Below are 56973 nucleotides of genomic sequence, written 5' to 3'. Positions count from 1 at the left end.
ATAGGCAAGGACAAAAAGAAACAGTTGTGATTCATCACATTCTAGCTAAAGGAACTATTGATGAAGATGTGATGAAGGCATTGGAAAATAAAAATAAAACACAAGCTGCACTCATTGATGCAGTAAAAGCAAATCTAAAATGAGTAGAGGTTCTATAGAGAACTTACCTCAATACTTATGGAGGTAAGAAATGAATGCAAAAGAATATTTAAAACAAGCTTTTTATTTAGACAAGAGAATAAACTCAAAGCTGGAGCAAGTTGAATCACTCAACGCTCTAGCAACAAAAGCTACATCGACCTTATCAGATATGCCTAAGAGTCCTAATAGAGGACCATCAAAACTTGAAGATACTATCGTAAAGATTGTAGATCTCCAAGAAGAGATTAATAGAGATATAGATAAACTTGTAGATTTGAAAGCAGAGATGGTTGGAACAATCAAACAGATTCAAAATAAGGAACTTCAAGTTATCCTTGAAAAAAGATATCTTTGTTATGAGACTTGGGAGAAGATAGCAGTGGATATGAATTACGATATTAGACATATTCATAGACTTCACAATCTGGGGTTAAAAGAAACTTCAAAGCTAATCAAACCTTGTCATGAAATGTCATAGAATGTCACTATGGAGTTGTAGTATTATTAAAATAGCAAAAGAATAATTAAAAGAGCCTTGGAGATTTAATCTTCAAGGCTTTCTTTATGGAGTGATAAAGTGCCGAGAAAACCTAAGAGACCATGTTCACATCCAGGTTGTCCTGAATTAGTTGATGGACGATTCTGCAAGAAACATGAGAAAGAATACAACAGAAACTATGAAAAATATAAAAGAGATCCTAAAACTCATAAGCGTTATGGAAAAGCATGGAGACTTATAAGAAAAAGATATGTAGCAGAGCATCCACTTTGTGAGATGTGTTTAAAAGAAAATAGAATGACAAAGGTAGAGGAAGTACATCACATACTTCCTCTTTCACTTGGTGGAACTAATGACGAAGATAATCTTATGAGTCTTTGTAAATCTTGTCACTCAAAGATTCATGCAAAGAGTGGAGATAGGTTTGGAGGATAGTTTTCCGAGGGGAGGGGGAGTCTTAATCTCTACGATTGATTTTCCTACCAACGGTGCCGCCCTCTCACGCACAAAAAAACGGGTTCAAAGGGGGTATTAAAGAACATCTTTCCAATTAGGAGGAAAACCCATAAATTTATAGTTGAAGTATCCTTGGTATTTATTAAAGGTATTTTCTAAATCTTTTAAAAGGGATTCCCATTGGTCGTTTGAGTTTAAAATTCTCTTTATGATTAAAAGAATGGGGAATATTTTATTTTGCTTGCCCTTATATTGTTCGTTTTCAGAATAAAGGCGGGGAGTTTCTTTTAAAGGCATATTATAAAGTCGAGTGTAATGGGCACAAATATTTCTTACTTCAACGAGACATAGAATCCAATTTTTTAAATATTTAGGATCTGTGTTGTAATAATTAGAAATTTCTTTTTGATCTTCATCCTTAAGAATACTAAACAAAGAAGATAAATTTCCAAAAGACATGAGTTCAACGGATACCCAGATTGGAAACTTTCCATCATATTTTTTTAGGTGGTGTTTAACAAATGGTTTATTCTTTTGCCTGTCAACTTCGTTGCTCAGATTCTCATTTATGATGGAATATATGGTTTGGCCTTTTTTATTCGTTTTATGAATAAAATTATCTTCGTGCATAAGTACATCGGAACCATACGTCATAGCTAGATGATAAGCAATTTGTGTTCTAAGCTCTATTTCAATTTGCTCAATAGTTCTAATGAGGTTGTTTTTAAATTGGCTATCAAAGCAATAAAGATTAAAGAGATGCTCGATAGTAATATGATCCTTATAGTGCTCTTTATTATTATATTTTTTAAGACCAATACCATAACCTGAAAGTCTATAATAATTTACTTTTTTCAAAATTTCTGTTGCATAAACTTCATCTTTGATTTTTAAGTTATGGTCAATTTTTAATTTGGTAATTTGATCTTCGTAGTTTAAAGCAGGTTTTAATGTCATATAAGTTCTCCTTAATATAAAAAAGCCCTCTCCGTGGTCCGCATGTAGAAAATCTACATTAAGCGTGGAGAGGTTCTGTTAAATTAATTATAACATAGAACTAGTCAAAGTCAATAACATACATGAGAAAAGAAATAAAACAACTAGGAGGTGATAGTATCGCTAAGGACGGAACATATAGAGGTGGGAGAAGAGTAAAAGCAGGAGGGAAACCACAGCCTGCTGCTGAAAAAATAGAAAAAGGTAAAAAAGTAGAAATATTAATGAATGATATTCCAACATTCACTCCAGAAGAAATAGATGCAGTTGATTTACCAGATGGAGCAGTTCTTGATGGAACCGATATGCCAACACCTAGTGACTATCTATCAGCAAAGCAAAAGAATGGAATACCACTTGGTGCTGACGAAATATACAAAGAGACATGGGGATGGTTAAAACAGAGAAACTGTGAGAACTTAGTAAATCCAAGACTACTAGAATCTTACTCTCAGGCTTTTGCAAGATACATTCAATGTGAAGAGGCAATAAGTCAATTTGGACTATTAGGAAAGCATCCTACTACAGGAGGAGTTATTGCATCTCCATTTGTACAGATGTCTTCACAATTTCAAAAGACAGCCAACCTTTTATGGTACGAGATTTATGACATAGTTAAAGAAAACTGCACAGAAGTTTATGAAGACTATGGGGAAGATATGATGGAAAAATTACTAAGGAGTAGAAAGTAAGGTGATTAAATGTTTGAAAAAGTAAATCCAAAGCACCCTGACAAACAAGCAGATTGTATTGCTGGTGCAATTGTAGATTTAGCATATAAAGAAAAAGATAATCCTAAAATAGCAGTTGAAGTTTTGCTGGGGCATGGAAATTGTCATGTAATTATTGAAACAGATTGTAATCTAAATAAAAAAGAAATTGAAAAAGCGATTAGGAGAATAGCAGGAGATGTCATAGCAGATATTAAAATAGTTGAGCAGGATATCCAACTTTCAAATAATCAAAAAGAAAAGATAAGATGTGGTGACAATGGAATTTTTAAGGGAGTACCCACATCAGATGAAGAAAAGAAACTATCTTTAATTGCTCGTGAAATTTATTCTAATTATCCCTACGATGGGAAATACATCCTTGATGGAGATAAACTCATCATCTGTCAGTCAAATGTACCAACAGAAATTTTAAAATCGATTTATCCTAGAGCAACCGTAAATCCATTAGGAGATTGGACTGGAGGATATAATGTTGATACTGGAGCAACTAATAGAAAACTCGGCTCTGATATGGGACGAGCAGTAACGGGTGGAGGTATTCATGGTAAAGACCTATCCAAGGCTGATGTATCAATTAATATTTATGCCCACCTAAAGGCACAAGAAGAGAAAAGAGAGATTGAATTATCCTGTGCAATTGGAGATGAAACTGTTGATGGTAGACCATATTCTGAAATTGTAGAAATTGCTAGAAACTACATTAACTCTATTGGTGGTTTTGAGGAATTTGCAAAGTGGGGGTTCATCTGATGAAAGAAGGACTATTACAATATGAATTAAAAAATGTAGATGAACTCATCCCATATATTAATAATGCTAGAACACATACTGACGAACAAATAAATAAGGTAGCTGCATCAATAAAAGAATTTGGATTTTTAAACCCAATCCTAATTTCAGATGACAATGTAATCACAGCTGGGCATTGCAGACTTCTTGCAGCTAAGAAACTTGGACTTAAAAAAGTACCTTGCATATTAGAAAATTATCTTACAGAGGCACAAAGAAAAGCATATGTACTTGCTGATAATAAGCTAAGTCTTGATGCTGGCTGGGATGAAGAACTATTGAGAGTTGAAATTGAATCCCTAGAAGATTATGGATTTAATGTAGAGCTTACAGGATTTTCAACTGAAGAATTATCTTCGATCTTTGACCTTGGCGTAGAGGCTGAAGAAGATGACTTTGATGTTGAAGAAGAACTTAAAAAGCCTATTTTTTCCAAGGAAGGAGATATTTGGACTCTAGGTCGACATAAAGTTATCTGTGGAGATTCTACTCAGTGGGATACTTTTGAAAAGCTGCTAAATGATACAAAGGTCAATTTAGTATGTACCGATGCACCATATTTTGTTGAATTAAAAAATAAATCGGGAACGATTAAAAATGACAACTTAAATGATAAAGAGGCCTATGAATTTTTGATGAAGGTCTTTACAAACTTTAAAGACGCAATGGCTAAGGATGCATCAATTTATGAATTCTATGCAACTATGAAAGCTAGAGTTTTCTATGATGCTTTTGAAGATGCAGGCTTTAAAGTTGGTGCAGGGCTTATTTGGAAAAAACCAAGAGCTCCTTTCATGAGAACAGATTGGAAATTTAATATGGAGCCTATTATCTTTGGTTGGAGAAAAGATGGAAAACATAACTGGTATGGAGATCAAAAGCAAACAGCAGTCTTTGAATTTGATGGAATTAAAGATTCTGAAAAAGAAGGATGTGGTCATCCATCATCAAAACCAGTACCACTTATTGCTTATTTAATAAAGCAATCAACTCAAACAAATGGCTTAGTCCTTGATGGATTTTTAGGAAGTGCATCTACATTAATTGCCTGTGAGGAGCTTAATCGAATCTGCTATGGAATAGAAATAGAACCTAAATTTGTTGATGTAGCAGTTAAAAGATATTTGAATTTAGTAGGTAGTGATGATGAGATAAAACTTCTAAGAGAAGGTAAAGAATACAAGTATTCGGAGGTTCTAAAAGATGAGTAACATAAAATATTATTTATCTGAAGACTCTGGTATTGCTTTAGGAGAAACTGAAGACGGTGTAATTTTCAAACTAGATGCAAATAGAGTTAATGAAATAAAAAATGTAAATTTTTATTATTGTAGGCAAGGCTATGAAAATATGTACATGATGGATTCAAAAGGTAGAGTCCTACATGATTATTTATTTCCTCACATAGATGGTTTTGAGATAGATCACATTAACATGGATACTCTAGATAATAGAACCTGTAATATAAGGTATTGCACTCATCAGCAGAATCAAATAAATCAAGGCTTGCAAAAAAATAATACTTCTGGAGTTGTTGGAGTAAGTTTCTATAAACCAAGAAATAAGTTTAGAGCAAGAATAAAAATTAGTGGCAAAGATATTCACTTGGGCTACTACGATACATTTGATGATGCTGTAAAAGCTAGAAATATTGCCATGAAGTGTTTGTTTGGTGGTTTTGGACAATATAATAAAGTTGATTTTATTCCAAAATGGATAGAAAATAAGGTTATTGAAAAATGCACACCATATGCTGATTTAGCAGCAAGTAGTGCATTTTTTGATTTCTGGGGTATTGAAGATGAATAAAGAATTAAGGTTAGGTTCACTATTTGACGGCAGTGGAGGATTTCCTTTAGCTGCTATTTTTTGTGGAATAAAACCTATGTGGGCTTCGGAGGTTGAGCCTTTTCCAATAAGAGTTACACAGAAAAACCTACCTCAAGTTAAGCATTTAGGAGATATAAAAGATATCGACGGGTCTGAAATCGAACCTGTTGATATCATTTCCTTTGGCAGTCCTTGCCAAGATTTATCAATCGCTGGTAAAAGGGCAGGACTTGAAGGGAAAAAATCTAACCTTTTTTATGAGGCAATTAGAGTTATAAAAGAAATGAGGTGTAAAACTAATGGTAAGTATCCAAGATACCTACTATGGGAAAATGTGCCAGGAGCCTTTTCATCAAACAAAGGAGAAGACTTTAGATGCGTCCTTGAAGAAATTACAAGAATTAAGGATTCCACAGTTAAACTTACTCGACCTAAGAAATGGGAAAAAGCAGGAGAAATCCTGGGAGACAATTTTTCCCTTGCTTGGAGAGTCCTTGATGCTAAATACTTCGGAGTACCCCAACGAAGGAGAAGAATCTTCCTTGTCGCAGATCTTGATGGAGGAAGTTCCAGAGAAATATTATTTGAGCAAAAAAGCATGTCAGGGGATACTTCAGAGGGCTGCGAGAAAGGGAAAAGAAATACCAGAGCCATTAAAGAAAGCTTTAATAAAACAATCTGTTTAAATGACCGAGGTGGTCAAAGGATGGATTTTTATTCTGATGAAAGTGGAACCTTGAGAGCAAGTGGAGGAATTGCACCATTCGTTTTTGAAAATCACAGTCAAGACTCAAGGTATAAAGGACCATTAAAAGAGACACAAACACTTGCATCAAACTTAGGACAAGGTGGAAATAACCAACCATTTGTAGTCTACGATATAAGACAAACTTCAGAAAACACTAAAAATGAAAGACATAATATTTACGAGTGTGATGTTTCAAGAACAATTGACACGTCTGGGAATACTCCTACAAGAAATCAAGGTGGAGTTGCAATAGTTGAGGATATCTACACCATGAGCAAGAATTCTCATTTTACAAAAGCAGACAAGAATATATCGTCTTCTTTAGTTGCTACTGATTATAAAGACCCACCGCTTGTAAATCAGAAACTTGTAAGAAGACTAACACCAAAAGAATGTGGAAGACTACAAGGGTTCCCAGATTACTGGTGTGATAAGTTAGAAATAGAAAATCCAACAGATGAGGACTTGTCCTTTTGGAGAGAAGTTTTTGATAAGGATGCTGAAATAAAAGGTCTTAAAAAGAAGAAAACAGATAAGCAGATACTAAAATGGCTTAAAAATCCTCATACTGATTCTGCAGAATATAAAATGTGGGGCAATGGAATTGCTCTTCCATGCGCTATATATATTTTCAAAAGACTTATAAATACTGCAAATAAGACTTGATATAAATCTTGAATTAAGTGATATATGTATGTGAGGTGATTAGATGATTTCAAGGGAAATTATACAAAAATTAAAAGAGACGTATCCAGTAGGTACAAGAGTAAAACTAATCCAAATGGAAGATGACCAAGCACCTCCAGTTGGAACTTTAGGCACAGTTTATGGGGTGGATGCTATTGGATCAATCCTAGTAAAATGGGATAATGGTTCAACTTTAAATGTAATTTTTAGGGTTGATAGAATAGAAAAGGTATCGAGTAAAGGTTGAAATATAGCCATTATATCCTTTAATTAACTTGACTTATTTTTGACAGTACGGTTATATGTACATACAAAAAAAGATAAGGAGAAAAAATATGGCATACAAATACATGAAAACACAGGAAGATTTAAATGAGTTAATCGACTCTTCAGCAATTACAATGCTTGGACTTTATGAAGGAGAAAATGGAGACTTAGCTTTCCAAGATTATTTAAAAGACTACCTTGAAGATGACACAATTTATATCACAATGGGAAAAACAATTAACGAATTTTACGAAAGCGACCTTCCTGAAGACTTAAGGATAGTAAGTTTAAAGTACAACAAGTTAGGAAGACTTCCAATTATAAGACTTGAGATTGGAGCGAAATGGTTTGATGACTTTATAGATAATCTCCAAAAGAATAAGAAAAGAGGAGTGAGATAAATGACAAACCAAGAATTGAAAAGGCAATGCTTTTTAGAGGCCACTAAAAGAATTAATGAAAAAAGAGATAAAGCACTTTTAGAAATTGCCAAGAAACATTCTTATGCAATAGAAGAAAGAGGAGACTTAGAAAAAAGAAACAATGATTCAGAAGACTTTTTAGAAGTTTCAGTATGGTCATTAAAAGAAATGTTAAAAGAGGCCTATGAATTAGGAAAACAAAATAATTAGAAATCAAGAAATTGAGCGAAGGCTCTTTTTCTCGTAGTGAACTAGCTAACGGCTAGTATTTTTTATGCCTATTTTTCAAGGAAGGAGGTCAAATGAAATATAAACCAACAAAATTTATGCTACCTACATCTCACTATGATAAAAATAAAGCAGACTATGCTGTCACCTTTATAGAATGCCTAAAACATACAAAAGGTAGATGGGCAGGTAAAGACTTCAAGCTTATTGATTGGCAAGAAGAAATCATAAGAGACTTATTTGGCATTGTAAAAGATACGGGATACAGACAATTCAATACAGCCTATATTGAAATACCAAAGAAAATGGGAAAGTCAGAACTTGCAGCTGCAGTAGCACTCCTTCTTACTTGCGGTGATGGAGAGGAAAGAGCAGAAGTTTATGGTTGTGCTGCTGATAGACAGCAAGCAACTATAGTTTTTGATGTTGCAGCTGATATGGTAAGGATGAGCCCAGCCTTATCTAAAAGAGTAAAAATTCTAGCATCTCAAAAAAGAATGATATATAAACCGACCAATTCTTTCTACCAAGTTCTATCTGCAGAGGCTTATTCCAAACACGGATTTAATATTCATGGTGTTGTCTTTGACGAGCTTCATACTCAGCCCAATAGAAAATTATTTGATGTTATGACTAAGGGTTCAGGAGATGCAAGAACCCAACCTCTATATTTTCTCATAACAACTGCTGGAACAGACACCAAATCAATATGCTACGAGACTCACCAAAAGGCAGTCGATATTTTAGAAAGAAGAAAAACTGATCCAACTTTTTATCCTGTGATTTATGGAGCAGACAGAGAAGACGATTGGACAGATGAAAAAGTATGGCATAAGGCAAATCCGTCTCTTGGAATTACAGTTCCTATAGAAAAAGTAAGGCAAGCTTGTGAATCGGCTAAGCAAAATCCAACTGAAGAAAATGCCTTTAGGCAACTAAGACTTAACCAATGGGTCAAACAAGCAATCAGGTGGATGCCTATGGAAAAATGGGACTTATGTAATTTTGCTGTTAATGAAGAAGAACTAAAAGGCAGAGTTTGTTATGGAGGTCTTGACCTTTCATCTACAACAGATATTACAGCCTTTGTTTTAGTCTTTCCTCCAATAGATGAAGATGATAAATATCAAATACTTCCTTACTTTTGGTTGCCAGAAGATAATCTCGACCTAAGAGTAAAAAGAGACCATGTAAATTATGACCTATGGCATAAGCAAGGCTATATTCAGACAACAGAAGGCAATGTAGTTCATTATGGTTTTATTGAAAAATTTATAGAAGATTTAGGTGATATATATAACATCCGAGAAATTGCCTTTGACAGATGGGGAGCAGTTCAGATGGTACAAAACTTAGAAGGAATGGGTTTCACAGTTGTTCCTTTTGGTCAAGGATTTAAAGACATGTCTCCACCAACAAAAGAATTAATGAAACTAACTCTCGAAAGAAAAATAGCCCATGGAGGTCATCCAGTTCTAAGGTGGATGATGGATAATATCTTTATTCGAACAGATCCCGCTGGAAACATTAAGGCAGATAAAGAAAAATCTACAGAAAAGATAGATGGGGTTATTGCTACAATCATGGCTCTTGATAGGGCTATAAGGTGTGGCAATGATACTAGTGAGTCGGTTTATGATGATAGGGGATTGATTATTTTTTAATCTCGCTATTTTTGATTTATCATAGCCAAATTTATTAAAATGGCGAAATTAATCTCGCCAGCATTGATTTATATACGCCATATACGATATAATGGCGAGGAAGGTGGTGATAGAACATGAGAGAATTTAATTATTCAAAGCTTTTAAATTTAAATATACCTGCAAAAATGTATGATTTAATATCAAAGATCTATGAATATAAAGGAAAACAGGAGCTATACGTAGCTAATTTTTCCGATGTTCTCGATAAAATGATAGAGGTTGCAAAAATTCAGTCCACTAAATCATCTAATGCAATAGAAGGTATTTCAACAAATGATACCAGACTAGAAGAGTTGATGAATAAAAAAAGTGAACCTAAGAATAGAAATGAAGAAGAAATATATGGTTACAGAGAAGTTTTAGATATCATTCATGAAAACTATGACAATATAGAATTCACAAAAAACAATATTTTGACCCTACACAATAGGCTTTATTCTTATTCAGGGGAAAGCCATAAAGGAAAATTTAAAACAATGGATAATAGCATCGTTGAAGTAAATTCCCTTGGTCAGAAAAAAGTAAGATTTCAGCCTGTATCAGCTTTTGAAACAGAAATATATATTGATAGAATGATTGAGGCTTATAATGAAGCTGTTAGTTTAGAAATCCCGCCATTACTTCTAATACCAACTGTGATTCATGATTTTTTATGTATCCATCCATTCGCTGATGGAAATGGTAGAATGTCAAGGCTATTAACGCTGCTACTACTCTATAAAAATGGATTTTTTGTAGGAAAATATATTTCACTAGAAATGATTATTGAAGAGACAAAAGATATTTACTATGAAGAATTGCAAGCTTCAAGTGAAGATTGGCATGACGGTACGAGTGATGAATTACCATTTATAAGATATATGCTTTCGGTCATCTACAAAGCATATAGCCAGTGTGATGAAAGATTTAAACTAATAGCAGAAAAATCTATAACTTCTTCAGATAGAGTGATGAAGATATTTGATAATTCCTTAGAACCATTATCTAAATCAGATATAGTAGTACTTTGCCCAGACATTTCTCAAAGAACTATAGAAAGAGCATTAAAAGAATTAAAAGACAGTGGCTTAATTAAACAATTAGGTAGCGGTAGAGCAACTAAGTATATTAAATTTTAAAGCTATTAGCATCTACAAAAGTAGGTGCTTTTTTCATACCTACTTTTAAGGAGGTGGTAATATAAACATTTTAAATTTAATATTTAAGTCGAGAGACAAACCTAAAGACGGGGAGAGGATATCTTCATCGTCTTTTTTATTTGGGAGAACAACAGCAGGAAGGAATGTAAATGAATTTACTGCTATGCAAATGACAGCCGTTTATTCATGTGTGAGAGTTCTTGCTGAAACCTTAGCAGGACTTCCTCTTCATTTGTATAAAAGAGGAGACTCAAATTCAAAGGAAAAAGCAAAAGACCACGTCATATATTTTTTATTACATGACGAACCTAATGATGAAATGACTTCATTTGTATTTAGGGAAACACTAATGACTCATCTATTACTTTGGGGTAATGCCTATGCTCAGATAATACGTAATGGAAGAAATGAGGTCATTGGACTTTATCCATTAATGCCAAACAAAATGACTGTTATGAGAAGTGAGGATGGAGAAATCTTCTATAAATACAATCACAAATCAGAAGAAGTTTATCTCTTAAAAGAAGATGTTCTTCATATACCTGGACTTGGTTTTGATGGACTTATTGGCTACTCACCAATTACCATGGCTGAAAATGCTATAGGCATGGCTATGGCTTGTGAAGATTATGGTGCATCTTTCTTTCAAAATGGAGCACAACCAGGTGGGGTTTTAGAACATCCAGGCATAATTAAAGACCCAGAGAGAGTAAGGGAGTCATGGAATGCAGCCTTTCAAGGGCCTAAGAACGCCAACAAAGTGGCTGTACTTGAAGAAGGAATGAAATACCAACCCATAGCTATTGCGCCAAGTGAAGCCCAGTTTTTGGAAACAAGAAAGTTTCAGTTAAATGAGATAGCAAGAATATTCAGGATACCACCTCATATGATTGGTGACTTGGAGAAGTCATCATTTTCAAATATAGAACAACAGTCACTTGAGTTTGTTAAATACACCCTTGATCCTTGGATTGTTCGTTGGGAGCAATCTTTGGAAAGAGCGCTACTAACAAAGAAAGAAAAGGAATCCTACTTTATTAAATTCAACCTTGATGGACTTCTAAGAGGAGACTATGAATCAAGAATGAATGGATATGCTGTAGGAAGACAGAATGGTTGGATGAGTGCAAATGACATAAGAGAATTAGAAAATTTAGATAGGATATCAGCTGAAGAAGGTGGTGACCTTTATTTAGTAAATGGAAATATGCTACCACTTGATAAGGCAGGTAGTTTTTATCAGCAGAAAGGAGAAGTGATAAGTCCTAATGAAGAACAATAGAATATTTTGGAACTGGAAAAAGGATTCAAATGAACTCTATATAGATGGAGTTATTGCAGAAGAGTCTTGGTTTGATGATGAAATCACGCCAAGGCTCTTTTTTGAAGAATTAAAAAATAAAAGTGGAGACATAACTGTGTGGATCAACTCCCCTGGTGGAGATTGTATAGCTGCATCAAGAATTTACACCATGCTTTTAGAGCACAAAGGAAATGTGACCATAAAGATTGATGGACTTGCAGCATCAGCAGCATCTGTTATTGCTATGGCAGGAACTGAAGTATTGATGAGTCCAACATCATTAATGATGATTCATAACCCCTTAACTGTAGCCATTGGCGACTCAAAAGAGATGCAAAAAGCCATAGACATGTTAAAGGAAGTCAAGGAATCAATCATCAATGCCTATGAGATTAAGACAGGTCTATCCAGAGAAGAGATTTCAAATCTAATGGATGGAGAGACTTGGTTTGATAAGAACAAAGCTATTGAGATGGGTTTTTGTGATGGAACTCTCACTGACAAAAGAAAAGATGAAAAAGTTACGAACATGGTCTTCTCAAGGCGAGCAGTTACAAACTCACTTTTAACAAAGATAAATAAAGAAGTAAAGACTCATTCAATGAGTGAGGTAGAAGAAAGGTTAAACAAAATTAAAAATACTTGGAGGTAATTATATGAACTTAAAAGAACTTTTAGAAAAGAGAACTAAGGCTTGGGATGAGGCAAAAGCATTTGCTGAATCTAAGAAAGATGAAAATGGTCTAATGTCTGATGAAGACTTTAAGACATATGAAGAGCTGGAAAAAACTATCGAGAATTACACTCGTGAAATCGAAAGAAAGAAGAGGGAAGAAGAAATGGATAAAACCTTAGAAAAACCTACTACTCAAGCACTAACAAATGAACCTGCTACTTTTAATGAAGAAGAAAAGCCAATGAGAGCAAGAAATGTCTATAAGAAATCTATGATGAAGGCATTAAGAACTAACTTTAGAGATATTTCCAATGAATTAAAAGTAGGAACAGATGAAAGTGGTGGATATTTAGTTCCAGAAGAAATGGAAGCAGATATCGTAAATGGTCTTGAAGATGAAAATATTGTAAGAAAATTAGCTACAAAAGTTCAAACTTCAGGACTTCATAAAATCAATATTGCAGCTACAAAGCCAGCAGCCCTATGGGTTGAAGAAGGTGGCAAACTTACCTTTGGAGATGGTACATTCGACCAAGTATCTCTTGATGCACATAAACTCCATGTTGGTATTAAAGTTACTGAAGAACTTCTATATGATGCAGCCTTTAATCTAGAAAAATACATCACTGAAGAATTTACTAGAGCACTAGCAAATGCTGAAGAGGACGCTTTCTTAAATGGCGATGGAGTAAATAAACCTACAGGAATTTTTGACTCTAAAAAAGGTGGAGAACTTGGGGTAACAACAAAGGCTCAAACAATTAATGCGGATGAACTCATTGATTTAGTTTACTCTTTAGACAGACCTTATAGAAAGAGAGCAGCTTTCATTTTAAATGATGCAACAGTTGCTCAGATTAGAAAACTTAAGGATGTTAATGGTGCATATATTTGGCAACCATCACTTAAGGATGGAGAACCAGATAGACTTTTAGGATATCCTGCCTATACATCTGCCTTTGCTCCAAAAGCTGATAAAGGAAAACTTGCAGTAGCCTTTGGCGATTTTTCATATTACAAGATTGGAGATAGAGGAAACAGGTCTTTCCAAGACTTAAAGGAACTATTTGCTGGTAATGGCATGGTTGGTTTCTTAGGTAAGGAAAGAGTTGATGGAATCTTAGTTTTAAAAGAGGCAGTTAAACTATTAAAAATAGGTGCTACTGCCTAAGGAGTAGATTATGATTACTCTTGAGGAGGCAAAGTCCTATTTAAGAGTGGATTTTGATGATGAGGATGAGATGATTGAATCTCTCATCCAATCATCAATCAAACATTCAATGGATGTTGCTAGGGTTAATAGTGAAGAAGACCTTTCTAAAAATCCAAATGGAAAGATAGCAGTCCTCTATATGACTGCTTATCTTTATGAACATAGAGAAGAGGCAGACTATTCTGAATTAAACTTAACTCTAAGAGCTTTATTATTTGGAATGAGAAAGGCTGAATTCTAATGAAGATATCGGATTTAAATAGAAAAATAACCTTTCAAAATAAAAACATTGAGGTGGATGGAATTGGTAACCATAAATCAGTATGGACGGATTATCTAGAAACTTCAGCCTATATATCGTTTCAAGGTAAAGGAGAAGAAGTTTTTCTTGGGATAGAAGTAGATAGGTCAGATATTTCTTTTACTGTAAGATTTCAAAATAGGTTAAAGAATATTAACACTTCAGAATACAGAATTCTATTTGAAGATGAAAAGTACAATATCATCTCAATTGACTTTATGAACTACAAAAATAGACTTATAAAGTTTAGATGTAGGAAGGTGAGTAGATGAATGTAAAAATTGAAAACCTAGCCAGTGAAATAATGAAGGGCTTAGAAGAATATTCTGATATGGCAACAGATGAAGTCAAAAAGGAAGTTAAAAAGGCTGGTAGCAATATTAGAAAAGACATACAAGAAAATGCACCTGTAGGAGAAACAAAGAAATATTCTAAATCTTGGTCAGTAAAAACTATGAAAGAAACTTCTAACTCAATAGAACTTGTAGTTCACTCAAGAAATAGATACCAACTGGCTCATCTACTTGAAAAAGGTCATGTTCTTAGGCAGGGAGGAAGAGTATCTGCTAAGCCACACATTGGACCAGCTGAGGAGAAAGGAATCAGAGAATTGGAAGAAAATATTATGAGGAAACTAAACGATGGATAGGCTATTAAAAATAATTGGAGATATGGGACTTCCATTTGCATACTCGCACTTTGCTGAAGGAGAAAGTCCAGATCCACCATTTATGGTCTATCTATTTCCAAAGAATAAACACTTTGGTGCAGATGGAGTAGTTTTCTATAAGAACACTCAAATTGACTTAGAACTTTACACTGATAGGAAAGATTTAAAATTAGAAGAAAAAATAGAAGAGATACTTGATAGGGAAAAAATCTATTATGAAAAATCTGAAGTTTGGATTGAATCAGAAAGACTTTATGAAGTTCTCTATGAATTTACTATGGAGGTAAAAAATGGCTAATAAAGTTAAATTTAATATTTGTAATGTTAATGACCTAACCCCACGAGCCTTGCGAGTGGAAGGTAGGTCAGATGTCACGCAATCCAATTCTCTGCGACTGATAAGGAGCGAAGAGAATTGTGATGGAGCTGACTCACTACAATTTATGGGAGGTAACAATTATGGCAAATAAGGTAAAGTTTAATATTTGCAATGTGCATTACGCTCTCTTCGATAAAACTGAAGAGGGCGTTATTAAATATAAAACACCAGTGCCAATGCCTGGTGCTGTTTCAATTTCATTGGATCCTAATGGAGAGCCTGAAAGCTTTTATGCAGATGGAATTGAATATTACACTATTTCAAATAATATGGGATATGATGGAGATTTAGAAATCGCTCTTATTCCAGAATCCTTTAGGACGGATGTTTTGATGGAAAAATCAGACTCCAATAAAGTTCTAATTGAGTCTTCAAACTCTGAAACTGCAAACTTTGCACTGTTATTTGAGTTTGATGGAGACCAAAAGAAAATCCGTCACGTCATGTATAACTGTTCAGCAGCAAGACCTACTCTCGAAGGAGAAACTAATGAAGAATCAAGAGAAGTTCAACCAGAAACATTATCTATCCAAGCAAGACCACTTCCAAATGGAAATGTAAAGGCTAGAACAGGCGAAGAGACTACAAAGGAAACTTATGATGGTTGGTACAAGTCAGTATATATGCCAACGGAAACTACAGTAACACCTTCAAGAGCAAGTGTTGGAGGTAAATAAATATGGCACTAACTAAGAAAATTCAAATCGATGGGAAAGAAGTTGTTTTTCGTGCATCTGCAGCTATTCCAAGAATCTATAGACTTAAATTTGGTAGAGATATATTCAAAGACTTGATGGAACTTGAAAAGTCCATGAAGAAAAATGATGAAGATAAATCCAATCTTGATATAGGTTCATTGGAATTATTTGAAAATATAGCCTATGTAATGGCAAAGCATGGAGATAAATCTGTGCCAGATAGTCCAGAAGAATGGTTAGATAATTTCTCAACCTTTTCAATTTACCAAATTCTACCTCAGTTAATAGAGCTATGGGGACTTAACATAAAGTCGGAAGAAGTTCCTAAAAAAAAGTAAGACCGACAGAAAGACCAATGACCACACCCTTGTTTCTACTAAGGGCAGTGGAACTTGGTATTTCTGTTTCTGATTTATCCCTATTAACAATTGGACTTGTAAATGATATGTTCACAGAAAAGAATAATGATGAATATAAATACAAAGAAGTAGCTACGCAAGAAGATTATGATAAGTTTTAATCTTCAAGCTTAGCTACTCTTTTTTCAGCATCTTTATAGACTTTGGATTCCGCTCTTGCACCGATAATAATGACAAGAACTTCATCATCTGATTTTTCCAATTTATAAACGATCCTAAGACCTGAACTCTTAAGTTTAATTTTCATAAGACCAGCAAGCTTAGAATCAGATAGGTTAGAAAGAGGCTTGCCATAGCCACCTTCAGTATTAGGAAGAGGATTTATTAAGATCCTCTTAAGTGCTTTATCGACAATTTTTCTTTGAGATCCATCTAATGCTTTATAGTCTTGGATGGCTTCTTTTATAAAGGATAGTTTATAGTTCATTCGATTTCGTCCTCATCAAGAGGAGAGACTTCATTTAAATCGATATGAAAGGTTTCTTCAAATTCATCTTGAGAGATTAAATCGGATTTATCCATTGATGACATCCTTGTATTGGCAAGCATAAGATCTCTTGCATCTTCGAGCTCATCAATGAGTTTCGTATATTCATCAGGGGAAACAAGAATGCACTCAGGAGTGTTGTTCTTTAATACGACCTTAGAACCGTTCACTTTGACATCATCGAAAATACGTCCAGCTAGGCCTCGATTGAATTCAGAAATGGATACAGTCTTATTGGATAATTCTTTTACAAAATTCATGCTTATCACCTCAAGATAAGTATAGCAGAAATCGATAAAAACATCAATAAAAATACTGATAAATATATCTCCAAAGAGGAGGTGAGATATTGGCAAATAGAATAAAAGGAATAACTGTTGAGATTGGTGGGGATACTACCAAACTTCAAACTGCATTAAAACAAGTTAATACGGAGATTAAACATACTCAGTCTGAACTTCGTGATGTCAACAAACTTCTTAAACTTGACCCTGGAAATACAGAACTTATCTCACAAAAACATAAACTGTTAGGTCAAACCTTGGAAGAAACAAAGAATAAACTAACCTCTTTAAAAGAGGCACAAAAACAAGCTGAACAGGCTCTTGCAGAAGGTAAAATTTCACAAGAGCAATATGATGCTCTTAAACGAGAGATTATTGAAACAGAACAAGCATTAAAGTCTCTAGAAAGGCAAGGGGCAACCACAAATCAGACTCTTCAAAACATAGCTATTACTGGAGAAAAATGGCAAAACACAGGGCAAAATATAGAAAATGTGGGAAGAAAAATGATGCCAGTATCTCTTGCAGTAGCAGGTCTTGGAGTAGCAGCTGTAAAGACTGCATCAGATTTTGATTCTGGTATGTCAAAGGTAAAAGCAGTATCTGGTGCAACAGGGTCCGACTTTGATGCCCTAAGGGAAAAGGCCCGTGAAATGGGAGCCAAGACCAAGTTCTCAGCATCTGAAGCGGCAGAGGCTATGAATTATATGGCCATGGCTGGTTGGAAAAGTAAAGATATGATTAGTGGTATTGAAGGAGTCATGAACCTTGCTGCAGCTAGTGGTGAGGACTTAGCTACTACTTCAGATATCGTAACAGATGCCCTTACAGCCTTTGGTTTAAAAGCAGAAGATTCTTCTCACTTTGCTGATGTTCTTGCTGCGGCATCATCTAATGCCAATACCAACGTTTCATTAATGGGTGAAACCTTTAAATATGCTGCACCTATTGCTGGTACACTTGGCTATTCAGTTGAAGATACAGCAGTAGCTATAGGTTTAATGGCTAACGCAGGAATAAAAGGCTCACAAGCAGGGACAGCTTTAAGGTCTGGACTAACAAGACTCGCATCACCAACTAAAGAAGTTATTAATGGAATGTCCATGTTGGGATTATCTATTGAAGATGTACAGGGCCTTTCACTTGATGAAACTCTAAGCACCTTTAGAGTTGCCTTTGCCAATTTAGATGGAACTCAAAAAGCACAAGCAGCATCCATGATATTTGGTAAAAATGCCATGTCTGGAATGTTGGCAATTATAAATGCCAGTGAAAAAGACTACAGCAGCTTAAGTGATGCCATATATAACGCAGATGGAACAGCAGAAAAAATGGCTGCTACTATGCAGGATAACCTAGCTGGTCAATTAAAGATCCTACAATCTGCCTTAGAAGAATTAGCTATATCCTTTGGAGAACTTTTAATGCCTGCTGTTAGAAAAGCAGTAGATATATTAACGAAACTGGTAAATGGACTTAATGCTCTTCCAGGACCAGTAAAAGGTATTATTGCAGGTATCGCCCTTTTTATAGCTGCTCTTGGTCCAGTTCTTATGATTGTAGGAAAACTTATCTGGTCAATAGGTACTATTATGACCAAAGGACCTCTAATAGTAGGAGGAATAACTAAGATAGTTGGAATATTTACAGGAACACTTATACCAGCAATCACAGCAGTAGTATCAGCCATTGGGATTGTTCCTATTGCTATTGGCGCAGTAATAGCAGGTCTTGTTCTTTTATGGAAGAAATGTGACTGGTTTAGAGAAGGGGTCATCTCTATATGGGAAACTATTAAGGAATCAACTGTTGCCATTTGGAATGGAATAAAAGAATTCTTCGTAAATCTATGGCAAGGGATATCTGATTCATGGACAAGTACCTGGACTGAAATCACAAGTTTTCTATCAGAATTTTGGTCTGGATTTATTGAAGGAGTGAAGACTACTTGGAAAGGCATCAAGGACTTCTTTGTCAATCTATGGAATGGACTTTCTGAAGGATGGAACAGTATATGGACATCTATAACAACTTTTCTAACTGAATCTTGGAATACCTTTATTGAGGGAGCCAAGAGTTTATGGCAAAGTTTAGGAGAATTCTTTACAAGCCTTTGGACAGGAATTAAAACTATTTTTACCAATATATGGACAGCTATTTCAACTACAACTACAGAAGTATTTACAGCAGTTAGTGAGTTTATAAAAACTACTTGGGAAGGTATTAAGACTTTAATTTCAACAGTTCTTGATGCAATTAAAGTAAAAGTAGAGACCATTTGGAATGGACTAAAAGAGTTCTTAACAACAGTCATCACTGCCATTGGAGAATTTATTTCTACATCCTGGACCAATATAAAAACGACTATTGAGACTATCTTGACTTCTATTAAGACAGTCCTTGAATCAATCTGGAATGGGATAAAGACCTTTATCTCATCAACAATGAATAATATTAAATCCTTTGTTTCATCTGCTTGGAACTCCATAAAGTCGACTATTTCATCTGCAGTGAATACTGCAAAGTCAGCAGTATCATCTGCATTTAATTCCATGAGATCAAGTATTTCATCAACCATGTCAAATATTCAGTCCACTATTAGAAATGGATTTAATAATGCAGTTAATCACATTAAAAATTTGGCATCCCAAGCTTATACATGGGGAGCCGATATGATTAACGGAATTGCTAGAGGGATTAGAAGTGCAATTAGCAATGTTACATCGGCTGTATCGAATGTAGCATCAACTATTAGGTCTTATCTACACTTTTCAGTTCCAGATGTTGGCCCACTTACTGACTATGAATCATGGATGCCAGACTTTATGGAAGGTTTATCAAAAGGAATTGAAAAGAGCAGAAGATTAGTACAATCTTCAATGAAAAATGTCGCAAGAGATATGGTTTTAAGCCCAAGCATATCAGCTGTTGGCATAGGTGGACATGATAAAGAATCAGCTATAAATGGAATTGACATAGGAAGACAAATATCCGATGCACTTGCAAACATCAATTTAAAGTCAGAAAATGCTGGAGATATAGTTATACCAGTTTATCTTGGTGGAACTCTCCTTGATGAAGTTATTGTTAATGCATCTATGCGTAAGAATTTAAGAAGTGGAGGTAGATAATGACCTAACCCAAAATCTATGATTTCGTCGGTAGGTCAGATGCAGTCTCACCCCATGAACAAGGAGCAAAGCGATGCAGTGAATGGAGGTGTAGTCGTATAATGAAATATCAATCATATTTAATTATTGAAGGAGTAGACCTACCTCTACCAAATTCTTATGATTTGGAGTTTAGAGATATAGAGGCAGATACTGGAGGAGAAACAGAGGCAGGCACTATTCAAAGGGATATTGTTAGAAATAAAGTAGCAAGTATTTCTGTAAGTTTTTCTTGTAGTCCTAAGCTTGTGAAGATATTGAGTGGTCTTGCTAACAAGTCTAATCTTAAAGTTAAATTCTTAGATACAGAAACATTGGAACTAAAAGAGACACAAATGTATATAGACAAGTTTCAAGTCAAACTAATAAAAGATACTTCTTATAAAGGATTGTGGGAAGTATCTTTTTCATTGGAGGAGTACTAATGTATCCAACAAGCAATGAATATAAAACAGTTATAAAAAAGAACTCTCGTAAATTTTACTGGACGGGAAATATCATCTTAAAAGATGAAACAATCATTCCATTTACCAATAAAGATATTCTTAAAGGGTCTGGATATATCCATCGTTCTTGCTCTGGATCTTCTGAACTTGAAATAGGGACAGTTTATGCTGGAGAGTTTGGAATTAGCCTTTTTTCAAATATAGATAGGTATTCTTTAGAGGATTCAAAGCTAGAACTTTTTTACCATCAAGAATTAGAAAGCAAAAAGATAGAAACCATACCAATGGGAATTTTTGATGTCACTGAAGCAAATAGGTCTAAGAAAATTTTAGAACTAAAAGGCTATGACTATATGCTTAGGTTTGATAAGAACTTCCCAGTGACAGATACCTTTGGTACAGCCTTTGAACTACTAAGTCTTTCATGTGAGAAGTGCAAGGTAGAACTAGGTATGACAGAAGATGAGGTAAAAGCTTTTGTAAATGGTGAGGAAGTTTTGGCAATTTATCAAGACCATGATATAGAGACTTATAGGGACTTTATTCACTATATAGCATCGACCCTAGGTGCTTTTGCTGGGGTTTCTCGTGAAGGGAAATTAGTTTTAAAAAAGTATGAAGAAAGTATATCAACTGAAATTAAAACGAGAGAAAGATTTTCTTCTTCAATATCAGATTTTAAAACTAGATATACAGCCATCAACTCAACAAATGCAAAGACTAAAATAGCTGAATACTACTCTTTAGAAAATGACGATGGCCTAACTATGAATCTTGGAATAAATCCATTGATGCAGTTAGGAGTTCCAGAGAAAAGAAAAAGAATGTGTGAGGCTCTTCTTACTGAAATTTGCAAAATTCATCACACACCTTTTGATATGGTAACAATAGGAGACCCAAGTCTTGATGTAGGAGACAGAATAGCTATTTCTTATGAAGAAGAAAAGATTGAAGGACTTATCACTGACATAGAATATAAAATAAATAGCAAGCATAGAATTCTTGGTGTAGGAAAAAATCCCTATTTATCTAAAGCTAAGAGTAAGAATGATAAGAATATAGTAGGACTGTTAAATCAAATTGAATCTGAAAAGTTAGTAGTTCATGCTTACTCAAATTACTCTGCTTTTAATCTTTCCACAACAGACACGCCGATAATTCGTATAGAATTTGCCTCCAATAAAGAAACGGAGGCAATTTTTAATGCATCTATCTTGTTAAATATCATCTGTGATACTGAAGAAAAAACAAGAAAGATATCTAGAAAGGTCAAGAAACAAGTAGAGGTTTTAAATAATGATGGAAAATCCTATGATCCTCCAAAGTTTGAAGTAAAAGAGGAAACAGAAGAATTAGACTTTATTGAAAATATAGAAATACCAACCAGGCTAGTTGTTACTTACGTTTTTAATGATACGAAAATAGAACATTACATTCCAAAAGAAACCTACTTAAGTGGTGACCATATTCTAAATCTTTTTTATCCACTAACTAAACTTCAGGAAAAGACGATGAACAACTTCTCGGTATTAATTAGGCTTGAATCAGGACAAGCCATGATTGGAAAAGATAATGCTATCGCAGCTATATCTGGTCAATCCTTAGGTTCTACAGAGGCTTGGGATGGAAAGCTTAAGATTGATGAATCCTGGAAGATAATAGAACTTAGTCATTCATTTCTTCTTAGGAAACTTAAAGCAGACTACAAAGTCGAAAGACAAGTTCCAAGACCTCTAGTATTTAATGAAAAGGTAGGAAGATTTAAATATCAAGGATTGATGCTTGGAAAATATAAAGAAGAAATCATTACAGAATTTAAAGATAAGGAGGAAGAAAATGCTCAGGGGTAAATCAGTCATTGAACTAACCGATGTGAGGACAAATAGGAAGGAGATATATGAAGATGAAAACTTAATAACGAATGCAGTCCCAGATTTATTAAGGCTCAATCCATCAGGTCTTATGTATCCATTAGAAAATGGAACAGCTCAGTTTAAAGATGAAATATTTCCTATAGCTAATAAATGTTATGGTGGAATATTATTATTTGAAAATCCTTTGGAGGAGGATCCAAATAAGATAATTGCACCTTCAGACAATTCAATTATTGGTTATGCATCAAATGACGTTAATGATACTGACAATCCCAAAGGAGGATCTGCTAACTTGACGGAATCCAAACCAATAGATAGAGGATATAAATTTGTATGGGACTTTTCAACCTCACAAGGAAATGGAAGGATTTCGTCCTTAGCTTTAACTCATTATAGAGGAGGCAAAAGCTTTTATGGGAACTCTTATGACAGAGAATCAGGAATTCTTATGTTAAATAAGGTTAGTACAAAAACGGACAAAGCTGTTCTATCTTATTATGCAGGTCTTGTTGAAGTAAACTTAAGAGATCAAAGTTTTTATTCTATTTGGCCTATGCCCGATAGACAAATTCAAATAGCTAAAATTAAAGAGTCATTTTTCAATATAGGACTTAATGATACAATTTTAGGTATGCCTACACAAGATGTTGAAGTAAATTATATTAAACCTGAAAAATTTTTCCCTAGTAGATATAGCATTAACTGTTCCTTCCATGATGGGGGAGATGGATATTGGTATGGATTTTCAACGGAAGGGGAAACGAACAGCAGGGGAAATGCTGAAATATACACAATAAAAATTAAGAAGGAAGATTTTTCATTTACAGAAGATAAGTGGGTGTTAGAAAATGTACAACTGCAAGGAATAGGTAGATATCCAAGTTCTGAAAATGAAAGCCATTATAGGACGATAGGAAGTGTGGTTAGAGGTAAATATTTGTATTGTTTAAATTACAAAAAAAATGGTGTTTATAAAATAAATATTAATAATCCAGTGGACATTACATTGATTAATCTGGAAAATGAAGTTGATATTCTAAGAGGAGAATATACAAATCAGTATTTTTACAAATATGGAGATTATGTAGCAACCAGACAGTTTTTAATTGATAAAAATGACAATGTTATTTATACAGCTACTGTAGATATGAAGTTTTTAACTACGCCTTTAATTAACATTGGTCCATTTATGATTGGTTTTGATACAGATTCTGGTTATGGAAATTATACTCTTTATAAACTTCTATTCCTTCACACGCAATATCTTGGAACAATTAATAACTTATCTAGTCCAATATTAAAAACGGCAGATAAGACAATGAAAATAACTTATACCTTAACAGAGGAGGAATAAAATGAACAAATTCTTTGAAATATTAAAAGTATGCTTTACAGCTATCGGAGGATGGTTGGGATTTTATCTTGGAAGTGTAGATGCCTTTATATACACACTACTTGCTTTTGTAATAGCTGACTATTTAACAGGGGTTTTAAGAGCAGGGGTCGAAAGAAAGCTGTCTTCATCCATAGGTTTTAAAGGGATAGCTAAAAAGATAATGATTTTTATAGTTGTAGGTATCGCAAACCTATGTGATGTAAATTTAATTAAAGGTGATGGAACAATGATAAGAACAGCCATCATCTTTTTTTATATAGCAAATGAGGGACTTTCTATACTAGAAAATTCTGTAGCACTAGGCTTGCCAGTACCAGAAAAATTAAAAAGAGTATTAGAACAATTCAAGGAGGAAAAATAAATGAGTAATAGCCCATTAGTACAAGCAACAATTCTCTCCCCAAACCATAGTGGAAGAAGAAATCAAAAGATAACTAAAATAGCTATTCATCACGCAGCAGGGGTTATAAATGGTAGAAATCTTGCTGGGATATTTGTGCCAAGGTCAAGACGTGCATCAGCTAACTACAATTTAGGATCCGATGGAGTCATTGTTTTAGGAGTAGATGAAGCCAATAGAGCGTGGACAACTTCATCTTCCTGGTGTGACAACCGAGCAGTCACAATTGAAGTAGGGAACTCTACGAGAGGACCTCAGTGGTTAGTTTCTGATTATGTTTTAAATAGACTAATTGATTTAGTTACAGACATCTGTAGGAGAAATGGAATCTATCCTTGTACCTATACTGGAGGCAAAGATGGTGTCCTTCAAAAACACGAATGGTATAAAAGTACTAACTGTCCAGGACCATACCTTGGTAGCAAGTTTCCATATATAGCAAATGAAGTAAATAAAAGACTCAGAGGGAATAATACTATCAGTAAACCAATAAGTGGACTATATAGAGTTAGAAAATCTTGGTCTGATGTAAATAGCCAGAAAGGTGCATTTAAGAATTTAGAAAATGCTAAAAAATGTGCCGATAGATTTGGGTTAAAAGTATTCGATGCAAATGGCAAGATAGTATATCCAGTTGGAAAGATAATCGACCAATTAGCCAGAGAAGTTATAAGTGGAAAATGGGGGAATGGAGAAGAAAGAAAAAGGAGATTAACTCAAGCTGGATATGATTATTATGCTGTTCAGAAAATAGTAAATAAATTAATTTAATACAATAATTAAAGCCTGATAGATTTCTAATTTAGAAGTTTATCAGGCTTTTTTATGTGGTAGAGTAGAGCAAAATTTATAATTTGATTGATATTGAAAATATTTTTCAATTAAGATATAATAAAAACCGAGGGCATCCTCGGAAAATAATCGAATGATTGGAGGTATTTTATTGAAAGATAAGGAAACAAAAGTTGGTCAAATTAGAAAAAAAGAAATTCGAGATGCAGCAATGAGATCTTTTTTGAATAAAGGATTTCAGAATACAACAATGGAAGATGTGATTAAAGAAGTTGGCATGAGCACAGGTGGTGTCTATCATCATTATAAAAGCACAGCTGAAATGCTTAAAGATTTAATGCTTGATGGAAATCAGTATAGAAATAATTTAATTGATAATTATTTAGAAGCTCACATAGGTCAAGATAAATATGAACAGATGAGTGAAATTTTAGTGGATAAGTGTCTACCAGATACAGATATTACTAAGGTTTATTCTCTTTTATTACAATCAAAAAAATATAATGAAGATTTAGAAAAGATGTTTCAAGATTTGAAAACAGAAACAGTAAATCAATTAGATTCAATATCTAATAAATTAGGAATTGATTCAAAGATTTTTGAAGATGGTTTTTTAGTAAATTATATAAATGGAATGATATTAAGCTCGCAAGTTCTTAATGTACGAGATTCATATGATGAGAATAGGAAATATCTAAAAGATACAATTTTAAATTATATTTTAGATTTAGAAAAAAATAGATAACTAAGGAGGTTTCAGAAATGAATAAAAAATTAGAAGTTAGAGATTTAATTAATGTTGGTTTGTTTGCAGTACTTGGGTTTATTTTTATGCTAATAGGCTCATTTACAGCTATGGTTCCTGTTTTGATGCCAATTGTTCCCTTAGTACAGGGAATTTTAGTTGGACCTAGTAACATGCTTTTTTCAACAAAAATTAAGAAGCCAGGAATGCTTTTTATTCAAACAATGCTAATATCTTTAGCTTATGTCATCATGGGTCATGGTCCATGGGCACTTTTAACAGGAGCAATTGCAGGATTTATTGGAGAAATAATATTAAAATCAGGCTCTTATGACAGTAAAGGAAAATCTAGATTAGCATTTTCTTTTTCAAGTCTTTGCACTTTAGGAAACTATGTTCCGATTATCATCTCAAGAAATGAGTATGCACAAGGGCTTTTAAATCAAGGTTATAATCAAGAATTTATTGACACAATGATGAAAGTTATGCCTGATTGGATTTTAATAGTTATGGCTATTTTAGGATTTATTGGTGCTTTTGTAGGTTGTAGCTTAGGAATTGTGTTTTTGAAAAAACATTTTTCAAAAATTGGTAAGTAAGAATTAGGGAGCGGGTTATTAGATATGATAAGGATAGATTTTAGAGCAAAATTATTTTTAATGATGGTTATTTCTTTTATTATGACAATTGGAAATATTCAAAGCCTAAATCCTATATATTATGTATTAATATGTATGCTCCCTACTTTTTTATTATTTTTATCTGGACATATAAAATCCGGGATTAAATCAATCATACTTTTTATAATATTGAATATTATAGAAATTAATATTAGGGAATTAAATGATTCTATAATATTATCACTTATACACATAGTTATAATTACAATAAAAAGAGTTTTTGCACCTATGGTTATGGGAAATTATATAATTTTAACAACTAGTGTAGGAGAAGCAATTTGTTCATTAAAAAAGGTGAAGTGTCCTGATCAGATAGCCATTCCTGTTGCGGTTATGGTTAGATATTTTTATGCAACAAGAATTGAGTATAGACAAATAAAACAAGCTATTTATTTGAGGGGTATAAGTTTTAGGAAATTTTTAAAGAATCCTATTTTATTAATTGAATATAGGATAATCCCACTATTGATGACCCTATCAAATTCTGCTGATGAATTGACAGTAGCTTCATTAACTAAGGGTCTTGCTGTCAATCAAAATAGATCAAATATTAGAGAAGCAAAGTTAACATTTGCTGACTATTTAATTTTTTTTGTTTCTATTTTAGTTTTATTTTTTTATATAAGAGGTAGAAAATATGTTTAAAATAAGAAAGCTTGATTTATCTTTTGATGATGAAAATATCTTAAAAAATCTAAATTTTGAATGTAAAGCTGGTGAAATTACAGTTATTACAGGACATTCTGGATGTGGAAAAAGCACACTATTAAAAGCAATTAATGGAGTAATACCTGAATACCTTGATGCTAATATTAATGGAGAAATAAAATATAACAGCCTAGATTTACTTAGTAAAAATATATTTGAAAGATCATGTATTATTTCAAATGTATTTCAAAATCCAAAATCTCAATTTTACTGTATGAATTCCACTGAGGAGTTAGCCTTTCAGCTAGAAAATAGAAATACTGACAAGTCAGAGATAATCAATAGAATAAAGAAATACTCAAAACTCTTAAATATAGAATACTTATTAGACAAAAATATATTTGATTTATCTGGTGGAGAAAAGCAAATGATAGCACTTGCAGCTTGTGCAATTTCTGAAAATGATATTATTTTATTAGATGAACCATCTTCATCATTAGATAATGAATCTATAGAAAGGTTAAAAGAAGCCTTAGTGAAATTAAAAGAATTAAATAAGATAATAATTGTTGTGGAACATAGATTATTTTATTTAAAAGATATAATGGATAGGCTCTGTATTATTGATAATGAGTCTTTAATTTCATACGAAAAAGAAGATTTAAATGATTATAATTTGAATGCTATTGCAGAAGGATATGGACTTAGAACATTTAATAAAATAGAGAAAAGTGATTTAGAGATTAATAAATATTATAAAGTGAATTTATTAGATGATAAAAATAATTTTAGCAATGGAGATTTATCATGTCATAATTTTAAGAAAAAATATGAAAAGAATAAAATCTTTGACTTTAGTATTTCCTTTAATAAGGGAGTAAATTTTATCATTGGAAAAAATGGAATAGGGAAAAGTACTTTCATTAAATTATTGACCGGTACTACAAAAGGTCACGGAGATGTATTTGTTAATCAAAAAAAAGTTACAAAACAAAATAAAGAAATTTTTATGGTAATGCAAGATCCAAGCTCTCAGCTTTTTACAGAAAATGTATTATCGGAAGTATCAACAGTAAGTGAAGATACAAGCCTAAATGAAAAAATGTTGGAAAAGATGGGAATATTATCAAAGCTTGAAAAACATCCTCAAAGTTTATCGGGAGGAGAGAAGCAAAGATTGTTGATTGCTATAGCAAGGCTTAGTAATAAACCTATTATTATCTTAGATGAGCCTACAAGTGGATTATGTAAACCACAGATGAATACATTAATTAATTTCCTACACGATATGGAGAGAGAAGGAAAACTCATTATAATTATTACACACGATTATGAGTTTATAAAAAACTGTGATGGTACAATATATGAATTTCTAAAATAAAATGCAAATGGATACAATTATGGAGGTGTTAAATTATGAAAGAAAAAAGTCCTGCTGTAATATTGTGGGAGCTTGCATATAAGGAACATTCAAAGTTAAAAACATCTGTATTTATAGCAAGTATCGGTGTTATTGCCGGAATTGTTCCATACATTGCTGCAAGCCGTATTTTAGTCTATTTATTAAATGGAATTGCAGATTTCAAGGTCTATTTTTTATGGATGGGAATAGGTCTGTTATCTTATATTTTAAAATCTGTTTTATACTCTACGGCGTTATCTGTATCTCATAAAGCGACTTTTAGTATATTGAAAGATATTCGCTTGAGAATGATTGATAAACTTCCGAAGATGCCGTTAGGAGAAATAATCTCTGTTCCAAGCGGAAACTTTAAGCAGATTATAGTGGATCAGGTTGAAAGTATGGAGAAACCGCTCGCTCACCTGTTGCCTGAAATGACATCGAATCTCTTAGGTTCTTTGAGTATATTTATTTACTTATTATTTCTTGATTGGAGAATGGCTCTTTTATCATTAGTATCCATTCCTGTGGGGATGCTTTTTATGGGACTCGTAATGAAAAATTATGCTGTTCAATATGAAGGATCTGTAAAGGTAAATCGAGAAATGAATTCTGCAATTATTGAGTATGTCAATGGAATAGAAGTGATAAAAACATTTAATCAAGACAAGAGATCGTACGCAAAGTACAAAGATAAAGTCATTGCAAATGCAAGATACTTTTATGAATGGATGAAGAGCTGTCAGTTACCTGTATCTTTATCTAAAAACATATCTCCTACTACAATGATCACAGTGCTTCCATTTGGTTGGTATTTCTACATTAGCGGCAGTTTAAGTGCAGAAGTATTTATATCTGTAATTATTCTATCTTTAGGTATTGCAGGACCTTTACTTGAAACAATCAATTTTGTTGATGGTCTTGCTAAGATAGGGACTATTGCAAATTCTATTAACTTAATTTTAGAAGGAAAAGAACAAAAGCATTCTGATAGAGAAGTGACTATCCAGCAATATAATATTGATTTACAAAATGTAAAGTTTGGATATGAAGAAGAAAAAGAAATTCTTCATGGAATATCCCTAAACATAAAAGAAGGGACAACAGTGGCTTTTGTTGGACCAAGTGGAAGTGGCAAGTCAACTTTAGCAAAATTAATAGCTGGATATTGGGATAGCATGGAAGGAAATATAAATATTGGTGGACACAATCTTAAGGAAATTCCATTAAAGCAATTATATAGTTTGACCGCCTTTGTTTCTCAGGATAATTTTTTGTTCAACGAAAGTATTAGGGAGAATATAAGAATGGGCAATCCAAGTGCCAGTGATAAAGAAGTAGAAGACATTGCTAAGAAATCGGGTTGTCATGATTTTATTATGAAAATGGAACATGGTTACGATACGGTTGTCGGAAGTAGTGGGAGCCATGTTTCTGGTGGAGAAAGGCAAAGAATATCAATTGCAAGAGCAATGCTCAAAAATGCACCTATTGTAATACTTGATGAAGCTACTTCATATATAGATCCTGAAAATGAAGTGATTATAAAGCAAGCTTTATCAAAGCTTATAAAAGATAAAACGGTGATTATTATTGCTCATAGGTTATCAACTATAACAGATGCAGAACAAATATTCTTAATTGAGAATGGAGAGCTTGTTTCACATGGTAAGCATGAAGAACTTATGGAAGATTCTGAGTTATACCAAAAGATGTGGAATGCCCATATTGGAGTAAAGGATGGTGAAATAAAATGATAAGTGCCTTAAAGAAAATTTTAGACTTCTCAGGTGATGAGAAGAAAAATGTATACCATTCTATATGGGTAAGTTTCTTGTTTGCAATTTTTCACATGCTCCAAATCAGTGCAATATACATTATTGTTAAAGCTATTGTTGAAAAAGATATGAGTATGACACCTGCATGGATTGCTTTGATACTTCTTGTTATAAGCATAGTTGGCAGAAGTGTTGCAAATTATTATTCACAGTTACAGCAATGCCATGCAAGTTATTTTATGGTGGCAAATAAAAGAGTTGCAATAGGTGAAATGTTAAAAAAAATACCTATGGGATTTTTCAATGAAAACAATATTGGTGAAGTGGTTGGAATTTCTACAACTGTTTTAGAAGATGTAGAAAATACCGCAGCAATGGTTATGGTAAATACATTATCAGGTTTTATAAACACGATAATATTTACAATAATGATTTTAGCATTTGAGTGGAGAATAGGTTTTATTGTTGCAATTGGATGCCTATTGTACTTATTTGTTCTCTCAAAAATGGAAAGCAAATCAAGGAGTGTTCTTCCTAAAAGACAAAAAGCATCTGCTAAATTAGTTGATGCCATTTTAGAGCAAATTGGAGGAATGGCTGTTATAAAATCCTTCAATTTAACAGGGAAAGGAGATGAAAAAGTCAGAGGTGCTATTGAAAATAGCAGAAAAATAAATCTTGATTGTGAAAAACTGTTTACACCTTATACAATTTTGCAAAATATTCTTTTGGATTTGTTTAGCATTTTGATAATAGGTGCAGGTATTTTCTTTTATCTTAATGGAGAACTCTCATTCTTAAATACAGTTATGACGATTATAATTTCTTTTCTTGCTTTTTCTCAAATAAAATTGGCAGGAAGTGCAACAACCTCTCTCAGAGTTGTTAGTGGATCTATTGAACAAACAAAGAAGTTAGAGGAATTTCCACAGATGGATATTGATGGAAAAGACATAAAGCCTACTACTTTCGATATTTCTTTTGATAATGTAGAGTTTTCATATTCAGGCAAAAAAATCCTTGATGATATTTCGGTCAAGATACCACAAAAACAAATGACAGCTATAGTTGGACCTTCAGGAGCTGGAAAAACTACATTTTGTAATTTGATAGCGAGATTTTGGGATGTAGAGAAAGGAGAAATCAGCATAGGTAAACATAATATTAAAGAATATTCATTGGAGTCATTAATGAGACAAATTAGTATGGTTTTTCAAAATGTTTATTTATTTCAAGACACTATTGAGAACAATATAAAGTTTGCCAAGCCAGATGCTACTCATGAGGAAGTTATAGAAGCTGCAAAGAAAGCGTGTTGTCATGAATTTATTATGAAACTTCCTGAACAATATGAAACAGTTATAGGAGAGGGAGGTGCAAGTTTATCTGGTGGAGAAAGACAAAGAATATCTATAGCAAGGGCTATGATAAAAAATGCCCCGATTATTATTTTTGACGAAGCTACTGCAAATGTAGACCCTGAAAATGAGGATAAACTACAGATTGCTATGGAAGAACTTACAAGAGATAAAACTGTAATAATGATTGCACACAGACTAAAAACCATAAAAAATGCAAATCAAATTCTTGTCTTGGCTAATGGAAAGATAACGCAACAAGGTACACATGAAGAACTTATTCAAGTTGATGGTATCTACAAAAAATTTGTTGAAGCAAGACAAGTGGCAGCAAAGTGGCAGTTGTCATAAGTTATAAAAATATTGAAAACAACTGGAGGAAGTCATATGGGAAAACAAGATATGAAAACACAACTTTTAACCAAGAGTCCTAAAGATTTATTGTTTCAGTTAGCTATTCCGGGAATTATAGGAATGGTAGTTATAGGGCTATATCCATTTATGGACGGAATTTTTGCTGGATGGATTATTGGAGACTATGCAATGTCTGCTATTAGTATATCCATGTCCTTAACAATAATAAATGGTGGAGTATCAGCACTTATTGGAGTTGGTAGTGCATCAATATTATCAAGGGCGATTGGAAAGGGAGATAAAGAAACAACTGACAAGATATTTGGAAATTTTTGTTATTGGGTAATTTTATTCTCTATAGTTATCACAATATTAGGTTTGATATTTGCACCTAATTTTTTGGATTTAGTAGGAGCAAAGGGGAATATTAAAGAACTTGGAGTCAGATATTTAAGAGTAGTTTTTTTTGGCTCCATATTTGTTAATTTTGCTCAAGCCGGAAATATGACAATGCGTGGTGAAGGTGCATTAAAGCAATCCATGATTATTATGGGGGTAGGAGCAATATTAAACATTATTTTAGATCCCATTTTCATGAAGTTGATGGGAGAATATGCGATTGAAGGGGCAGCTATTGCAACTGTAATCTCTCAAATTGTGCAAGCTATATTAACCTTCCGCTATTTTTCAAAGAAAAGTGCTTTTGTGGGGATTCATAAAATCCAAAAGAGTAAGGATATTTCCAGTGAAATGTTTAGCATAGGAAGTTCTGCAATGATGATGCAAATTTTGTTTGCAGTACAACAAACATTCTTGTTTAAGCAAGCTTTCGCATACGGTGGAGATAATTGGGGAATTTTAATGGCTGCTACAATGAGATTGTATATGTTCTCCTTTATTCCTCTTTGGGGAATGAGCCAAGGTTTACAGCCTGTTATTGGGGCAAATTTCGGAGCAAAGCAATATAAAAGAGTAAAAGATACAATGAAGGTTTTTATGTACGGAGCAACTATTCTTGCAGCTCTTTCATGGATACCATCGATGTTTTATTCAGAAAAATTACTATCACTATTCAGTGTAAGAAGTGAAATCATAGAAGCTGGTGTTATGAATTTCAAGATGTTTTATTCCACATTTATTTTGTATGGAATTATGATAATGACACTTACATTCTTTCAATCTATTGGAGATGGGAAAAAAGCAAGCATGATTGTAATGCTTAGACAACTAATTTTGTTTATTCCGGCTATATTATTGCTTCCAAAGTTTTTTGGAGCAAGTGCAGTTTGGTGGGCTGAACCTATTGTAGATTTTAGTATGATTATGTTGGGACTGTTTTTAATGCTTAATGGACTTAGGAAAATGGGAAAAGACAAAGCGTAAATACAAGGACATTTGATATAAAAGCGAAAATAATCAAAAGAGGCTGTAGGTATGGATGCTATTTATCTATAATGAACGGAGGGAAAGGGAGATGAACAAGTGTATAAGTTACCTTGTAGAATTGAAATGGAATAAAAATACTCCTTTTTTCTATAATTCTTGTAGTTGTATGTCTTTCCATATTCTCGTCTAAACAATTAAATATAGTAAAAGAAAGAACAGGTTTCTTTCATTTTAGAGGACTTCTTATGCCAAGATGCAGGAGTCCTCCTTTTTTGTCTGAAAAACAAATAGACAAAAAAGAAATGGAGGAAACTTTATGGCAAAAGAGTATTACCTTTATGTCAGAGGGCAAAAGGTAAAAGTCAGTGAAGATATTTATAAAGTCTACTGGCGAGAACGAGAACACGAGAAGTATTTAGAGCAGGTGGACAGAAAAAACCACCTGCTTTTCTTTTCCTCTTTGGATCATGATGGATATTTTATAGATAACATCGCTGATGAAAGTGTTGATGTAGAAAAGATTGTTGAAACACAGATGATGATTGAGGCAGTCAGAAATGCTATATCAAAACTAAACGATGAGACGTGGATAGTAATATAGGCCCTTTGGGCCGCATGAGAAAAGGCCGGGGGATATTTATTTTGTTTCAAAATATGCTATAGAATATGATCTTTCGTGCTTTCATAAATTGAATATGGGCAGTAGATGGATGACATTTAAATGAAAATACCAAGATTTTTTTCATCATTTTTTTCACTCTTGGTAATATAATATATTGCCAAATTTAGAGTTGATTCAATTTCATTCTTGTAAATAACACCACTTGTATTAGTTACCTTTGCAATCTGGTTTATATTATTTGTTGCATTTAAAAGCAGCCATTGTAGGTTTCTAAATGGTTCTAAATCTACTACATAAATTTCTTTTTCTAATACGCACTTTCTAAGAAAGTGGGACATTGTTTTACAATTTGCAAGCTTCATTTTATTTTCAAAAACTTCCTTTTCTTCCTTAGTTAATTTTATTTCTATTCTTTCATTTCTAAATCTATTTGCCATTTTATTCTCATTTATAAAATATATTTCGGGGTCTTAGGGTTCTCCCTAACAAAATAAAAATTAAAAAAATGGAGCATTACGTAAATGATGTGTACCAAAAAAGCTGGACACATTAATATTTAGTTTACATTTATGGATGCTAACCTATACAAAGTAGGTGGCATCCATTTTGTTTTCTTCTGAATCCTTTCGTTGTTGTAGTAGTATATATATTCATCAATTGCTTTTGAAAACTCTTTACTCAAAAACACTTTCTTTGTCCCAAGGAATATAGAGGAAAGAAAATTAGGGTTAAAAAAACCCTTAATTTCTTTGCCTGTGATATAGGAGGTGGAGTATGAGAGTAGAAAAGCTTGAAGGTGAAAAAGAAGTTATAAAATCTAAATACACTGAAAGGGATTTAAATGCAGAGCTTAATTTCTATCTATCGGATAAGTTCATGCAAGATCTATTTCTTTTAGATGAAATCAGTCTTGAAGAATATAGGAAAATAAGGAGAGAAAACATAAAAAAATTCAGACCTATTCTTTCGGAATTAATGCTATAAGACTTGATAAATACTCAGTTGTACGGGAATATAGCATTAACAGAAAGGAAGGTGAGATGTTGAAAAAGATAACAAAAATAGAAGCAAATCAAAAAGAAGAATCTACATTAAGAGTTGCTGCTTATGTAAGGGTATCGACAGATGAAGAAGCTCAGCTTGTAAGCCTTAAAACTCAAAAGACACACTACGAGAAGCTTATATCTGAGAACAAGTCATATACTTTTGCGGGTCTATATTTTGACGAAGGCATTACTGGAACAAAGAAAGAATGTAGAGACGGTCTTTTAAAAATGCTAAAAGATTGTGAGAATGGAAAGATAGATTTTATACTAACAAAATCAATCTCAAGGCTTGCAAGAAACACGACAGATTGTTTGGAAATCGTAAGGAGACTCCTTGATTTAAACATTGGTATCTATTTTGAAAAAGAAAACATTGATACTAGAACTATGGAAAGTGAGTTGATGCTATCCATACTTTCATCCCTTGCAGAAAGTGAATCCAGGTCTATTTCAGAAAATAATAAGTGGTCCATAAAGAAAAGATTTCAAAATGGAACTTTTATTATATCAAGCCCACCCTATGGCTATGAGAATATAGACGGAAAGATGGTAGTGAATGATGAAGAAGGAAAAATAATAAAAGAAATATTTGAACAGTATCTTTCAGGTAAGGGAACGCATAAAATTGCAGAAGACTTAAATAAGAGAAATATTAAAGGGCAAAAAGGAGCAAGCTGGCATGGGTCAACTATAAACGGAATCTTGAAAAATGAAAAATATACAGGGGATGTCATCTACCAAAAGACTTATACAGATGAAAATTATAATAGACATAAAAATAAGGGAGAAGAAGACCAGTATAAGATTATAGACAACCATGAAGCCATTGTGAGTAGAGAGGAATTTGAAAAAGTACAAGATCTAATAAAGATAAGGGCTATAGCAAAAGGAAACGGAAAAAACACAAAAAAATATCAAAATAGATATAACCTATCGGGGAAAATAAAGTGTGGAGAGTGCGGTTCAACCTTTAAAAGAAGACATCACTATAATGGCAAAGATAAATATATAGCTTGGACTTGCAGTGAGCACCTAAGAGATATTAATAAATGTTCTATGAAGTTTATTAAAGACAAGGACATAAAACTAGCTTTTGTGACTTTAGTAAACAAACTAATCTTCGGAAAAGATAGTATTTTTACACCACTCTTAGAATCCTTAAAGAGAGTGGACAGTAAGGGAGAAGTAGAGAAGATAGAAAAAATAGAAGAAAGCTTAGAAAAACTAAAGGAAAGAAAAGAGGTTCTAAGCAAACTAATAACTTCGGGAGTTTTAGATGCAAGTATTTACGCAAAAGAAAGCAGTGAAATTTCAAGCGAAGAAAGTTATCTACTCAGGGAAAAGGAAAGAAGTAAGAAAGTCATCCTTGGAAATGACGAAGAAATAAGAGAGCTTGAAAAACTAATAGGAATCTTAGGAAAAAGTGAAATGATAGATCGCTTTGAAGATGACTTGTTTGAAGAAATCATTGCCCACATACAAGTTGTCAATAGAGTGACTCTTGATTTTCATTTAAAGTGTGGACTTGTATTAAGAGAGGAAGTGAAAGAAGATGTCTAGGTTATGCTATGGCTATACGATAAGAGACGGAAGATTAGAAGTTCAAGAAACAGAAGCCGAGAATATAAGAAAAATCTTTAAAAATTATCTTGATGGAAATGCTCTTATAAAGTCGGCAGACCTTGCTGGACTAAAGAAAAACAACTCCAGTGTCAAAAGAATCTTAACCAATAAAAAGTATTTAGGAAATGAAATCTATCCTAAGATAATAGATGGAGAAAGCTTTGAAAAGGCAGGTCAAATGTTAAAGAAAAGGGCAGTGGCCATGGGACGAGTTTGGGAAAAGGAAGAAGAGATTATTAAAATTCCCTGCAAGTTTAGATATAGAGAAGAAGGAGTTCTACCACTAGATCCTTTTGAGAGAGCGAGTTATAAGTACAATTTAATCGAGGTGATAGATGATGAATAGCAAGGTCATAGTCATACCAGCGAAGAAGAAAAAAGGAAATTCCATCAAGGAATCAGAAAAGAAAAAGCTTAGAGTCGCTGCCTATGCAAGGGTATCGACAGACAGCGATGAACAGGCAACTTCTTATGACACTCAAATAGACCACTACACAAATTATATTAAGAGAAATCCAGATTGGGAATTTGCAGGAGTTTTTTCTGATGAAGGAATCAGTGGAACATATACTAAGAAAAGAGCTGGCTTTAATAAAATGATTGAAGAAGCCATGGAAGGAAATATTGACTACATCATTACTAAATCCATATCGAGGTTTGCCAGAAACACCCTAGACTGCTTAAAATATATTCGTAAACTAAAAGAAAACAACATCCCAGTCTATTTTGAAAAAGAAAACATCAACACCATGGATGCCAAGGGAGAAGTTCTCCTTACCATTATGGCATCTCTTGCACAACAGGAAAGTCAGTCCTTATCACAAAATGTAAAGTTAGGATTTCAATATAGATTTCAACAAGGGCAAGTCCAAGTAAATCATAATAGGTTTTTAGGCTACACAAAAGACGAAGACGGAAAACTTGTCATAGTTCCTGAAGAAGCAAAAATTATAAAAAGGATCTACAGAGAATACTTGGAAGGAGCAAGCCTACGAGATATAAAGGTAGGACTTGAAAAAGACAAGATAGTAAATGGAGCAGGAAATAAGAAGTGGCATGTATCGAACCTCAATCAAATATTAACTAATGAGAAATATATGGGGGATGCCCTCTTACAAAAAACATACACCGTAGATTTTCTAAATAAGAAAAGGGTAAAGAATGATGGAATAGCACCTCAATATTATGTAGAAAATAGCCATGAAGCCATCATACCAAAAGAAATCTTCATGCGAGTTGGAGAAGAAATGTACAGACGATCTAATATGGTAAGTGGCAAAGGGAAAAGAAGAATTTATTCCAGCAAATACGCACTTTCAAGCATTGTCTATTGCTCTGAATGTGGGGATATTTACAGAAGAATTGCTTGGAATAACAGGGGAAAGAAATATACTGTTTGGAGATGTTGCACAAGAGTAACCCATGGACCAGATGCCTGCCATGCAAGAACTATTAAAGAAGACGACCTACAAGAAGCAGTTGTAAAAGCCATCAATCAGCTTATATCTGAAAGCAATGAATTAAAAGAAATAATAAAAGAAAATATAGAAAAAGCCATCACAGGTGATGGAAGTGGCCAGATAGAAGAAATAGATAAAGAAATGTTGAAAGTGCAAGAAGAGCTTTTAAAAGTAGCTAATGCCAAGAAAGATTACACAGACCTTGTAGAAAGGGTGGAAGAGTTAAGAAATGAAAAAGAAAAGATACTCCTTGAAATGGCGGAAGAGAAGAATGAACAAAGCAGGCTAAAGGAATTAGAAGAGTTTTTAGACAATCAAGAATTAGAAATAGAAAGTTATGATGAAGAATTGGTGAGGAAACTTATAGATAAGATAGTAATTTATGAAGAAAATTTAAAAGTAGTGTTTAAATCTGGACTTGAGGTTGAAATTGACAAGGATAAAAAGTAAATATACAATATAACTAACAGCACCCGACACGCCTCTTAACAATGCGAACCACGTTGAAGCAGCAATTCTGATGACGTATTGTGGTTTGGACAAGGAATAATAGGAGTCAACCACAACATGTAGTGGTTTGAGTACGAAAATTGGGTCAAAAACAGGCTAAAAAATACCGTTTTTTGACCCTTTTAAATAGGGCATTTGACAGATGACATTTGATGTTTCGGTATTAAAAATCCATAGGGTGAGGTAGATTAGCACAGAACTTTATTGAATAGAGAAATTAAAAGTGATATAATCAGTTGCATAAGGAGGAGTTAAATATGTGTACATGTATTGCAGTAGTAGATATTACTTTATCTCATTTATAATGAAAAAAATTAAAGGAGGTAAAGGTATGGGTATGTTTTCTATATTTGTTATTGAGAGATTTAATTATCAACCAAACCAAAAATAATTGGTTATAATGAGCTCTTAAGATTAGTTCATTATAACCGGCAAGGAGAAGGTTATAATGAAACAGAAAAACCCGAAAAATACGCAAAATTTCATTACATCTAAAAAGCATGTAAAGGAAATATTAAAATATACGAATATCAATAAACAAGATAAAATAATAGAAATTGGGTCAGGAAAAGGACATTTTACCAAGGAACTTGTGGAAATGAGTCAACGGGTGAATGCTATAGAGATTGATGAAGGTTTATGTCATGCCACGAAAAAAGCAGTTGAACCTTTTCAGAATATAAAAGTTATTCATGAGGATATTTTGAAGTTTAGCTTTCCTAAAAATACAGACTATAAAATATTTGGTAATATTCCCTACAATATTAGTACTGATATTGTAAAAAAGATTGCTTTTGATAGTCAAGCGAAATATAGCTACCTTATTGTAGAGAGGGGATTTGCTAAAAGGTTGCAAAATACCCAACGAGCTTTAGGTTTGCTGTTAATGGTGGAAATGGATATAAAAATTCTTAAAAAAGTGCCACGAGCATATTTTCACCCTAAGCCTAATGTAGATTCTGTATTGATTGTACTTGAAAGGCATAAACCATTTATTTTAAAGAAGGACTACAAAAAGTATAGATTTTTCGTTTATAAATGGGTAAACAGGGAATATCATGTTCTTTTTACTAAAAATCAATTAAGACAGGTGCTGAAGCATGCGAATATTACTGATCTTGATAAATTATCCAATGAACAATTTTTGTCTGTTTTCAATAGTTACAAATTATTTCAATAAATTAAAAATAATTAAGCGTTCTCTAACTTTAAGAGAACGCTTAATCTTATTACATTGAAAAATGCATTCTATTATTTTCAATTATTATGATATAACATAACTATCATTTTACTTATTTGCATATTTGCACGAAAATATAGTTATCGACGACTATTCTGATAATAGCAACTAATATAGTCAATGATAACTCAAAATTTATTGATATAGTAGGTATATGTGCAACTAATTAGGGAAGATTTTAGTTTGCCATTTCTGAAACAGCTAAAACAAGTATTGCGTAAAGAATGCGCCAGTCTTCCCATGGACTTAAAATGCTTGCTTGGGGCACACATAAAACCCCTTGAACAATCTATTGACAGAGTTGAAGGACTGTCGGAGATTCTAAGACGAAGTAATCCTAAAATGGCCCTATGCCATACAGATATTCATAATTGGAACTTGATGCAACGGGATGAGCAGTTAGTTCTAATTGACTGGGAAGGCTTGAAATTGGCTCCAGTAAAAGCTGATCTCATGTTTTTTGTTGATAAGCCATATTATGATGTATTTATGAACATATACCTGAAATTACACAAAGATTTTTTAATCAATACGGATGCTTTGTTATTCTATCATATTAGACGTAAACTAGAAGATATATGGGAGTTTATTGAACAACTTTTATATGACAATCAAGAGGATAAGGAAAGAAATGAAACTATAAAAGTTCTTGATGGTGAACTGAATAACTTAGTGTTTTGAAAAAAGAATAACGTATTATTAAGCTAAATAATATTGGAGAAGAAAATGAATAAACAAGAATTATATCAAATTGCTTTCAGTATAATTAATCATAAAAAGTTACGGAACTTTGGAACTTCAGGGCATGTTGCGTGCGCGTTGGAGACAAATAGCGGTAACATCTTTACAGGAATATGCATTGACTTGCCCTGTTCTATTGGCTTATGCGCTGAACAGTCAGCTATTGCTGAAATGGTAAAGAACAATGAAACTGCAATCAAAAGGATTATCGCTGTATTTGAAGATGGGAGTATACTTCCACCATGTGGAAGGTGCAGAGAGTTTATTGCACAGATAGATAATCAAAATATAGAGACCCAAATTGTATTACCTGAAATGGAAGAAGTGTTGCTGAAAGATTTATTACCAGAAAGGTGGGATGGCAAATGGAACTGAAAAAGATAACTAGCAGGGTCTTTTATTATCCACATCAACCAGAAACTGATAGGCCTATGTTGGCATACTTAAATGGAGATAAAATTGCACTTGCCATTGATGCAGGAAATTCAGCAGACCATGTTGATGAATTTTATAAATCCCTAGAAATCGAGGACCTAAAGAAGCCAGATTTTACTGTCATCACTCATTGACACTGGGACCATACCTTTGGAATGCATAAAATTCACGGATTGTCCATTGCACACCATAAAACCAACGAGTTTTTGAAACAGGAAAGAGCCAAACTATCTGACAGTGCATATATAAAATTTTTGATAAATGATGATGAGTGCCTAGCTAGAGAATATGTAGATAATAAAAGAATTATTGCCGTTCTATCGGATATCCAATTTGAAAAAGAGCTTACCCTTAATCTCGGTGGAATAACCGCAATGATTTTTCATACGGTTTCACCCCATTCGGAAGATACGGTGCTTATCTATATTCCTGAGGAAAAAATATTGTTCTTGGGAGATTCAACAAGCGAGGATTTCTACAATGATGGGTATATGGATAAAGAAAAATTAATGTCATTAACAAATTTGATAGAAAGTTTCGACTGTAAGTATTGTATTTTAAGTCATGCAGAGCCTCTAACTAAATCAGATTTATTAGATTACTTAAAATCCATTCTAAAATAATAATCCATGAGGTGTATTGATATGTTCCCGTCTACCGATAGCTCCAAAAACGCAGTGGATATGTTCCCGAGAACGGACACACTCAAATGACATTCATTCTATCCTCTCAAGCCACGTGGAGACCATAGCGTTGATACAAAAGATATAAATTTAGAAATCTTGCATTTTAAGCAGTTTTACAAGCATTTTGTCTTTGATAAAGATGAAGAAGGATACGTCAAAAAGACTTAAAAAAACTACATGGACGTAAGAGTAGTTTTAAGACTAGTATGAGGAAACACAAAAAATATAATTAACTCATTTTGTACTTTCTACAAGAGTAGCTTAAAAGGCTGCTCTTTTTTCATTGAATGTAGTAAGGATTCGTTACATCCTTTTCAATATAATAAAATATCCACAACCAAGCTTTACATATTCGCTTTTATAACATATAATAAAAGCGTAAATGAAGGAAGCAGACTATGAATATACTTAAAGAATATATACAAGAAAATTTAATAATCACTAATAAAGAAGCAGAAGACCTTGGATATAGCAGGCATAATCTATCAGAATTAACAAAAAGCGGACAATTAGAAAGATTAAGACCAGGACTATATCAATTAAAAGGAAAAGTAATAGACGATTTTGTTCTAATATCATCAAATAGCAACAGAATAACATTTTCCCATCAAACAGCCCTATACCTCCACGACCTATCCGACAGGACCCCAAATGTATTTCATATATCTGTACCCCAAGGCTATAATGCAAGCCATATCAAAAAAAGATATGAAGATCTACAAGTTCACTATGTAAAAAAAGTTTTATACGACATAGGAATGACAGAAATAAAATCACCACAAGGCAATTTTATCCCAGTTTATGATATGGATCGAACAATTTGCGACATCATAATCGACAGCGAAAAAATAGATAAACAGATTTTCACAGAAGCCATAAAAATATATTTTAAATCACCAAATAAAAATCTAAGACGACTCATAAAATACAGTAGACTATTTAAAATAGAAGATGAAATTAGAAAGTATATGGAGGTATTATCGTGATTAATATCGAGAGTATAAAGGGCAGGATAAGAAGTCTGGCAAAGAAGAAAAATAGTATAAACATGTGATGCTATAATATTTGTATTAGCATTATCGGGTATAATTTAATAAATCCTTGTACAATTTAAATGAAAGGTGGTAGAAATATGGATATAATGAAATCTTTTAACTTAGCAATAGACTATATTGAAGATAACTTAACTAATGAACTTGATGAAAAAGAAATAACACGGATAACAGGATATTCATTTCCAATGTTTTCAAGAATATTTTCAATCATATCAGGATATTCATTATCTGAATATATAAGATTAAGAAAGATGACAAATGCTGCAATTGATTTAAAAAATTCAGATAAAAGAATTATAGATATCGCAATAAAATATGGATATAATTCTCAGGATTCTTTTGCTTTAGCCTTTAAAAGTTTTCATAAGCTAACTCCAGATCAAGTAAAAAAAGGAGCAAAATATCAATATTTTCCAAGAATATACTTTTCTATTTCAGTTCAAGGAGGAAATCAAATGGATATTAAAATTGAGAAAAAGAAAGCGTTTAAAGTAGCTGGTATTAAATCTGATGTAACTAAGAGTTCAAATTTCCCAAAAGTTTGGGATAGACTAGTTGAAAAAGTACCAAGAGAAAAATTTGAAGAGTTTGGTAATGGTCAAATCTTTGGCGTAGGATATGACTATATAATGGATGAAGAAGATTCATTTATATACTTAGCTGGTTTTGATTTAACGGATGAAGTAAAAGCTAAGAGGTTAGGTTTGGATACGCTTAGCATTCCTGAAAAAGAGTATGCTATTGTAAGCTTACAAGGACCTATACCAAAGTGTATTCACGAAGGATGGAAGTATATTATTTCATATTTCTTCCCAAAAGAAGGATATAGACATGATGAAAGTCCCGATTTTGAAGTATATGGAGATGGAGACCCTAATTCAGAAGATTATAAAATGGAATTATGGGTTCCTATAGTAAAAGAATAATTTAAATTTGTTTAACGGCATCTATCAAAATGGTAGGTGCTCTTTTGATGGCTATTAGTAAAAATAGGAATGAGTAAAAAATCCAATGAAACTTGACCTTACAACGGGAGAAGCAACAATACCAAGGGAAATAGAATACATCTATCCATGTATCTTTAGCAAATAAGATATAAAAATAATGGCATATCCATTAGAAACAATTCTTGCAGAAAAATATGAAACCATAATCAGAAGAAATATAACAACAACACGAATGAGAGACTTCTACGACCTATACACTCTCTACAAGCTGAAAAAAGATGAGATAGATTATGAAATTTTAAAAGAAGCAATAGAAAGAACTTCCGAAAAAAGAGGAAGTCAGGAGATAATGAAAGACTCTGAGGAAATAATCGAGGACATAAAAGAAGATTCATATCTAAGATCTTTGTGGGATGTATATCTCAGTGAAAATAAGTATATTGGAGATCTGACCTTTAATAAGGTTGTTGGTGTAGTGAGAATTATTTCAAATAGAATAAATTAGATGTAATTTAACAGACACTGTCTGGCAAATTATAGGCAATAAATATTAATTATTAGAGAATATGGGTTAATATACTACTGTTTATAAATTTAAATGTTCTTTTAAAGAGAACGTTTTATATTAAACTGACATTTAATGGTATAATATAATAAATATAAGTCTTCGTTATAGTGTATATTGAGAACTTTTAGGTATAAAAGATTATTTAAAAAACTAATAGATTTAGATATGACAAAAAGCGAATATTAGTAAAAGTATATTTTAAAAAATGAAGAATGGACAAAACGTAAAAACAGATATTTTGCTTATAATTTGAGAATTTTTTAGATTATGAAATTGAAGAATATTAAAAAATGAAATTAAGGAGGATATATAAGTGAAAAAATATGGAAGTATAGATGAAATAGCTAAGGAATATGCACTTACAAATGAACAATTAAGGAACTATTTACTATTAAATGACATTGATTCACTAAGTGATTTAGATAAGATTGATCTAAATGATAAAGATATAATAGATGTTTTAAATAAGATAAATATTAATAAAAAATTGAACAATCATATTAATTTAACATCTCTTGAAAGTATAAAAATAGAAGGACTATTTGGAAAGTATAATTATTTGATTAATTTTAAAGATGATATTTCTATATGGGTATCTGAAAATGGTGTTGGTAAAACAACTATATTGAATATAATAGTTGCAATTTTGACTAGCGATAGAAATATATTAATGGATATTAATTTTAAAAAAGTGACTGTTAGTATTTCCGGAGAAAAATATGAAATCGATCGAGAACAATATTTTCAAGTTAATAGTAAAAACAATAAATATTCTAGAAGAATAGCAAATCTACTTGAAGAAGTGTCTATGTATTTGCCAAGAAGTTATTCCATAAAAATAAGGAAAGATTTTGAATATAAACAATATATTGATTTAGATCTAATTGAGGAATTGACCTATAGATATTTTGATGATGGGATTGACTTAATTAAAAATAAGAAAATTATGTATATATTGCAAGAATTAAAAGAATTACAATATGAGGATCTTTCTAGAATTTTGTATAAAATAAAAGATGCTCTAGAAGAAGACATTCTTTTTTATCCAACATACAGAAGAGTGGAAGTTGGTTTGGATAAAGTTTTTATAAATCGTAGAGATGAGTACAATAGATATGAGTTATCACCAAAATACATGGGATTTGGAATGAATGATGTCAAGAATAGAATAGGTAATTTGTTAAGTAAAATGAGAAAAGATGCAAATACAGCATATATAGAAATGAATGCAAATATCATTAGTGAGCTATTGAAGAAAAATGTAAGAGAATATCTTAGTGAATATAATAGTATCAATATGCATAAAGTAGATGTAATAATAAAAAGAATTGGCGAGGAAAGGATCGATAATATTGATAGCTTAAAAAATTTCATCAATAATTCAGCAAAAAGCAAACTAATGCCTAATATAGAATTTTTATTATATTATTTACAAAAATTAGTAAAAATATATGATGAACAAAAACCATTAGATTCAAAACTTAGAAAATTTTCTGATGTTTGTACAAAGTATTTATCTGGTAAAAAAATAGTATATGATGAATCACTTTTAACAATGAATGTTTATGATTTTAATAATAGAAAAATTGATTTTGAAGATTTATCTTCAGGAGAGAAACAGGTGATTTCCATTTTCTCTAAAGTTTATTTGGATGTAGTAACACCTTGTATATTTATAATTGATGAACCAGAGATATCACTATCAATAGAGTGGCAGAAAGAATTCTTGAAAGATATTTTTGACTCCCAAAAAATTGGATTAATGATTGCAACGACACATTCTCCTTTTATATTCAAAAATGAATACAGAAAATTCGTTATTGAACTTGATAAGTATAAGGAGGTGTAGACCTGTGGATTTATTGAATTTTATGGAGAATGAATCTGACTGTATAGAGTCTATTTTTCAAAGTTATATAACCTCAAAGAGTAAGAAAGACATATTTTTATTTTTTGAAGGCAAGGATGATTTTAAGTATTATATTAGTAGAATATCTTCGTATATTTTGGACAAAGAATATAGTGTTTTTCATTGTAATTGTAAAAATAATGTTATAGTAGTTCATAATATGATTTCAAATCAAACCGCGATTGAAGATTTAAAAAAGAATATGTATTTTATAGATCGTGATTATGACAATAATGATAATATACCTGATAGTATATATGTAACATCGTCCTATTCAATAGAGAATAATTATTTTACGAATTCTGCAATAAAGAGAATATTAATAGGAATAATTGGGATTTCTGAAGAAAATGAAGATGATAATTTAGACTTTAAAGTTGTTTATAATCATATAACAAGTAGAAGAGATAAAATTATTGAAGAAATTATTTACGCAAATGCTTTGTATTCATTACAAATCAAAAAATCTAAACATAGTGTTGAGCATACACAAATGTCAAATTTAAAAGAATATAGTAACATTAAGAATATTTGTCAAATACAAGTTCTTGAGAAATTAGTTAAAAATTCACTTGAAATTAATGAGTCTGAAATCAATAAAGAGATAGAAAATTTAAGATTAAATCCAGTAAGCAAAATAAGAGGGAAGTATTTTACTCAAGCACTAACACCCGTTTTTAGAGATGTATTTCAAGATGCAGGTAAAAAATATAATAGAAAATATTTTTCTAAAAAAAGAAAAATACATGCTAATTTATCTGACATAATTTCAGAATTGTCTTCATATGCAGATACACCACCAGAATTGATTTCTTATATTAGAGAAAGATTATCCGTATAATAACATCTATAATATTTCTGGAATATTAAAATAGTAAGAAAAATATTTTTAAATAAGCAATGTGTATTGTTAAGTTTTTTTATGATAATAGTTTGCTGAACCCAAAACAGAAAATTTTAATTATTTAATTTTGTAATTTATATAACAATTCTATCTAATTTATATTATTTGTTGAATTTGAAAGTAGCCATTGTAGGTTTCTAAATGGTTCTAAATCTATAACATAAATTTCTTTTTCTAATACGCATTTTCTAAGAAAGTGGGACATAGTTTTGCAGTTTGCAAGTTTCATTTTCTTTTCAAAAACTTCTTTTTCTTCTTTAGTAAGTTTTATTTCTACTCTTTCATTTCTAAATCTATTTGCAATTTTATTCTCCTTTATAAAATATATTTCGGGGTCTTAGGGTTCTCCCTAACAAGGTAAAAATTAGCAGTAGACTTCAACCAATCACTAACTATATTAGCTCTTGGGAAGTCCTTGCATAGCACTTACCAAACACTCAAGTAAACTTTCGTGTGGTTAGGTGCGTAAAAAAATGGAGCATTCCGTAAAGGTCTGCTCCATTAATTTTTTCGTAAGTGTCCGTACACTTACTGTGCTTGCTTCTTTCAAAGCTCCTTTCAAAGTTTATATATTTTTTTCAAAAAATACCGTAATTATAATTTGGTTATTTTTTATTGTTAGAATTGATTACATAAGAAATGGAGGAATAATATATGGAAATTATGCTTGAAACAAGAAATTTAACAAAGAAAATCAAAGAACAAATGATACTTGAAAATGTATCAATTAAAGTAGAAAAAGGAAAGATATATGGATTATTAGGACCAAACGGTGCTGGCAAATCAACACTATTAAAAATAATTACTAAAGTTATGAATTGTACATCGGGGGATATTTTTTTTGAAGGAAAAAGCATGTGTACAGAAGATTTAAAAAAAGTTGGAGCTATCATAGAGCATCCTGCTATCTATCCAAATTTAACAGCATATGAAAACCTAGAAGTTTTAACAGTATTATTAAATATTGACAAAAGAAGAATTGACTATGTGTTAAAAATAGTTGGTTTAGAAAACACAAATAAAAAATTGGCAAGAAATTTTTCATTAGGTATGAAACAAAGACTTGGAATCGCAATGGCGCTTATAAATAATCCAGAATTATTAATACTTGATGAACCAACAAATGGATTAGATCCTTTGGGAATCCAAGAATTAAGAGAATTGATAAAAGAGTTTTCTAAAAAAGGAATTACAGTAATTATTTCAAGTCATATTTTGAGTGAGATAGAGCAGATAGCAGATAAGATAGGAATTATTAATAATGGACATCTCATTTATGAAGCTAATAACTCAGATGAGATTGATTTGGAGAAGCTATTTTTAGAAATGATAAAAAAGGATGTGAAAAATAATGATTAGTTATATTAAAACAGAGTTAATGAAAGAAAAAAGATCTGCTAACTTTAAATTGGGAATAATTGTACCTATAATTTTTGTTTTATTTAATATAGCTATGGTTAGTTTGATGGGGAAGAGCCCAGAAGGAAAAAGTTATATATTGGCAACTTCTTTTAATTGGTACCCACTTTTAATTCTCCCAATAGTTTTGAGTTTACTAGTTGTGAATATAAGCGGTAAAGAAAAAAGAGAACATATTGTTTTACAAAAAAGTAAAAATTTAAGTTTTGCAAAAATGGAATTGGCGAAAAATATTATTATTGTAGCTGAATTGTTTACTATTATAGTAGTATCGACAATATTAATGTTTACTGTTGCTACATTTTTTCTAGGTGAAAGAATATCGCTAAGTCAATTAATTATGGCTACTGTTTGCCTTTTTATTGGAAGTTTACCAGTAGTTGTTTTATCTTTTTTGATATATGGACTTGTAGAAAAGAAAGCTATTCTTATATTGTTGAATTTTGTGTTGACATATCCATCAGCTGTGATTGCGGTAACAAATAGTTGGATTTTATTTCCATGGTCATATAACTTGCGAATGCTTAGCCCAGTTGTTGGAGTACATCCAAATGGCACTTTTCTTGAGAATGGCTCTGAACTAATGAACATGGAGTCAACATACTTAGGATTGTTTTTAAGTATTGTTGTCTATGCAGTTGTGTTAACATTAAATCTTTTAATAAAAAACAAAAGGAGTAAATGCTTTGTATAATATAATATCATCATATTGGCTTAGAAGTAGAAGGACACCAGTAAGACTGATGACTTTTTTATGTCCAATTCTATTTTCTTTGATTTATGGTATCTATGCGATAAATTCAAAAGGATTAATCGGAAAGGAAATGGAAGTGTTTTTTTGCATATATATAATTTTAGCGAATTTTTCGATAAGTTTTTATATCCCAATGATATATGAAGTTGATAAGATCGCTGGAAATTTTGCAAATGATTTAAGTACAGGGATTAGTAGGAAAAAAATATTCTTTTCTAAATCTATTTACATCTCTATATTACTATTTATCATAGAATTTATATCTGTCTTGGTAATGATATTAATAGGGATTGAAAAAGTCGAGCTTAATTATATAAGTACAGTTTTATGCTTTTTTATTGGAACAATTATGTTAATACCAATGATTCCTGTTTATCAATTTTTAAGTTTGAAATTAGGTTTTTCTGGTAGTATACTAGTCGGAGTTTTTTTAACACTATCAGGAATTTTGTTAGGAACCACAGAATTGGGCGATAATGTTTGGTATTTATTACCTTTTGTTTGGCCGATAAAACTTATTTTCGCTTATACAAGTCATGAAGTTACCAGTCGTGTTGTTATGATTTTTTTAGTATTATCAGTAATAGTTACTGTATTTTTTATAGGTGTATTTAATAGTTGGTATAATAGATGGGATGGTATTAATAAAATGGAGGAGTAGAATGAACTTATTAATCATAGATGATGATAAAGATTTATTGCGACTTTTAGATATGACTTTTAAAAAAGAATACAATGTTGACCTTTGTGATGCAGCTGAAAAAATCGTTCCTGAACAGCTAACTAAATATAATTTGATTATTCTTGATGTCATGATGGATGAAATGGATGGATTTGAATTCTTATCACGATATAGAGAATTGATAGATGCGCCGATTATCTTGTTGACGGCTAAAAGTTTTGAAAAGGATAAGATAGAGGGGTTTGCCTTAGGGGCAGATGATTATGTTACAAAGCCATTTTCTGTATCTGAAATAAGGGCGAGAGTTGCAGCACATATTAGAAGAGAAAATAGAGATAAGCACAGTAGAATAATTGATTATCCAATTTCTTGTGACTTGTTGTCTAAAAAAATATATTTTAAGGAAAATGAAATTACTCTTACCAAAAGTGAATATGAAATATGTGAATTACTTTTAAAAAATAGAAACCAGGTTTTTACTAAAGAAAAGATTTACACAACAATTTATGGATATGATGCTGAGGGTGATAGTTCAACTTCTATTACGGAAAGAATAAAAAAAATAAGAGAAAAATTTGCTGGATTTCATATAGATCCAGTTAAAACTATTTGGGGAGTAGGTTATCAATGGGAAATAAAAAAAGTTTAACTTATTTAATTAGTAAATTTGCCATTTTAGAATTGTTTTTTTTACTATTTATGATTTTATTTTCCTATGTGCTTCTAGACGTCTTAATTAACAATAGGGTAGTATATCCTGCAAATTATGCTGAAATGAATTCGGATACAGTGAAATATGAATTTCTAAAAGAAAATTGGGAAATTGATAAAATACCATTTTTTTATGAATATCAATTAAGAGATAATGGAGAAATTATACAAAATACGATCGATGAACGCTACAATCAAAAAATAAGTGAGGCATTGCAAAAAGGAAAATCTTCAAAGGATCAAATAATAGGTTCAGATGTATTTAAGGCTTTTAAAAATGGTAATAAAGATTTGATCATAAAATATAAAATTAGTGCTATACCTTCCAATCCAAATGTGTATAAAATAATTAGAAATTTTGAATTGGTATTTTTTATAAGCGTGTTTTGTCTATGGCTAATCGGATTTATTTATTTAATAAGTAATTTGACAAGGGAATTAAGGAGTGAAATTAGAAAGATATCTAGGGCTAATTATAATATTGAAAAATTACAATTAGAATTTGAAATAGAGCATTCTGATTATACAGAAATTTCAGGAGTATTGGATTCGATAGATAGAATGGCAAGGAGCTTAAAAGAATCATTAGAAAAACAATGGAATATGCAGATGACACAAAAAGAGATGATTGAATCGATTACTCATGATGTAAGGACTCCGATTACTCTAATCAAAGGGAATATTGAATTATTAAAAGAAGATCAGGAAAATGTTCTTGAAAGAGCAGAAGATGCTCTAAATGGTGTGGAGAGATTGGAATCTTTTTTAAAAAAACTAAATGAATTTTCTGATTTTATGGAATCTCCAAATGAAGTTGTATCAAAAGAAGTTTTAGATTATTGGTTAAAAATTGTGACTAGTATTTGTAAACTTAAAGGTTTTAGCATATCAATTCTTTCGTATGATGCAAGTAATATTAAATTAGATAAAAATGCAATTTCTATTGCGATACAAAATTTAGTAAATAATGCAATTGAGAACTCTCCAGTGGGCTCTACTATATTTATCGGTTTTTATGATTATATAGACGACTATACAATTGTCGTTAGGGATCAAGGCGATGGATTTAATAATGATATTCTTTATGATGTAAGAGAAAAATTTGTATCAACGAAAATGTATGATAATAATGTACATGGTTTGGGACTTTCAATTGTTGCGAAAATACTTGAAACTAACAAAGGACAATTGTTACTAAATAATTGTGATGATCAAGGGAATGGTGCTGAAGTAAAAATGGTATTTAAAAAGTAAGCATATTTTAGAAAATTAATAAATCTGGTTACCAAGAGGGATAAATTTTCACTATTAAAGTGTAGGGGTAATTTATCCCTTTTGATTTTGAGGTAGAAGCGGAAATCTATTCCTCTATTAAGCAATTCTTAATAGTTGCTTCTTTGTTATATAAGAGAATAATTTTAGAATCAGGAATTAAAATAATAATTTTTAGGTCATTGAAAATATATTAAATAGTTTGGATCATTGCTATGTATTATTTAATGTCTACTGGTGATTATAATAAAAAATTAAATTTAAAATATAGTGAATGAACAAATTCCTTTCATTTTAGAGGATTTATGCCTAATAGCATAAGTCCTCTTTTTATGTTCAAATTAATCATTGAAACTCAAAAATACTATAGAAAAATAAAAACTTTGGTTACCAAAAAAGGCAAATTTCACTTTATAAAGTGAGGGGTATTTTGTCATCTTTCCATAAAAATAAAAATACTTTGAAGTGTGGATATTTATAAACTTATTAGGCGAGATTAGTATATTGCAAATTTAAAGAACTTACCAAAGTAAAAAATTAACTTACATAGGAGGTTAAAATGCAAGCAGTAAAGATTTATAGTATGAGAGTTGCAATGTTATGTAGACTTTATGATCATAAATTAATTAATGATAAGGAATATACAAAAATTAAGAATAGAATAGAAAATGATTACAAGAATATATAAAAAATCAATTAAAAGAAGATTACATGGCAGATCAAATAAGTATTAAAGAATTTGTAGACCCGTTTACGGGTGAGCAATTAAACAAAAGCAAAAAAATAAGGTGCTTTAGCACCAGCTGTGAAAATTGGTGTGCGAGAAAGAAAGTTCAAAGCATGGAATGCTGCCGGTAACAGCCCCTTATAGGGGCAAAACAAACCACCGGCTTAGCCGGTGGTTATGATTATTGCAACAAAAGGGGGAAATTATATGGAATTAAAAAATAAAAAACGAAGTGGAAAAATCAACTATGAAACAAAGGGAGTATATGTAGGGAAAAAGCCGATTGAAGAAGTATTTGAAGATATTATCGAGCATGTAGTCAAAAGAAACTTAGAAAAAGACAGATAAAACAAACGCAAGTGTAAGTATGTACATTTGTAAATGATGTGATACCAAAAATAATAAAATAAATATCATATATGTTAATCTATTATTGTGGGCTAGCCCCCAATAACTATAATAAAGATAAATATTTATAAAATCTTTCATTATCATTTATATGGATTCTTTCAACTTTTCCATTATGTCTAGGTGTTCTAGGCCTTATTAATTGATGCTTTATACCTAATTCACAACATAATTTATCAAATGTATGTATCCTTTCCTAAACTTAAGTTTTACATATAGTTCTATCATAGAAATATTAGGATTTCTTTTAATAAAAGACTTTATCCATAAGATTTCTTCATCAGTATATGCGTTAAGATGCTTACTTAAAGGCTTATGAGATTTATCCCTAAGAGATTATTTTGTTCCATCAAATTTTTTATTCCATCTCATTAAAGATGCTTTAGAAATTTTGTATCTTCTTACTACAAAATTTACAGAATATCCCTTTCTATATATTTTAACTGCGTGATATCTTGTGTCTAAAGTATGTGGCAAATATCTTTGGTTTTTTGGTATAATTGTATTCATAGAGAGAATCAGTCCTTTTTTAAAATTTTGGTTAATTTAATTATATAGGATATTTCTCTTTTTTCTTTTATTTTGTCTCGCATCAATTGTAACACTATTTTGAAAAATAATTGCGTGAGGTCAAAATCCTGTTATACAATGTCTAATATAGATTAATAAAATAAGGAGGATTTTATGCCATTTATTCATGTAGAGCTTGTCGAAGGCCGTTCAGACGAAGCAAAACAAAAAATTGCAAAAGATATTATAGAGTCGGTTCACAAAAACGCTAATGCACCAAAGAAACATATTCACGTTATTTTCCAAGATATGAAAAAAACTGATTATATTCACGAGGATTAAAATGAAAACCAAGGGCTTATACAATCAGGTTCTTGATCTTTATTATTTTTCTAATATGCATAAAAGATTATTAAAATAAGCATTAATTATATTTTTAATTCTTAGATTTTGACTTGCATAAACTTTAAGGTTAGTGCTAGTATATGATAATATATGAAAATATTTGTATTAAAATTTCTTAAAGGTGGGAGTTTTTTGAGCATTGTATATAAATTGTTAGCAAATATTTTAAAACTTTCTAATATAAAAAACATTTTCACAAAAGATAAGGATACAATTTTAAAATATGCTAGAAAACAAAATGAGAAAAACAAATTTAACTTTGAAAAAATAAAGAAGGAGTCTAAATTTTCTAAGTGCGAATTAATAGATTTTGATGGATATCCTTGTATTATTTTTAAAGAAAATGATAATTTTTCTGATGCTGCAATCCTTCAGCTTTACGGCGGTGGTATGATCACAGGGCCCGATAAAATGGACTATAAGCTAGCTGATAGATTAGTAAAATTTACAAAAAGAGATGTATACTTCCCTTTATATCCCTTGTGCATAGATGGGAGCGTAATTGAAAGTTATAAATTATGCTTTCAAGTTTATAAGAAAATTCTTGAAAATTACAAGCCTGGTCAAATAAATGTTTTGGGTTTTTCTTCAGGAGCAGCACTTTCTCTTGGTATTTTTTTATACAATAATGACATAGAGATGCCTCTTCCAGTCCCTAAAAAAATTCTTGCAGTTTCACCAGGTGGACTTCCAAATTTGGAATCTTCAGAAGATAGAGAAATAATGGAAAAATTAGAAAAATTATCCAATAAAGATATCCTTATAGATGCCAAGTATTTTAAAACTGCAAGGGAAATATTAAAAAATAAAGATCATGTTCCTGAATATATGCTAAATAGTCTTAAGGGTAATTTTAAAAATTTCCCAGAAACACATCTTTATTATGGTTCAGAAGAATGTCTATTTGCTTTTGCAGAATATTTTTGCAGGGTTTTTGAAAAATATAAGGTTCCCTATAGTTTAACAGTGGGAAAAGGAATGTGCCACTGCTATCCACTACTTAGAATTTTTAAAGAGGGAAGAGAGGCACAGGATAAAATTATTGATTTATTAAAATAGACTCAAGATTTATAATTGTTTTTATATCAACAAAAGTTTATAGTTTATGATAACTTACAATAAATAAAAAATTAGGGCGAGGACAAGTAAATGAATAATGCTAAAAATTTTAATTTATTTTTAATGGATGGAAAGGTAACAGGTAGAATTAAATGCACCCTATCAAATTGGACAGGTCTTGCCTATAAGATACCGTCAGCTTATTTAGATAAGTGTAAAGATAGATCTGATTTAAAGCAAAGTGGTGTATATTTTCTCTTTAGCAATAATGAAATGGAAAAAAATGAGGTTTATATTGGTCAGGCAGGAATTAGAAAAAATGGAGAAGGTATCTTATTTAGAGTAAAAGAACATTTAAAAGACGATTTTTATTTTTCTGATGCTGTTATGCTTACAACTCAAAACAATTCTTTTGGACCAACGGAAATCTCATATTTAGAAAATAAATTCACTAATATGGCAATAGATACAGATAGGTATACAGTTAGAAATGGAAATGACCCCAATCCAGGAAATGTTACAGAAGAAAAAGAATCTGAACTTCTTGATTTTGTAGAATATTCTAAGATGGTTCTAGGAGTATTGGGATATAAACTTTTCGTACCATTATTAGATGATGAGGGTAAATCTGATGCAAAAGATAAATCTGAAAAAGATGAGATTTTTTACTTATCAAGTAAAAGTAGGAAATCTAATAATTTAATAGAAGGAAAATGCAAAAGAACTAGTGAAGGTTTTGTAGTCTTAGCTGGAAGCCAAATTGAAGAAATAGACTCTGATAGTTTACCTGTATCTTTAAAAGAGCTTAGAAATATTGCTAAAGAAAAAGGAGATATTATTAATGGGATTTTGCAAAAGAATTATCTCTTTAATTCACCATCATATGCATCCATGTTTATTATGGGTATGAGTAGAAATGGCAGGACTGACTGGAAAAACAATATTGGACTAACATTTAAAGAATTGTTAGAAAAAGAAGCACAGAATTAGATTTTTTAAAGGCGATACTAACCGTCTTTTATTAATAACATTTTAAAAGCAAAAATAAGAAAAATGATTTGTCCACGTTGTGGTGCTGACTTAATAGAAAAATAAAATATGATTTAATTATTAATAAGGCCTATTGGTAACTTAAATTATCAATAGGTCTTATTGTAGCTTTATCTTGTATTTAAATTTTAAGATTAATAGTATAAGTTAGACTCATAATTTAATTTATCCTTCTAATTAATATTTAGCATTATTTTACTTTTTACTGTCAGGATTAACAGTATTTTCAAGTTTTTCTGTATCTTCAAATTAATCTTTAATATCTCCGCCTTTATTGGAATAACCACTAAAATAGTTGGAATAGGGATTTACACGACTTGTTGTAGGTATTAAGTCCACTGTTTCACCAATTTTTACTGCTATGGAATTTCGGTATTCTTGGGATTCTTTTTCTCTCTTAGCGTATTCGGCATTAAAGATATTAGTAATTTTACTATATCTTTAATCGGCAAGTTCACGCAGCCTTTTTTCAACTTTTCCTCCTGAGAGGAGGAGGAAAATGTCTTTAGAACTAGCAAGGGAAATAAGTGTTGTTATGGAATTATTTTCAGATCCAGCCAGTCGAGCCAATTGATTTAAGTGCTTCAATTATCTCTTCTTCATTTAAAAGACCTATTGGCTGAATTAGTTCACAGGACTGACAAGATTCAGCCTTTCCGCTATTTTTGTTATTACCCTTATGACCGAAAACTCTAAGCCCTACTTTTGAATTTTCAGGCATTTGTGAAA

General features: G+C 31.8%; 64 protein-coding genes and 8 pseudogenes (2 of these 72 cut by a window edge). 63 read left to right on the top strand and 9 right to left on the bottom strand.

Annotated elements, in window-relative coordinates; translation table 11 throughout:
- The 3 genes from BQ4446_RS06160 to BQ4446_RS06150 form a co-directional block, all read left to right on the top strand.
- A protein-coding gene (locus tag BQ4446_RS06160) for a DEAD/DEAH box helicase (RefSeq protein WP_071027588.1) crosses the window boundary here: on the top strand, positions 1-143 show its 3' portion. The gene continues 1201 nt to the left of window position 1, outside the view; only the last 143 of its 1344 coding nucleotides appear in the window; its start codon lies off the left edge, out of view; the stop codon is at positions 141-143.
- Between the two features lie 47 nt (positions 144-190).
- Entirely contained in the window at positions 191-619 is a 429-nt protein-coding gene (locus tag BQ4446_RS06155; protein WP_071027586.1) for a hypothetical protein, read from the top strand.
- A 99-nt stretch (positions 620-718) separates the two neighbouring features.
- Positions 719-1075: an HNH endonuclease gene (locus BQ4446_RS06150; RefSeq protein WP_071027584.1), complete on the top strand. Its 357-nt coding sequence runs from the start codon at positions 719-721 to the stop codon at positions 1073-1075.
- Between the two features lie 96 nt (positions 1076-1171).
- Here the strand turns inward: BQ4446_RS06150 and BQ4446_RS06145 are convergent, their stop codons facing one another.
- Positions 1172-2053, bottom strand: coding sequence for an Abi family protein (locus BQ4446_RS06145; RefSeq protein WP_019192403.1), 882 nt, complete (start codon positions 2051-2053; stop codon positions 1172-1174).
- Between the two features lie 122 nt (positions 2054-2175).
- Between BQ4446_RS06145 and BQ4446_RS06140 the strand changes: the two genes are divergently transcribed.
- From BQ4446_RS06140 to BQ4446_RS08415, 20 genes are all read left to right on the top strand, one after another.
- Complete coding sequence (locus BQ4446_RS06140; protein WP_071027582.1) at positions 2176-2784, top strand: P27 family phage terminase small subunit; 609 nt, start codon at positions 2176-2178, stop codon at positions 2782-2784.
- 9 nt (positions 2785-2793) lie between these two features.
- Positions 2794-3576, top strand: a complete 783-nt coding sequence (locus BQ4446_RS06135; protein ID WP_071027580.1) for an S-adenosylmethionine synthetase N-terminal domain-containing protein — start codon at positions 2794-2796, stop codon at positions 3574-3576.
- Complete coding sequence (locus BQ4446_RS06130; RefSeq protein WP_071027578.1) at positions 3576-4826, top strand: site-specific DNA-methyltransferase; 1251 nt, start codon at positions 3576-3578, stop codon at positions 4824-4826. The genes BQ4446_RS06135 and BQ4446_RS06130 overlap by 1 nt, the downstream gene beginning before the upstream one ends.
- Complete coding sequence (locus BQ4446_RS06125; protein ID WP_071027577.1) at positions 4819-5424, top strand: HNH endonuclease; 606 nt, start codon at positions 4819-4821, stop codon at positions 5422-5424. The genes BQ4446_RS06130 and BQ4446_RS06125 overlap by 8 nt, the downstream gene beginning before the upstream one ends.
- On the top strand, positions 5417-6859 hold the full coding sequence (gene dcm / locus BQ4446_RS06120; protein ID WP_071027575.1) for a DNA cytosine methyltransferase: 1443 nt from the start codon (positions 5417-5419) through the stop codon (positions 6857-6859). The genes BQ4446_RS06125 and dcm overlap by 8 nt, the downstream gene beginning before the upstream one ends.
- Positions 6860-6902: 43 nt before the next feature.
- Positions 6903-7127, top strand: a complete 225-nt coding sequence (locus BQ4446_RS06115) for a DUF4314 domain-containing protein (RefSeq protein ID WP_071027573.1) — start codon at positions 6903-6905, stop codon at positions 7125-7127.
- Positions 7128-7215: 88 nt separating this feature from the next.
- Positions 7216-7548 carry a hypothetical protein gene (locus tag BQ4446_RS06110; protein ID WP_019131826.1) on the top strand — a complete coding sequence of 111 codons (333 nt, stop codon included), beginning with the start codon at positions 7216-7218 and terminating at the stop codon, positions 7546-7548.
- Positions 7549-7779 (top strand): DUF6900 domain-containing protein, encoded by a 231-nt coding sequence (locus tag BQ4446_RS06105; RefSeq protein WP_083329050.1) that lies wholly within the window; start codon positions 7549-7551, stop codon positions 7777-7779.
- A gap of 92 nt (positions 7780-7871) precedes the next feature.
- Positions 7872-9461 (top strand): terminase large subunit, encoded by a 1590-nt coding sequence (locus tag BQ4446_RS06100; protein WP_071027571.1) that lies wholly within the window; start codon positions 7872-7874, stop codon positions 9459-9461.
- A gap of 116 nt (positions 9462-9577) precedes the next feature.
- Positions 9578-10621 carry a Fic family protein gene (locus tag BQ4446_RS06095; protein WP_070699882.1) on the top strand — a complete coding sequence of 348 codons (1044 nt, stop codon included), beginning with the start codon at positions 9578-9580 and terminating at the stop codon, positions 10619-10621.
- 61 nt (positions 10622-10682) lie between these two features.
- Positions 10683-11924, top strand: a complete 1242-nt coding sequence (locus BQ4446_RS06090; protein WP_071027569.1) for a phage portal protein — start codon at positions 10683-10685, stop codon at positions 11922-11924.
- Entirely contained in the window at positions 11911-12597 is a 687-nt protein-coding gene (locus tag BQ4446_RS06085) for a head maturation protease, ClpP-related (protein ID WP_071027567.1), read from the top strand. The genes BQ4446_RS06090 and BQ4446_RS06085 overlap by 14 nt, the downstream gene beginning before the upstream one ends.
- 4 nt (positions 12598-12601) lie before the next feature.
- On the top strand, positions 12602-13792 hold the full coding sequence (locus BQ4446_RS06080; protein ID WP_071027565.1) for a phage major capsid protein: 1191 nt from the start codon (positions 12602-12604) through the stop codon (positions 13790-13792).
- 10 nt (positions 13793-13802) lie between these two features.
- Positions 13803-14075 (top strand): head-tail connector protein, encoded by a 273-nt coding sequence (locus tag BQ4446_RS06075; protein ID WP_071027563.1) that lies wholly within the window; start codon positions 13803-13805, stop codon positions 14073-14075.
- Entirely contained in the window at positions 14075-14407 is a 333-nt protein-coding gene (locus tag BQ4446_RS06070; RefSeq protein ID WP_071027561.1) for a phage head closure protein, read from the top strand. The genes BQ4446_RS06075 and BQ4446_RS06070 overlap by 1 nt, the downstream gene beginning before the upstream one ends.
- Entirely contained in the window at positions 14404-14784 is a 381-nt protein-coding gene (locus tag BQ4446_RS06065) for an HK97 gp10 family phage protein (RefSeq protein WP_002834872.1), read from the top strand. The genes BQ4446_RS06070 and BQ4446_RS06065 overlap by 4 nt, the downstream gene beginning before the upstream one ends.
- The gene (locus BQ4446_RS06060) at positions 14777-15103 is read left to right on the top strand and encodes a hypothetical protein (RefSeq protein WP_071027559.1); all 327 of its coding nucleotides are present in this window, start codon (positions 14777-14779) and stop codon (positions 15101-15103) included. Before BQ4446_RS06065 ends, BQ4446_RS06060 begins: the two co-directional genes overlap by 8 nt.
- A 161-nt stretch (positions 15104-15264) precedes the next feature.
- The gene (locus BQ4446_RS06050; RefSeq protein ID WP_008901312.1) at positions 15265-15861 is read left to right on the top strand and encodes a major tail protein; all 597 of its coding nucleotides are present in this window, start codon (positions 15265-15267) and stop codon (positions 15859-15861) included.
- Positions 15862-15863: 2 nt separating this feature from the next.
- Positions 15864-16220: a hypothetical protein gene (locus BQ4446_RS06045; RefSeq protein WP_019117844.1), complete on the top strand. Its 357-nt coding sequence runs from the start codon at positions 15864-15866 to the stop codon at positions 16218-16220.
- Between the two features lie 17 nt (positions 16221-16237).
- Complete coding sequence (locus BQ4446_RS08415) at positions 16238-16402, top strand: hypothetical protein (RefSeq protein ID WP_167632541.1); 165 nt, start codon at positions 16238-16240, stop codon at positions 16400-16402.
- On the opposite strand, the gene BQ4446_RS06040 is transcribed toward BQ4446_RS08415, so the two are convergent.
- Together BQ4446_RS06040 and BQ4446_RS06035 are read right to left on the bottom strand one after the other, a co-directional pair.
- A complete protein-coding gene (locus BQ4446_RS06040; RefSeq protein ID WP_049690779.1) occupies positions 16399-16728 on the bottom strand; it encodes a type II toxin-antitoxin system RelE family toxin in 330 nt (109 codons plus the stop codon). The two genes, BQ4446_RS08415 and BQ4446_RS06040, sit on opposite strands and share 4 nt — an antisense overlap.
- A complete protein-coding gene (locus tag BQ4446_RS06035; protein ID WP_071027557.1) occupies positions 16725-17048 on the bottom strand; it encodes a type II toxin-antitoxin system Phd/YefM family antitoxin in 324 nt (107 codons plus the stop codon). The genes BQ4446_RS06040 and BQ4446_RS06035 overlap by 4 nt, the downstream gene beginning before the upstream one ends.
- A gap of 89 nt (positions 17049-17137) precedes the next feature.
- On the opposite strand from BQ4446_RS06035, the gene BQ4446_RS06030 reads away from it, so the two are divergent.
- The 14 genes and pseudogenes from BQ4446_RS06030 to BQ4446_RS05965 all read left to right on the top strand — a co-directional run.
- The gene (locus BQ4446_RS06030; protein WP_071027555.1) at positions 17138-20203 is read left to right on the top strand and encodes a phage tail tape measure protein; all 3066 of its coding nucleotides are present in this window, start codon (positions 17138-17140) and stop codon (positions 20201-20203) included.
- 101 nt (positions 20204-20304) lie between these two features.
- Positions 20305-20667 carry a hypothetical protein gene (locus tag BQ4446_RS06025; protein ID WP_071027553.1) on the top strand — a complete coding sequence of 121 codons (363 nt, stop codon included), beginning with the start codon at positions 20305-20307 and terminating at the stop codon, positions 20665-20667.
- Complete coding sequence (locus BQ4446_RS06020; protein ID WP_071027551.1) at positions 20667-22538, top strand: hypothetical protein; 1872 nt, start codon at positions 20667-20669, stop codon at positions 22536-22538. Before BQ4446_RS06025 ends, BQ4446_RS06020 begins: the two co-directional genes overlap by 1 nt.
- On the top strand, positions 22525-23916 hold the full coding sequence (locus BQ4446_RS06015; RefSeq protein ID WP_071027549.1) for a hypothetical protein: 1392 nt from the start codon (positions 22525-22527) through the stop codon (positions 23914-23916). The genes BQ4446_RS06020 and BQ4446_RS06015 overlap by 14 nt, the downstream gene beginning before the upstream one ends.
- 1 nt (position 23917) lies before the next feature.
- Entirely contained in the window at positions 23918-24319 is a 402-nt protein-coding gene (locus tag BQ4446_RS06010) for a phage holin family protein (RefSeq protein ID WP_034439180.1), read from the top strand.
- The gene (locus tag BQ4446_RS06005) at positions 24320-25129 is read left to right on the top strand and encodes an N-acetylmuramoyl-L-alanine amidase (RefSeq protein WP_071027547.1); all 810 of its coding nucleotides are present in this window, start codon (positions 24320-24322) and stop codon (positions 25127-25129) included. It abuts the gene before it with no gap.
- 154 nt (positions 25130-25283) lie between these two features.
- Positions 25284-25895 carry a TetR/AcrR family transcriptional regulator gene (locus BQ4446_RS06000; RefSeq protein ID WP_083329049.1) on the top strand — a complete coding sequence of 204 codons (612 nt, stop codon included), beginning with the start codon at positions 25284-25286 and terminating at the stop codon, positions 25893-25895.
- A 17-nt stretch (positions 25896-25912) separates the two neighbouring features.
- Positions 25913-26494 carry an MptD family putative ECF transporter S component gene (locus BQ4446_RS05995; protein ID WP_002841816.1) on the top strand — a complete coding sequence of 194 codons (582 nt, stop codon included), beginning with the start codon at positions 25913-25915 and terminating at the stop codon, positions 26492-26494.
- A gap of 24 nt (positions 26495-26518) precedes the next feature.
- On the top strand, positions 26519-27220 hold the full coding sequence (locus tag BQ4446_RS05990; RefSeq protein ID WP_071027543.1) for an energy-coupling factor transporter transmembrane component T: 702 nt from the start codon (positions 26519-26521) through the stop codon (positions 27218-27220).
- A complete protein-coding gene (locus BQ4446_RS05985) occupies positions 27213-28604 on the top strand; it encodes an ATP-binding cassette domain-containing protein (protein ID WP_071027541.1) in 1392 nt (463 codons plus the stop codon). Before BQ4446_RS05990 ends, BQ4446_RS05985 begins: the two co-directional genes overlap by 8 nt.
- Positions 28605-28639: 35 nt before the next feature.
- Positions 28640-30382, top strand: a complete 1743-nt coding sequence (locus BQ4446_RS05980) for an ABC transporter ATP-binding protein (RefSeq protein WP_071027539.1) — start codon at positions 28640-28642, stop codon at positions 30380-30382.
- A complete protein-coding gene (locus tag BQ4446_RS05975; RefSeq protein WP_071027538.1) occupies positions 30379-32112 on the top strand; it encodes an ABC transporter ATP-binding protein in 1734 nt (577 codons plus the stop codon). The genes BQ4446_RS05980 and BQ4446_RS05975 overlap by 4 nt, the downstream gene beginning before the upstream one ends.
- Before the next feature lie 36 nt (positions 32113-32148).
- The gene (locus BQ4446_RS05970; RefSeq protein ID WP_071027536.1) at positions 32149-33498 is read left to right on the top strand and encodes an MATE family efflux transporter; all 1350 of its coding nucleotides are present in this window, start codon (positions 32149-32151) and stop codon (positions 33496-33498) included.
- Between the two features lie 319 nt (positions 33499-33817).
- Positions 33818-34084, top strand: a pseudogene (locus tag BQ4446_RS05965) (sigma-70 family RNA polymerase sigma factor); the annotation flags it as partial.
- Positions 34085-34172: 88 nt separating this feature from the next.
- Here BQ4446_RS05965 and BQ4446_RS08845 read toward each other — a convergent pair.
- The 3 genes and pseudogenes from BQ4446_RS08845 to BQ4446_RS08840 all read right to left on the bottom strand — a co-directional run.
- Positions 34173-34317, bottom strand: a pseudogene (locus BQ4446_RS08845) (relaxase/mobilization nuclease domain-containing protein); the annotation flags it as partial.
- Positions 34294-34560, bottom strand: a pseudogene (locus tag BQ4446_RS08655) (plasmid mobilization protein); the annotation flags it as partial. The pseudogenes BQ4446_RS08655 and BQ4446_RS08845, both read right to left, overlap by 24 nt.
- Before the next feature lie 119 nt (positions 34561-34679).
- A complete protein-coding gene (locus BQ4446_RS08840; protein ID WP_418008055.1) occupies positions 34680-34811 on the bottom strand; it encodes an IS3 family transposase in 132 nt (43 codons plus the stop codon).
- Between the two features lie 86 nt (positions 34812-34897).
- Here BQ4446_RS08840 and BQ4446_RS05955 point away from each other — a divergent pair, with 86 nt between their 5' ends.
- The 15 genes and pseudogenes from BQ4446_RS05955 (at position 34898) to BQ4446_RS05895 (ending at position 47184) form a co-directional block, all read left to right on the top strand.
- On the top strand, positions 34898-35107 hold the full coding sequence (locus BQ4446_RS05955) for an SHOCT domain-containing protein (RefSeq protein ID WP_071027532.1): 210 nt from the start codon (positions 34898-34900) through the stop codon (positions 35105-35107).
- Positions 35108-35163: 56 nt separating this feature from the next.
- Complete coding sequence (locus BQ4446_RS05950) at positions 35164-36729, top strand: recombinase family protein (protein ID WP_245149681.1); 1566 nt, start codon at positions 35164-35166, stop codon at positions 36727-36729.
- Positions 36722-37138: a recombinase family protein gene (locus BQ4446_RS05945; RefSeq protein ID WP_071027530.1), complete on the top strand. Its 417-nt coding sequence runs from the start codon at positions 36722-36724 to the stop codon at positions 37136-37138. The genes BQ4446_RS05950 and BQ4446_RS05945 overlap by 8 nt, the downstream gene beginning before the upstream one ends.
- Complete coding sequence (locus BQ4446_RS05940; protein ID WP_071027528.1) at positions 37131-38702, top strand: recombinase family protein; 1572 nt, start codon at positions 37131-37133, stop codon at positions 38700-38702. Before BQ4446_RS05945 ends, BQ4446_RS05940 begins: the two co-directional genes overlap by 8 nt.
- A 325-nt stretch (positions 38703-39027) precedes the next feature.
- Positions 39028-39153 carry an erythromycin resistance leader peptide gene (locus BQ4446_RS08835; protein ID WP_135100604.1) on the top strand — a complete coding sequence of 42 codons (126 nt, stop codon included), beginning with the start codon at positions 39028-39030 and terminating at the stop codon, positions 39151-39153.
- 57 nt (positions 39154-39210) lie between these two features.
- The gene (gene erm(A) / locus BQ4446_RS05935; RefSeq protein ID WP_019108019.1) at positions 39211-39942 is read left to right on the top strand and encodes a 23S rRNA (adenine(2058)-N(6))-methyltransferase Erm(A); all 732 of its coding nucleotides are present in this window, start codon (positions 39211-39213) and stop codon (positions 39940-39942) included.
- Between the two features lie 216 nt (positions 39943-40158).
- Positions 40159-40683: a phosphotransferase gene (locus BQ4446_RS05930; protein ID WP_001176020.1), complete on the top strand. Its 525-nt coding sequence runs from the start codon at positions 40159-40161 to the stop codon at positions 40681-40683.
- A 45-nt stretch (positions 40684-40728) separates the two neighbouring features.
- Positions 40729-41118, top strand: a complete 390-nt coding sequence (locus BQ4446_RS05925; RefSeq protein WP_001041171.1) for a cytidine deaminase family protein — start codon at positions 40729-40731, stop codon at positions 41116-41118.
- Complete coding sequence (locus BQ4446_RS08650; RefSeq protein WP_245149680.1) at positions 41109-41312, top strand: hypothetical protein; 204 nt, start codon at positions 41109-41111, stop codon at positions 41310-41312. The genes BQ4446_RS05925 and BQ4446_RS08650 overlap by 10 nt, the downstream gene beginning before the upstream one ends.
- A gap of 12 nt (positions 41313-41324) precedes the next feature.
- Positions 41325-41801 (top strand): annotated as a pseudogene (locus BQ4446_RS08645) (MBL fold metallo-hydrolase); the annotation flags it as partial.
- Between the two features lie 461 nt (positions 41802-42262).
- The gene (locus BQ4446_RS05915; protein ID WP_071027526.1) at positions 42263-42850 is read left to right on the top strand and encodes a type IV toxin-antitoxin system AbiEi family antitoxin domain-containing protein; all 588 of its coding nucleotides are present in this window, start codon (positions 42263-42265) and stop codon (positions 42848-42850) included.
- A gap of 146 nt (positions 42851-42996) precedes the next feature.
- Positions 42997-43845: an AraC family transcriptional regulator gene (locus BQ4446_RS05910; protein WP_071027524.1), complete on the top strand. Its 849-nt coding sequence runs from the start codon at positions 42997-42999 to the stop codon at positions 43843-43845.
- A gap of 76 nt (positions 43846-43921) precedes the next feature.
- Positions 43922-44371: pseudogene (locus BQ4446_RS05905) on the top strand (nucleotidyl transferase AbiEii/AbiGii toxin family protein); the annotation flags it as partial.
- Positions 44372-44747: 376 nt separating this feature from the next.
- Positions 44748-46283 (top strand): AAA family ATPase, encoded by a 1536-nt coding sequence (locus BQ4446_RS05900; RefSeq protein ID WP_071027520.1) that lies wholly within the window; start codon positions 44748-44750, stop codon positions 46281-46283.
- Between the two features lie 4 nt (positions 46284-46287).
- Positions 46288-47184: a DUF4435 domain-containing protein gene (locus BQ4446_RS05895; RefSeq protein ID WP_071027518.1), complete on the top strand. Its 897-nt coding sequence runs from the start codon at positions 46288-46290 to the stop codon at positions 47182-47184.
- Between the two features lie 157 nt (positions 47185-47341).
- Here BQ4446_RS05895 and BQ4446_RS08150 read toward each other — a convergent pair.
- Positions 47342-47551 (bottom strand): annotated as a pseudogene (locus BQ4446_RS08150) (plasmid mobilization protein); the annotation flags it as partial.
- Positions 47552-47901: 350 nt separating this feature from the next.
- On the opposite strand from BQ4446_RS08150, the gene BQ4446_RS05885 reads away from it, so the two are divergent.
- The 8 genes and pseudogenes from BQ4446_RS05885 to BQ4446_RS05860 all read left to right on the top strand — a co-directional run bounded on the left by BQ4446_RS05885 (position 47902) and on the right by BQ4446_RS05860 (position 53160).
- Positions 47902-48606 carry a lantibiotic protection ABC transporter ATP-binding subunit gene (locus BQ4446_RS05885; RefSeq protein WP_071027514.1) on the top strand — a complete coding sequence of 235 codons (705 nt, stop codon included), beginning with the start codon at positions 47902-47904 and terminating at the stop codon, positions 48604-48606.
- Entirely contained in the window at positions 48599-49360 is a 762-nt protein-coding gene (locus tag BQ4446_RS05880) for a lantibiotic immunity ABC transporter MutE/EpiE family permease subunit (RefSeq protein WP_071027512.1), read from the top strand. The genes BQ4446_RS05885 and BQ4446_RS05880 overlap by 8 nt, the downstream gene beginning before the upstream one ends.
- Complete coding sequence (locus BQ4446_RS05875) at positions 49353-50081, top strand: ABC-2 family transporter permease (protein ID WP_071027510.1); 729 nt, start codon at positions 49353-49355, stop codon at positions 50079-50081. Before BQ4446_RS05880 ends, BQ4446_RS05875 begins: the two co-directional genes overlap by 8 nt.
- 1 nt (position 50082) lies before the next feature.
- On the top strand, positions 50083-50751 hold the full coding sequence (locus BQ4446_RS05870) for a response regulator transcription factor (RefSeq protein ID WP_071027508.1): 669 nt from the start codon (positions 50083-50085) through the stop codon (positions 50749-50751).
- On the top strand, positions 50730-52067 hold the full coding sequence (locus BQ4446_RS05865) for a sensor histidine kinase (protein ID WP_071027505.1): 1338 nt from the start codon (positions 50730-50732) through the stop codon (positions 52065-52067). The genes BQ4446_RS05870 and BQ4446_RS05865 overlap by 22 nt, the downstream gene beginning before the upstream one ends.
- 577 nt (positions 52068-52644) lie before the next feature.
- Positions 52645-52773, top strand: coding sequence for a hypothetical protein (locus tag BQ4446_RS08735; protein WP_280630417.1), 129 nt, complete (start codon positions 52645-52647; stop codon positions 52771-52773).
- Positions 52758-52865: pseudogene (locus BQ4446_RS08640) on the top strand (IS200/IS605 family transposase); the annotation flags it as partial. The gene BQ4446_RS08735 and the pseudogene BQ4446_RS08640, both read left to right, overlap by 16 nt.
- A gap of 124 nt (positions 52866-52989) precedes the next feature.
- Positions 52990-53160 carry a recombinase RecR gene (locus BQ4446_RS05860; protein WP_245149678.1) on the top strand — a complete coding sequence of 57 codons (171 nt, stop codon included), beginning with the start codon at positions 52990-52992 and terminating at the stop codon, positions 53158-53160.
- Between the two features lie 118 nt (positions 53161-53278).
- Here the strand turns inward: BQ4446_RS05860 and BQ4446_RS08635 are convergent.
- A pseudogene (locus tag BQ4446_RS08635) lies at positions 53279-53730 on the bottom strand (hypothetical protein); the annotation flags it as partial.
- A gap of 174 nt (positions 53731-53904) precedes the next feature.
- Here BQ4446_RS08635 and BQ4446_RS05855 point away from each other — a divergent pair.
- The 3 genes from BQ4446_RS05855 to BQ4446_RS05845 all read left to right on the top strand — a co-directional run bounded on the left by BQ4446_RS05855 (position 53905) and on the right by BQ4446_RS05845 (position 56184).
- The gene (locus BQ4446_RS05855; protein WP_071027503.1) at positions 53905-54072 is read left to right on the top strand and encodes a 2-hydroxymuconate tautomerase; all 168 of its coding nucleotides are present in this window, start codon (positions 53905-53907) and stop codon (positions 54070-54072) included.
- A gap of 195 nt (positions 54073-54267) precedes the next feature.
- Positions 54268-55194, top strand: a complete 927-nt coding sequence (locus tag BQ4446_RS05850; RefSeq protein WP_071027501.1) for an alpha/beta hydrolase — start codon at positions 54268-54270, stop codon at positions 55192-55194.
- Positions 55195-55284: 90 nt separating this feature from the next.
- The gene (locus BQ4446_RS05845) at positions 55285-56184 is read left to right on the top strand and encodes a GIY-YIG nuclease family protein (protein WP_071027499.1); all 900 of its coding nucleotides are present in this window, start codon (positions 55285-55287) and stop codon (positions 56182-56184) included.
- A gap of 607 nt (positions 56185-56791) precedes the next feature.
- On the opposite strand, the gene BQ4446_RS08400 is transcribed toward BQ4446_RS05845, so the two are convergent.
- Positions 56792-56973 carry the final stretch of a vWA domain-containing protein gene (locus BQ4446_RS08400; RefSeq protein ID WP_071027497.1) on the bottom strand. Its footprint extends 220 nt past the window's final position, so the window shows 182 of its 402 coding nt (coding positions 221-402); the start codon falls outside the window, past its right edge; the stop codon is at positions 56792-56794.

Source organism: Peptoniphilus raoultii, assembly GCF_900099555.1.
Lineage (GTDB): Bacteria > Bacillota > Clostridia > Tissierellales > Peptoniphilaceae > Peptoniphilus_A > Peptoniphilus_A raoultii.
This window is presented reverse-complemented; position numbering and strand designations above follow the sequence as displayed.

Excerpts from the sequence above, each read along its gene's own strand:
- BQ4446_RS08835 (WP_135100604.1), top strand. The coding sequence starts at position 39,028 with ATGTATTGCAGTAGTAGATATTACTTTATCTCATTTATAATGAAAAAA.
- BQ4446_RS06015 (WP_071027549.1), top strand. The coding sequence starts at position 22,525 with ATGCTCAGGGGTAAATCAGTCATTGAACTAACCGATGTGAGGACAAAT.
- BQ4446_RS05910 (WP_071027524.1), top strand. The coding sequence starts at position 42,997 with ATGGATATAATGAAATCTTTTAACTTAGCAATAGACTATATTGAAGAT.
- BQ4446_RS05915 (WP_071027526.1), top strand. The coding sequence starts at position 42,263 with ATGAATATACTTAAAGAATATATACAAGAAAATTTAATAATCACTAAT.
- BQ4446_RS06075 (WP_071027563.1), top strand. The coding sequence starts at position 13,803 with ATGATTACTCTTGAGGAGGCAAAGTCCTATTTAAGAGTGGATTTTGAT.
- BQ4446_RS05860 (WP_245149678.1), top strand. The coding sequence starts at position 52,990 with ATGATTATTGCAACAAAAGGGGGAAATTATATGGAATTAAAAAATAAA.
- BQ4446_RS06115 (WP_071027573.1), top strand. The coding sequence starts at position 6,903 with ATGATTTCAAGGGAAATTATACAAAAATTAAAAGAGACGTATCCAGTA.
- BQ4446_RS06040 (WP_049690779.1), bottom strand. The coding sequence starts at position 16,728 with ATGAACTATAAACTATCCTTTATAAAAGAAGCCATCCAAGACTATAAA.
- BQ4446_RS06070 (WP_071027561.1), top strand. The coding sequence starts at position 14,075 with ATGAAGATATCGGATTTAAATAGAAAAATAACCTTTCAAAATAAAAAC.
- BQ4446_RS05865 (WP_071027505.1), top strand. The coding sequence starts at position 50,730 with ATGGGAAATAAAAAAAGTTTAACTTATTTAATTAGTAAATTTGCCATT.
- BQ4446_RS05970 (WP_071027536.1), top strand. The coding sequence starts at position 32,149 with ATGGGAAAACAAGATATGAAAACACAACTTTTAACCAAGAGTCCTAAA.
- BQ4446_RS05925 (WP_001041171.1), top strand. The coding sequence starts at position 40,729 with ATGAATAAACAAGAATTATATCAAATTGCTTTCAGTATAATTAATCAT.
- BQ4446_RS06005 (WP_071027547.1), top strand. The coding sequence starts at position 24,320 with ATGAGTAATAGCCCATTAGTACAAGCAACAATTCTCTCCCCAAACCAT.
- BQ4446_RS05985 (WP_071027541.1), top strand. The coding sequence starts at position 27,213 with ATGTTTAAAATAAGAAAGCTTGATTTATCTTTTGATGATGAAAATATC.
- BQ4446_RS06100 (WP_071027571.1), top strand. The coding sequence starts at position 7,872 with ATGAAATATAAACCAACAAAATTTATGCTACCTACATCTCACTATGAT.
- BQ4446_RS06125 (WP_071027577.1), top strand. The coding sequence starts at position 4,819 with ATGAGTAACATAAAATATTATTTATCTGAAGACTCTGGTATTGCTTTA.
- BQ4446_RS08650 (WP_245149680.1), top strand. The coding sequence starts at position 41,109 with ATGGAACTGAAAAAGATAACTAGCAGGGTCTTTTATTATCCACATCAA.
- BQ4446_RS06035 (WP_071027557.1), bottom strand. The coding sequence starts at position 17,048 with ATGAATTTTGTAAAAGAATTATCCAATAAGACTGTATCCATTTCTGAA.
- BQ4446_RS06105 (WP_083329050.1), top strand. The coding sequence starts at position 7,549 with ATGACAAACCAAGAATTGAAAAGGCAATGCTTTTTAGAGGCCACTAAA.
- BQ4446_RS05885 (WP_071027514.1), top strand. The coding sequence starts at position 47,902 with ATGGAAATTATGCTTGAAACAAGAAATTTAACAAAGAAAATCAAAGAA.
- BQ4446_RS05880 (WP_071027512.1), top strand. The coding sequence starts at position 48,599 with ATGATTAGTTATATTAAAACAGAGTTAATGAAAGAAAAAAGATCTGCT.
- BQ4446_RS06085 (WP_071027567.1), top strand. The coding sequence starts at position 11,911 with ATGAAGAACAATAGAATATTTTGGAACTGGAAAAAGGATTCAAATGAA.
- BQ4446_RS06095 (WP_070699882.1), top strand. The coding sequence starts at position 9,578 with ATGAGAGAATTTAATTATTCAAAGCTTTTAAATTTAAATATACCTGCA.
- BQ4446_RS05990 (WP_071027543.1), top strand. The coding sequence starts at position 26,519 with ATGATAAGGATAGATTTTAGAGCAAAATTATTTTTAATGATGGTTATT.
- BQ4446_RS06060 (WP_071027559.1), top strand. The coding sequence starts at position 14,777 with ATGGATAGGCTATTAAAAATAATTGGAGATATGGGACTTCCATTTGCA.
- BQ4446_RS06110 (WP_019131826.1), top strand. The coding sequence starts at position 7,216 with ATGGCATACAAATACATGAAAACACAGGAAGATTTAAATGAGTTAATC.
- BQ4446_RS05950 (WP_245149681.1), top strand. The coding sequence starts at position 35,164 with ATGTTGAAAAAGATAACAAAAATAGAAGCAAATCAAAAAGAAGAATCT.
- BQ4446_RS06010 (WP_034439180.1), top strand. The coding sequence starts at position 23,918 with ATGAACAAATTCTTTGAAATATTAAAAGTATGCTTTACAGCTATCGGA.
- BQ4446_RS06140 (WP_071027582.1), top strand. The coding sequence starts at position 2,176 with ATGAGAAAAGAAATAAAACAACTAGGAGGTGATAGTATCGCTAAGGAC.
- BQ4446_RS08415 (WP_167632541.1), top strand. The coding sequence starts at position 16,238 with ATGACCACACCCTTGTTTCTACTAAGGGCAGTGGAACTTGGTATTTCT.
- BQ4446_RS05975 (WP_071027538.1), top strand. The coding sequence starts at position 30,379 with ATGATAAGTGCCTTAAAGAAAATTTTAGACTTCTCAGGTGATGAGAAG.
- BQ4446_RS06130 (WP_071027578.1), top strand. The coding sequence starts at position 3,576 with ATGAAAGAAGGACTATTACAATATGAATTAAAAAATGTAGATGAACTC.
- BQ4446_RS06065 (WP_002834872.1), top strand. The coding sequence starts at position 14,404 with ATGAATGTAAAAATTGAAAACCTAGCCAGTGAAATAATGAAGGGCTTA.
- BQ4446_RS05870 (WP_071027508.1), top strand. The coding sequence starts at position 50,083 with ATGAACTTATTAATCATAGATGATGATAAAGATTTATTGCGACTTTTA.
- BQ4446_RS05845 (WP_071027499.1), top strand. The coding sequence starts at position 55,285 with ATGAATAATGCTAAAAATTTTAATTTATTTTTAATGGATGGAAAGGTA.
- BQ4446_RS06050 (WP_008901312.1), top strand. The coding sequence starts at position 15,265 with ATGGCAAATAAGGTAAAGTTTAATATTTGCAATGTGCATTACGCTCTC.
- BQ4446_RS06000 (WP_083329049.1), top strand. The coding sequence starts at position 25,284 with ATGATTGGAGGTATTTTATTGAAAGATAAGGAAACAAAAGTTGGTCAA.
- BQ4446_RS05955 (WP_071027532.1), top strand. The coding sequence starts at position 34,898 with ATGAGAGTAGAAAAGCTTGAAGGTGAAAAAGAAGTTATAAAATCTAAA.
- BQ4446_RS06080 (WP_071027565.1), top strand. The coding sequence starts at position 12,602 with ATGAACTTAAAAGAACTTTTAGAAAAGAGAACTAAGGCTTGGGATGAG.
- dcm (WP_071027575.1), top strand. The coding sequence starts at position 5,417 with ATGAATAAAGAATTAAGGTTAGGTTCACTATTTGACGGCAGTGGAGGA.
- BQ4446_RS06045 (WP_019117844.1), top strand. The coding sequence starts at position 15,864 with ATGGCACTAACTAAGAAAATTCAAATCGATGGGAAAGAAGTTGTTTTT.
- BQ4446_RS06135 (WP_071027580.1), top strand. The coding sequence starts at position 2,794 with ATGTTTGAAAAAGTAAATCCAAAGCACCCTGACAAACAAGCAGATTGT.
- BQ4446_RS06020 (WP_071027551.1), top strand. The coding sequence starts at position 20,667 with ATGTATCCAACAAGCAATGAATATAAAACAGTTATAAAAAAGAACTCT.
- BQ4446_RS06145 (WP_019192403.1), bottom strand. The coding sequence starts at position 2,053 with ATGACATTAAAACCTGCTTTAAACTACGAAGATCAAATTACCAAATTA.
- BQ4446_RS05940 (WP_071027528.1), top strand. The coding sequence starts at position 37,131 with ATGAATAGCAAGGTCATAGTCATACCAGCGAAGAAGAAAAAAGGAAAT.
- BQ4446_RS06025 (WP_071027553.1), top strand. The coding sequence starts at position 20,305 with ATGAAATATCAATCATATTTAATTATTGAAGGAGTAGACCTACCTCTA.
- BQ4446_RS08735 (WP_280630417.1), top strand. The coding sequence starts at position 52,645 with ATGCAAGCAGTAAAGATTTATAGTATGAGAGTTGCAATGTTATGTAGA.
- BQ4446_RS06155 (WP_071027586.1), top strand. The coding sequence starts at position 191 with ATGAATGCAAAAGAATATTTAAAACAAGCTTTTTATTTAGACAAGAGA.
- BQ4446_RS05945 (WP_071027530.1), top strand. The coding sequence starts at position 36,722 with ATGTCTAGGTTATGCTATGGCTATACGATAAGAGACGGAAGATTAGAA.
- BQ4446_RS05980 (WP_071027539.1), top strand. The coding sequence starts at position 28,640 with ATGAAAGAAAAAAGTCCTGCTGTAATATTGTGGGAGCTTGCATATAAG.
- BQ4446_RS05855 (WP_071027503.1), top strand. The coding sequence starts at position 53,905 with ATGCCATTTATTCATGTAGAGCTTGTCGAAGGCCGTTCAGACGAAGCA.
- BQ4446_RS05995 (WP_002841816.1), top strand. The coding sequence starts at position 25,913 with ATGAATAAAAAATTAGAAGTTAGAGATTTAATTAATGTTGGTTTGTTT.